At 69.3% G+C, this 45,018-nt stretch carries 43 protein-coding genes and 2 pseudogenes (1 of these 45 cut by a window edge); 22 read left to right on the top strand and 23 right to left on the bottom strand.

Going from position 1 to position 45,018, the window contains the following annotated elements; genetic code table 11:
* From BCD48_RS40875 to BCD48_RS40885, 3 genes are all read right to left on the bottom strand, one after another.
* On the bottom strand, positions 1–589 hold the 5' portion of the coding sequence (locus BCD48_RS40875; protein WP_071053812.1) for a helix-turn-helix domain-containing protein. Its footprint begins 233 nt before the window's first position; the window shows 589 of its 822 coding nt (coding positions 1–589); its start codon is at positions 587–589; the stop codon falls past the left edge of the window.
* A 464-nt stretch (positions 590–1,053) separates the two neighbouring features.
* Positions 1,054–2,157, bottom strand: coding sequence for a hypothetical protein (locus BCD48_RS40880; protein ID WP_198543596.1), 1,104 nt, complete (start codon positions 2,155–2,157; stop codon positions 1,054–1,056).
* A gap of 192 nt (positions 2,158–2,349) precedes the next feature.
* Positions 2,350–2,592, bottom strand: a complete 243-nt coding sequence (locus BCD48_RS40885; RefSeq protein ID WP_071053770.1) for a hypothetical protein — start codon at positions 2,590–2,592, stop codon at positions 2,350–2,352.
* 29 nt (positions 2,593–2,621) lie between these two features.
* Between BCD48_RS40885 and BCD48_RS57020 the strand changes: the two are divergent.
* Positions 2,622–2,705 (top strand): annotated as a pseudogene (locus tag BCD48_RS57020) (SDR family NAD(P)-dependent oxidoreductase); the annotation flags it as partial.
* A 168-nt stretch (positions 2,706–2,873) separates the two neighbouring features.
* Here BCD48_RS57020 and BCD48_RS52735 read toward each other — a convergent pair.
* Both BCD48_RS52735 and BCD48_RS40895 read right to left on the bottom strand, forming a co-directional pair.
* A complete protein-coding gene (locus tag BCD48_RS52735; RefSeq protein WP_198543597.1) occupies positions 2,874–3,215 on the bottom strand; it encodes a hypothetical protein in 342 nt (113 codons plus the stop codon).
* 4 nt (positions 3,216–3,219) lie between these two features.
* Positions 3,220–3,501: a hypothetical protein gene (locus BCD48_RS40895; RefSeq protein ID WP_071053771.1), complete on the bottom strand. Its 282-nt coding sequence runs from the start codon at positions 3,499–3,501 to the stop codon at positions 3,220–3,222.
* A 739-nt stretch (positions 3,502–4,240) separates the two neighbouring features.
* Here BCD48_RS40895 and BCD48_RS40905 point away from each other — a divergent pair.
* Together BCD48_RS40905 and BCD48_RS40910 are read left to right on the top strand one after the other, a co-directional pair.
* Positions 4,241–4,516 carry a hypothetical protein gene (locus BCD48_RS40905; RefSeq protein WP_071053773.1) on the top strand — a complete coding sequence of 92 codons (276 nt, stop codon included), beginning with the start codon at positions 4,241–4,243 and terminating at the stop codon, positions 4,514–4,516.
* Between the two features lie 2 nt (positions 4,517–4,518).
* Positions 4,519–4,704 (top strand): hypothetical protein, encoded by a 186-nt coding sequence (locus BCD48_RS40910; RefSeq protein WP_071053774.1) that lies wholly within the window; start codon positions 4,519–4,521, stop codon positions 4,702–4,704.
* Between the two features lie 138 nt (positions 4,705–4,842).
* Here BCD48_RS40910 and BCD48_RS57025 read toward each other — a convergent pair whose 3' ends face one another.
* Positions 4,843–5,475 (bottom strand): site-specific integrase, encoded by a 633-nt coding sequence (locus tag BCD48_RS57025; RefSeq protein WP_071053775.1) that lies wholly within the window; start codon positions 5,473–5,475, stop codon positions 4,843–4,845.
* A 60-nt stretch (positions 5,476–5,535) separates the two neighbouring features.
* Here BCD48_RS57025 and BCD48_RS55215 point away from each other — a divergent pair, with 60 nt between their 5' ends.
* Together BCD48_RS55215 and BCD48_RS40920 are read left to right on the top strand one after the other, a co-directional pair.
* On the top strand, positions 5,536–5,667 hold the full coding sequence (locus BCD48_RS55215; protein ID WP_274536631.1) for a hypothetical protein: 132 nt from the start codon (positions 5,536–5,538) through the stop codon (positions 5,665–5,667).
* 56 nt (positions 5,668–5,723) lie between these two features.
* Positions 5,724–6,074, top strand: a complete 351-nt coding sequence (locus tag BCD48_RS40920; protein WP_241842376.1) for an RNA polymerase sigma factor — start codon at positions 5,724–5,726, stop codon at positions 6,072–6,074.
* On the opposite strand, the gene BCD48_RS56150 is transcribed toward BCD48_RS40920, so the two are convergent.
* The 4 genes from BCD48_RS56150 to BCD48_RS40935 all read right to left on the bottom strand — a co-directional run bounded on the left by BCD48_RS56150 (position 5,970) and on the right by BCD48_RS40935 (position 9,345).
* On the bottom strand, positions 5,970–6,608 hold the full coding sequence (locus BCD48_RS56150) for a DUF1697 domain-containing protein (protein WP_198543598.1): 639 nt from the start codon (positions 6,606–6,608) through the stop codon (positions 5,970–5,972). The genes BCD48_RS40920 and BCD48_RS56150 overlap by 105 nt on opposite strands.
* Positions 6,609–7,117: 509 nt before the next feature.
* Complete coding sequence (locus BCD48_RS40925) at positions 7,118–7,432, bottom strand: 4a-hydroxytetrahydrobiopterin dehydratase (RefSeq protein WP_071053814.1); 315 nt, start codon at positions 7,430–7,432, stop codon at positions 7,118–7,120.
* A 108-nt stretch (positions 7,433–7,540) separates the two neighbouring features.
* Positions 7,541–8,068, bottom strand: coding sequence for an NUDIX domain-containing protein (locus BCD48_RS40930; RefSeq protein WP_071053776.1), 528 nt, complete (start codon positions 8,066–8,068; stop codon positions 7,541–7,543).
* On the bottom strand, positions 8,065–9,345 hold the full coding sequence (locus BCD48_RS40935) for a helix-turn-helix domain-containing protein (RefSeq protein WP_071053777.1): 1,281 nt from the start codon (positions 9,343–9,345) through the stop codon (positions 8,065–8,067). Before BCD48_RS40935 ends, BCD48_RS40930 begins: the two co-directional genes overlap by 4 nt.
* Before the next feature lie 374 nt (positions 9,346–9,719).
* Between BCD48_RS40935 and BCD48_RS40940 the strand changes: the two genes are divergently transcribed.
* The 4 genes from BCD48_RS40940 (at position 9,720) to BCD48_RS40950 (ending at position 12,575) form a co-directional block, all read left to right on the top strand.
* On the top strand, positions 9,720–9,914 hold the full coding sequence (locus BCD48_RS40940; RefSeq protein ID WP_071053778.1) for a hypothetical protein: 195 nt from the start codon (positions 9,720–9,722) through the stop codon (positions 9,912–9,914).
* 32 nt (positions 9,915–9,946) lie between these two features.
* On the top strand, positions 9,947–10,171 hold the full coding sequence (locus BCD48_RS50940) for a hypothetical protein (protein ID WP_131804218.1): 225 nt from the start codon (positions 9,947–9,949) through the stop codon (positions 10,169–10,171).
* A 147-nt stretch (positions 10,172–10,318) separates the two neighbouring features.
* Entirely contained in the window at positions 10,319–11,125 is an 807-nt protein-coding gene (locus tag BCD48_RS52745; RefSeq protein WP_198543599.1) for a DNA glycosylase family protein, read from the top strand.
* A complete protein-coding gene (locus tag BCD48_RS40950) occupies positions 11,109–12,575 on the top strand; it encodes a B12-binding domain-containing radical SAM protein (protein WP_071053779.1) in 1,467 nt (488 codons plus the stop codon). Before BCD48_RS52745 ends, BCD48_RS40950 begins: the two co-directional genes overlap by 17 nt.
* Positions 12,576–12,711: 136 nt before the next feature.
* On the opposite strand, the gene BCD48_RS40955 is transcribed toward BCD48_RS40950, so the two are convergent.
* The 7 genes and pseudogenes from BCD48_RS40955 to BCD48_RS40985 all read right to left on the bottom strand — a co-directional run bounded on the left by BCD48_RS40955 (position 12,712) and on the right by BCD48_RS40985 (position 20,721).
* Positions 12,712–13,320 (bottom strand): class IV adenylate cyclase, encoded by a 609-nt coding sequence (locus BCD48_RS40955; protein WP_071053780.1) that lies wholly within the window; start codon positions 13,318–13,320, stop codon positions 12,712–12,714.
* Positions 13,321–13,604: 284 nt separating this feature from the next.
* Positions 13,605–14,671, bottom strand: a pseudogene (locus BCD48_RS40960) (integrase core domain-containing protein).
* Positions 14,672–15,052: 381 nt separating this feature from the next.
* On the bottom strand, positions 15,053–16,342 hold the full coding sequence (locus BCD48_RS40965) for a TetR/AcrR family transcriptional regulator (RefSeq protein WP_083419975.1): 1,290 nt from the start codon (positions 16,340–16,342) through the stop codon (positions 15,053–15,055).
* A 159-nt stretch (positions 16,343–16,501) separates the two neighbouring features.
* Positions 16,502–17,149, bottom strand: coding sequence for a nitroreductase family protein (locus BCD48_RS40970; protein WP_071053782.1), 648 nt, complete (start codon positions 17,147–17,149; stop codon positions 16,502–16,504).
* A gap of 11 nt (positions 17,150–17,160) precedes the next feature.
* Positions 17,161–18,447 carry an amidohydrolase family protein gene (locus tag BCD48_RS40975; protein WP_071053783.1) on the bottom strand — a complete coding sequence of 429 codons (1,287 nt, stop codon included), beginning with the start codon at positions 18,445–18,447 and terminating at the stop codon, positions 17,161–17,163.
* Entirely contained in the window at positions 18,434–19,567 is a 1,134-nt protein-coding gene (locus tag BCD48_RS40980) for an acyl-CoA dehydrogenase family protein (protein WP_071053784.1), read from the bottom strand. The genes BCD48_RS40975 and BCD48_RS40980 overlap by 14 nt, the downstream gene beginning before the upstream one ends.
* Positions 19,564–20,721: an acyl-CoA dehydrogenase family protein gene (locus tag BCD48_RS40985; protein ID WP_071053785.1), complete on the bottom strand. Its 1,158-nt coding sequence runs from the start codon at positions 20,719–20,721 to the stop codon at positions 19,564–19,566. The genes BCD48_RS40980 and BCD48_RS40985 overlap by 4 nt, the downstream gene beginning before the upstream one ends.
* Positions 20,722–21,240: 519 nt before the next feature.
* Here BCD48_RS40985 and BCD48_RS57030 point away from each other — a divergent pair.
* Together BCD48_RS57030 and BCD48_RS40995 are read left to right on the top strand one after the other, a co-directional pair.
* The gene (locus BCD48_RS57030; protein ID WP_241842377.1) at positions 21,241–21,363 is read left to right on the top strand and encodes a cytochrome P450; all 123 of its coding nucleotides are present in this window, start codon (positions 21,241–21,243) and stop codon (positions 21,361–21,363) included.
* A gap of 48 nt (positions 21,364–21,411) precedes the next feature.
* Entirely contained in the window at positions 21,412–22,725 is a 1,314-nt protein-coding gene (locus BCD48_RS40995) for an ABC transporter substrate-binding protein (protein WP_071053787.1), read from the top strand.
* A 278-nt stretch (positions 22,726–23,003) separates the two neighbouring features.
* Here BCD48_RS40995 and BCD48_RS41000 read toward each other — a convergent pair whose 3' ends face one another.
* Both BCD48_RS41000 and BCD48_RS41005 read right to left on the bottom strand, forming a co-directional pair.
* Positions 23,004–24,287, bottom strand: a complete 1,284-nt coding sequence (locus tag BCD48_RS41000; protein WP_071053788.1) for a TetR/AcrR family transcriptional regulator — start codon at positions 24,285–24,287, stop codon at positions 23,004–23,006.
* Positions 24,288–24,471: 184 nt separating this feature from the next.
* Positions 24,472–25,041, bottom strand: coding sequence for a nuclear transport factor 2 family protein (locus BCD48_RS41005; protein ID WP_071053789.1), 570 nt, complete (start codon positions 25,039–25,041; stop codon positions 24,472–24,474).
* Positions 25,042–25,817: 776 nt separating this feature from the next.
* On the opposite strand from BCD48_RS41005, the gene BCD48_RS41010 reads away from it, so the two are divergent.
* The 8 genes from BCD48_RS41010 (at position 25,818) to BCD48_RS41045 (ending at position 35,441) form a co-directional block, all read left to right on the top strand.
* Complete coding sequence (locus BCD48_RS41010; protein WP_071053790.1) at positions 25,818–27,482, top strand: nitric oxide reductase activation protein NorD; 1,665 nt, start codon at positions 25,818–25,820, stop codon at positions 27,480–27,482.
* 48 nt (positions 27,483–27,530) lie between these two features.
* A complete protein-coding gene (locus BCD48_RS41015; protein WP_071053791.1) occupies positions 27,531–28,340 on the top strand; it encodes a CbbQ/NirQ/NorQ/GpvN family protein in 810 nt (269 codons plus the stop codon).
* A 121-nt stretch (positions 28,341–28,461) separates the two neighbouring features.
* Entirely contained in the window at positions 28,462–29,574 is a 1,113-nt protein-coding gene (locus BCD48_RS41020) for an ABC transporter substrate-binding protein (protein WP_071053792.1), read from the top strand.
* Positions 29,575–29,576: 2 nt separating this feature from the next.
* Positions 29,577–30,704, top strand: a complete 1,128-nt coding sequence (locus BCD48_RS41025) for a spirocyclase AveC family protein (RefSeq protein WP_071053793.1) — start codon at positions 29,577–29,579, stop codon at positions 30,702–30,704.
* Positions 30,697–31,632 carry an SDR family NAD(P)-dependent oxidoreductase gene (locus tag BCD48_RS41030; protein ID WP_071053794.1) on the top strand — a complete coding sequence of 312 codons (936 nt, stop codon included), beginning with the start codon at positions 30,697–30,699 and terminating at the stop codon, positions 31,630–31,632. The genes BCD48_RS41025 and BCD48_RS41030 overlap by 8 nt, the downstream gene beginning before the upstream one ends.
* Positions 31,625–33,109, top strand: coding sequence for an aldehyde dehydrogenase family protein (locus BCD48_RS41035; protein WP_198543600.1), 1,485 nt, complete (start codon positions 31,625–31,627; stop codon positions 33,107–33,109). The genes BCD48_RS41030 and BCD48_RS41035 overlap by 8 nt, the downstream gene beginning before the upstream one ends.
* Before the next feature lie 13 nt (positions 33,110–33,122).
* Positions 33,123–34,337: a cytochrome P450 gene (locus BCD48_RS41040; protein ID WP_071053795.1), complete on the top strand. Its 1,215-nt coding sequence runs from the start codon at positions 33,123–33,125 to the stop codon at positions 34,335–34,337.
* A gap of 252 nt (positions 34,338–34,589) precedes the next feature.
* Complete coding sequence (locus BCD48_RS41045) at positions 34,590–35,441, top strand: mycofactocin-coupled SDR family oxidoreductase (RefSeq protein WP_071053796.1); 852 nt, start codon at positions 34,590–34,592, stop codon at positions 35,439–35,441.
* 194 nt (positions 35,442–35,635) lie between these two features.
* Here BCD48_RS41045 and BCD48_RS41050 read toward each other — a convergent pair whose 3' ends face one another.
* Positions 35,636–36,226 carry an IS630 family transposase gene (locus BCD48_RS41050; RefSeq protein ID WP_312624072.1) on the bottom strand — a complete coding sequence of 197 codons (591 nt, stop codon included), beginning with the start codon at positions 36,224–36,226 and terminating at the stop codon, positions 35,636–35,638.
* Between the two features lie 20 nt (positions 36,227–36,246).
* On the opposite strand from BCD48_RS41050, the gene BCD48_RS41055 reads away from it, so the two are divergent.
* Positions 36,247–36,513: a hypothetical protein gene (locus BCD48_RS41055; protein WP_071053798.1), complete on the top strand. Its 267-nt coding sequence runs from the start codon at positions 36,247–36,249 to the stop codon at positions 36,511–36,513.
* A gap of 465 nt (positions 36,514–36,978) precedes the next feature.
* Here BCD48_RS41055 and mobF read toward each other — a convergent pair whose 3' ends face one another.
* Complete coding sequence (gene mobF / locus BCD48_RS41060) at positions 36,979–41,718, bottom strand: MobF family relaxase (RefSeq protein ID WP_241842378.1); 4,740 nt, start codon at positions 41,716–41,718, stop codon at positions 36,979–36,981.
* A gap of 384 nt (positions 41,719–42,102) precedes the next feature.
* On the opposite strand from mobF, the gene BCD48_RS51765 reads away from it, so the two are divergent.
* Positions 42,103–42,540: a DUF4158 domain-containing protein gene (locus BCD48_RS51765; protein WP_157910622.1), complete on the top strand. Its 438-nt coding sequence runs from the start codon at positions 42,103–42,105 to the stop codon at positions 42,538–42,540.
* A gap of 60 nt (positions 42,541–42,600) precedes the next feature.
* Here the strand turns inward: BCD48_RS51765 and BCD48_RS41070 are convergent, their stop codons facing one another.
* Together BCD48_RS41070 and BCD48_RS41075 are read right to left on the bottom strand one after the other, a co-directional pair.
* Positions 42,601–43,224 (bottom strand): NADPH-dependent F420 reductase, encoded by a 624-nt coding sequence (locus BCD48_RS41070; RefSeq protein ID WP_071053801.1) that lies wholly within the window; start codon positions 43,222–43,224, stop codon positions 42,601–42,603.
* Between the two features lie 33 nt (positions 43,225–43,257).
* Positions 43,258–43,992, bottom strand: a complete 735-nt coding sequence (locus BCD48_RS41075) for an SDR family NAD(P)-dependent oxidoreductase (protein ID WP_071053802.1) — start codon at positions 43,990–43,992, stop codon at positions 43,258–43,260.
* Between the two features lie 144 nt (positions 43,993–44,136).
* Between BCD48_RS41075 and BCD48_RS41080 the strand changes: the two genes are divergently transcribed.
* On the top strand, positions 44,137–44,748 hold the full coding sequence (locus BCD48_RS41080; RefSeq protein ID WP_071053803.1) for a TetR/AcrR family transcriptional regulator: 612 nt from the start codon (positions 44,137–44,139) through the stop codon (positions 44,746–44,748).
* Positions 44,749–45,018: the final 270 nt, after the last annotated feature.

Below are 45,018 nucleotides of genomic sequence, written 5' to 3' on the forward strand. Positions count from 1 at the left end.
GTTTCGGCGTGACACCGATGAGCTCCTTGAACCGCTGTGCCAGATGAGTGCTGCTGACACCGGCTGCCACGCTCAGGTCGCCGATCGCCACCGCCCCGCTGGTCGCCGCGATGACGCTGCTCGTATGGCGGACCAGCCCCAGGCCGGCGGTCTCACGCAGCCGTCGCGTCAGCTCCTCCTCGAGCAGCGTCAGCATCTCGTGCGGTCCGTCCGCCGTGGCCAGCCGGTCTCGCAGCTCGGCAACGGCGGGCCGGCCCCAAACCTGCTCTACCGTCACCGGCCGGTCACACAGCTCGGCCGCCGGCATCGGCAGGAACGGCGCCAGCCCCCACGGCTTGACGTGCGCGCCGACGGACTTGGTCCAGAGTGGGTAGCCGAACTCCCACGCGCGGGTGGGCGTGGCGACCACGCAGCCGTCGGCGTACTCGGCCGTCTCGATGTCGGTGCCGGCGCGGATGCGGAACGGCGCCCCGAGGTTGACGATGAGCAGCGGCGCCGGCGCGGGCGGCAGCGTCAGCCGGGCGTACGGCGGCGCACCCTCCAGGTAGTAGAGGTCGTCGATCAGCCCGTCCAGCGGCGGTCGCGGCACTCTGGACACGTACTCCACGCGCACAGCATCGCCGACGCCCCGCCGGCATCGCGCGCCGGGATGATCCAGCCGCGCTGCCGCCAGCATCGAGCCGGCGCCGATCCCGGACGAACGCCCGGCCGCGGACATTCGCGTGGGATACGCGTGCTGCGTGAGAGATGGAGGTCCACAAGCTCGAGCTCGGGACCTGCGGCCGTCCCTACGGCACCCCCGGCAAACACGAGCACGCCTGCTTAACCGAAATAATCTTGAGGTAGGTTCGCGTCCAGTTCGAGAGCGTTTGGTAGCGCAGGGTGACAGTTGGAATCTTCGCGGAGCATGACACTCGGGCGTGTCGCGGCGACTGCTGCAATGCAGCGCAAGGCGGCAGCCTGGCTGTACCGCTTCGCGACAGATGCGGACGTTCGATCACGTCACGTATGCGCGCTCACGGGACGATGGCCAGCTGTCCATAGTGGACTCGGTCAGGAGTGTGTGATGGTTTCGGTCGCGTCGTTCCAGCGCCAGGGCACGTGGTGCCCGCGCAGGTGTACCCCACCAATCCACCGGTTGATGCCGTTGAGCGTCCCGTGGTCCGCCACGCCAGCGAGCACCCGTGCTCCCGTGTCGGTCAGGCGCAGGCTGGTTTCGCGGTCAACCGGATGGTCCGCCGGCTCGGCGTGAAGGAGCGGGATCCGGGCGTGCGCCATCCGGTCCATCATCGCGAAGGACCAGCTGTCGCCCAGGTACGGGCGCGTTTCCCGCGCGGCGGCGCGGACGAACGCCGTGCCCGCCGCGGCTGCGCCGTCGGCGACCGCGGCCAGGATCCGCCGTTCGGTCAGCGACAACCCGTCGCGGGTCGACGGGTACTCCCTGCTGAGCCGGTCGAACGCCTCCCCCAGGAACCGCAGCTCACTTGAGCGACTGCCGGCGATGGCGGGCAGACCGTCTGGCGTCGGCGCCCGGAAGGCGGCCCACGCATCGGTAGCGAGCTGGAGCGCGGCGGGGGTCAGCCGGGCGCACGCGTTCGTGGCGGGTAGTTCGCGCAGTTGCTCGGCGGTCAGCTCGCCGAGACCGCCGAAGCGGGCGATGCCGGGGTGTTCACCGATGCAGATCAGGGTGATGCGCTGCGCCGGCACGCCGAGGTCGGCGAGGCGAGCGAGGATCTGGATGATCTGGAGCTGGTCGTACAGATCCGCCTCAAACCACAGTACGTACTCGCCGTCGCGGTTGGCCGCCAGGGCCCGGTCCCGCTCGGCGAACATGTCGGAACCCTCCGCGCGGTCGTCCACGTGCGCCCCGACCAGAAAGGCGGCTCTGATCTGGCGGAGCTCCTCGGAACCCACCGCCGGCACCGGCCCCTCGTGGAGCGAGTCGCGCCAGTACAACACCCGGGACGCGAGCCCGGTCCCGGGCAGATCCGTGGAATCGCCGTTGCTCACGTGCAGAGCCGCCAGCATCGCCTGGTCGGCGGGCACCGGTAGGCCCGGCCGTTCGGCCAGGACCTGGCTGCGGGCGGTCGCGTAGGCCTCGCCGGTCTTGGCCATTCGGGCGCGTACACGCTGTTTGAAGTCGGCCTTCTTGGTCATCGTTCGTCTCCCGCGCCCCGTCGCAGATCCCCCAGCGACCGGTGCGGCGGGCGCACGATCGACAACGAATCGCCGGCCGAGAGGTAGACCTCCCTTTGCCTCCTCGGGTGACCCGGCTGGGGCGGGTCGCTGGAGGTTGGGCGCGGACGGACGCCCTCGGCCAAGATACCCACTCCGCCGGCAGTCGCCATATCAAACATGAGCGGATGTACGGACGGTTTTGTGGATCAGCCGTTGGAACTCGACCTTCCCACGGCCGGACCGAATCGGAGGGCTCCAGGTCTGCTCGAACACGTCGTAGGCGGCCACCAGCGGCAGGGCAGCCTTGCCCGCCCGGACCCGGAGGATGATCGCGGTCAAGATCTCCCCGAGCTCTGGTGAAACCAGTAGCAGTCGCTCCGCATCGGTCTTAGCGGTCTTCTGCTTCGCGGGCACGAACCGCTTCAGCCGCCGTTCCTGCGAGGATCGCGGCGACCTCCGCCACCAAGGCGCAGTACGGAGCGGCGAAGGCTGCCGAGGTCTATCTCGCGTCGGCGTTCGCTCGGGAGCTGGCGCCCTTCAACGTGCGGGTGAACACGGTCAGCCCGGGTTCGATCCTGTTTCCTGGGGTGGTTGGGAGCGCTATTCCCGGCAGAACCCGGAGAGTTTCGACGAGTTCGTGCGGCGGGACTTTCCGGCGCAGCGGCTCGGGACCGCCGGCGAGGTCGCCGACGTGGTCACCTTCCTGCTGTCTGCCGGGCGGCGCGGGCCTGGGTGTGCAGGGCCGCGTAGAAGTCGTCGGACGAGCCGTCCTCGCGGATGCCGGCCGCGACCAGCCAGTCGTGGACCTCGGTGGCGTCATCGGAGTAGGCCGCGCCACGCCACCGGCCGATCTTGACCTTGAACAGGACGACGTCGTCGATCGCGCGGATCCGTTCGTGTGGGGTGTCCGGGTCGGCGAACTGCTCGGTCGCCTTGGCCAGGAGGGGATGGCCGACCTGGTCGAGGGGTGTGTTGGCCGGTGGGACGGGCAGGCGCAGGTCCTCGCGGAGGCAGCGCAGGGTGGGTCGGACGGGCATTGGGTCAGGTCTCCCAGTCTCCGGCGCCGCCGAGTTGCTCGATCCGTTCCGGGGACAGCCCGGTCAGCGCCGCGACGCTCGCTGAAAGGGAGCCGTCGAGGACCCTCATCGAGGCGACCATCCCCTGGCGGATCTCCTCGCGGCGCTGCTCCAGGTAGATCTGGACGGCTTCGGCGACGAGGTCCTTCTTTGACATGCCGAGGAAGTGCGCCGCCTGCGAGATCAGCTCATCCGTCGCCGGGTCGACCTTCAACGGCGCCTGACGGCGCGGTCCCACGGTTGTCATGGCTGCCTCACCTCCGACACCAGAGTACCTAAGTACCTCAGGATGAGGTGAGTCGAGGGCAACCCTTCAGCCTGTGCGCTCCCGGCATCCCTTGGGTCATCGTGGGCGGCATCGTCAGAGCTCTCGTGGGTGGAGGCGTCGATCATCGGCGCGGGGTGCCGTGGCGATGTTTCCAGTTAGGCGACAGGGCGCACGGTGTCGTGCGCGAGGGCTGGGGCTGTGCCGGTGGAAGCGTTGATGCGGCTGTTGGGGGACCGGCGGGTGGTGGCCGGACCGGCCGCTGTCGGGAGACAGCCCGGGGCCGCGCGGGTGCCGATTGGGGACGTCGACACGGAGCTGGCCAGGCGTCAAATCGCATCGAGGCGGAACACGCGTGCCGAGCGTCGGCAGCCGGCCCCGATTGATCGTCGAGCAGTGCCCAGAGCGAACGGCCCGTCAGCTGCTCCAGCTCGACAGTCTCCTGCCGGACGATCAGGCCCTGCGCCAGGGAGGTGCGCACCCTCTCGCCGAGATGACCACCGAACCACTCTTCGGCCCACCCGGCCACCTCAGCCGACGCCGGGGGCTGCGAGAGCCGGTGTTCCGAGGCCAGGGCGAGCTCGCAGAGGTGGCGGCACGGCACGACGGCAAATGGCAACCTCCACCCCGGCCGGCGAGTTGATCTCGATGAGCTCCGACGGGTACCTTTGAGGTACTGGAGGTACTGAGGTCCCCTAGCGGGAGGAGGTAGACGCGGCGCATGAACGATCAGACTCCCCGGCAGGTCGCGGTCAAGGTCTCCCCGGAAGGGGACAAGCTGATCACCAGTGGCGCGCACTACCTCCACATGAGCAAGAAGGATCTCGTCGAGGCCGCGGTCGTGTTCTACCTGGACGCCCGCCGTGAGGAGATGCAGGCCGGGATGCGGGAGTTGCTGCGCGAGCTCGACGGTAGCCGCGCGTCGCGGATCGCGATGCTGGCAGGGATGACCCGCGCCGAACTCGACGCCGTCGGCGGCGTCGACGAGGACGACTGATCGTGGCCCGACGGGCTCGCCCCACGCTGCGCTGCCTGCGAGAAGATCTCGCCTTGCCGATTCCGCGCGCGGACACGCCGTTGGAGGACGTCGATCATCCGCTGCTCGGCAAGGCCAGCGACCGCTTCGCCGACGACGGCACGCCACAGGAACGGATCGTCGCGATCGACGATCTTCGGCGACGGTAGCGCCAAGGTCCTCGACGCCGAGCCCCTGAGCCTCCTGCCTGGCGCCACCGACGCCGCCGACCACACCCTGGTCAACCGTCCAGCGACGACCAGCCGGATCGGCCGCGTGCTCGATCTCGCCGCCGGCTACGAGACGTCCTACGGCATGGAACTCCTTGCCAGCGTCCACTGGATCTCCACCCACGACGTCGCCGACCCCGCCGACGCCGAGCCGACGATGCACTTGGCGTAGGCGGTGAGGAGCACGCGGACGCTGTGTCCTGCCCATTCGGCGACCTGGGTGGGTGGTACGCCGGCGTTCAGCCAGCGCGATACCGCGGCGTGCCGCAGGTCGTAGGGCCGGCGGGCGAGCGGCGACGCGGCTTCGGCCGGGGTGAGTGCCTGCTGGCGTGCTCTGCGCCAGGCGGTGAGGTAGGTCGACATCCTCACAGCGCCGCCGGTGGTCGACCGGAAGATTCGACCGTCAGGTGTCGTGCCGAACTCCTCGATATGCCGACGCAGCAGCGCGACCAGGTTGGGGCGGAGCGGGACCTGACCTCGATCGGGGTCCTGCCGGAGGCCCATCATCGGGCGGGTGTGCCGTCGGCCAGCATGGTCGCCTGCCAGCCGGCGGGGTCCGGCCGTCCCGCGCCGCGGGAGAGCCGATACCAGAGCAGGCGGTCGGGGCGAACGGTCGCTGTAGGGGTGTGCCGTGACCATGACCAGATTCTCGTGGTGCTCGACGACGCCGAGGTAGGCCTCGTCGACGGGGGCGATCAGGGTGAAGTCCACCTGAGCAGCCAGAGCTGGTAGCGGCCGAAACGTCCGGGAAGCCGGTTCCATGTCGTCGACTTGCCCTACCTGGTCGAGCGCGAACAGGCCGTCCTCGACCGGTTCGCCGACCCGCACGTTGTGGAGCGCGAGCTGTTCGATCTCGTGGCCGGCCGTCCACGACTCCAGTTCGAGATGGACGGTGGGATGTAACCGCGTGGGGGGTGCTGGACATGAACAGGATGACGCCCCGCGGAAGGACTGTCCCTGTGCCTGCCAGTTCGGCCATGCCCTCGTTCGAGGCGCTGTTCCGGGAGCACCGCGGGGCGGTCCTGCGGTTCGCGCAGCGACGCCTTGGTAGTGACGAGGCCGCCTGGGACGTCGTCTCGGAGACCTTCCTCGCGGCCTGGCGGCATTGGCAGCGCCGACCCGCCGCCTCGGAGGAGACCCGGGCGTGGCTGTACGCAATCGCCGGCAATGTCGTGCGTAACCAGCGCCGCGCGGGGATCCGACGGCTACGGCTCGAAACCCGGATGGTCGGGTTCGGGCTGGCCACGGACCCGACCGCCCTGACCGATGAGGACATCGCGATCCTCCACTTCCTCGACCATCTTGAGTAGCCTTGTGGTAGTATTCCAGTTGCGAATAGTCATCGATTTGTAAGCTGGCGTCCCCGTAATACTACTCAGCCGACTCCTGGTGCGCAGAGCACTGAGGCGCTGCGAGTAAATCACCCCGGCGCCCGGCCAAATATTATCAACACCCTCTCTGGGGTTAAACGCGGCCATAGCCTGGGTCGAATCAATACCCATCAGAAAAACTGCGTCACTATGATACGTCTCTGGATGCTCCCCGAAGCCTTCGGGCCTGTTATCGATAACAGCCTGGAGCTGGGTGCGGGTCAGTACCAAAACCTTGATAACAGGACTATCCAGCGTAAACTTTCTTAGGAGCATGGCTTCGATCCTTTGACCTGACCTCGCTACGCCCAGGTCCGACCGCAAGATCACGTTCCCGCTCTGAATATAAGTGGTAACGTCAGTGAAACCCTCTTCCTCCAGGTAAAGTTTGAGTGCTGCCATGGGTACGAGATTCTTCCCACCCACATTTATGCCACGTATAAGAATTACGTAGGTATTCATTGCCTTCACCATACTTGTGTGCTCCCTGGCGACACTGATCGGCTGTCAGAGAGCCCGGCCGACGAGCTCACCATGACGAACGTCCGGTCCTTGTGGAGCAGCGCGCTCGGCTCGGTAGTGCCGTAGATGAACGCTGGCTGCCGGCGTCGTGCCTTCAACCGGTCCGAACGCGCCGACCGGCAGCCACACCCGCCGCGGCCCGCTCGTCCCCACCAGCTGGCCGACGGCGAGCGGCTGCATCGGCCGGGGCGACGCGGCGAGGGCCCGGGCGGTCCGGCGGGGACGCGGTCGTGGAGCGCGGATGGCCTTGAGAGGCGTGTCCCTGGCGCGCCGTTCACGGTCACAGAGACAGGCTGGCCCGGGACGTAGATGTAGTCGAGGACGGCACCGTCGGTCTCCTCATGTTGCCCGTCGGACGGTTGCAGTCAGGTTGTGCGGGGGGCCGGATGTGATCTCGGTGCCGTCTGGCCGCCGTGGCCTGCATCGTCGATGGTTGCTGGGCCTCAAAGCGTCCTGCTGAGTTAGATGGGTGTGGCGCCGTGGGCCGTGGCGATGGCGTCGATGCGGGTGGCGAGGTCGAAGTCGGCGGCGGTGAGGCGGTGGCCGGCGTCGTGGGTGGTGATGGCGAAGCGGACGGTGTCCCAGCGTAGGTCGATGTCGGCGTGATGGCCGATGAGACGTTCGACGTCGGCGACGTGGACGATCAGCGCGACGGAGCCGTGGTAGCGGAGCCGGAAGGCGCGAGTGATCTCGTTGCCGGTCCGGGTCCAACCGGGGTGGTCGGCGAGCTGGGTGGTGATCTCGTCGTCGGTGAGCGGGGCGGGCACGTCGGAAATGGTCACGCCTCCGTTGCGGCGAGGACCTCGGCGAGGTCGGTGGCGACACGGGCATCTTTCCATGGCTCGGGATGGCCATGCCGCCGCGTGCCAATTGTTGATGGGGTCTCAGGCGTGGCCGTTCTGGAGGTAGAGGACGTTTCCACTGTCCAATGAGGTCAGGGCCGCTTGTACGCGTCGCCACTCGTAGGGGCGGAGGAGCCGCGCAGCCTCGTGCGGGGAACAGAAACGGACAGCGGCCAGCTCAGGGTCCACCGGACGGAGATGTTGGGTTTGGTCGGCGGACAGCGTGCCGCCGTTGAACACGAAGGCCAGGAGGTCGTCCCAGGGACCGTGTGGTGATACCCAATCGACGCAGAGCAGTTCGCCGATATGCAGGTCGAGATCTAGTTCTTCCTTCAGCTCTCGACGTAGCGTCTCTCTCGGCGGTTCGTTGGCTTCGGCCATGCCGCCTGGCAGGTCCCAGTCTGGCTTATAGGTCGGGTCGACCAGGAGCAGGCGGCCGGTCTCATCCCGGATGACGGCGTCGGCGGAGACCCGCTTGCGTGCCTGTCGGGCGTTGCCCTCGGCGAGGTGCGCGAACTCGGCCGGGTCTCGGCCGCGATAGCTGTCTTCCCACTCCTGTTCGATGCTCACGACGCCTCGGCTGCTCGGTGGGCGGGCAAGGTGGCTGTCACGCGATCGAGGAAGTCATCGACAGCCGTCACGCTGCTGTGCGGTTCGAGCTGGCGGCCGAGTCCTCGAAGCTGGTTGACCACGCGGTCCGAGGCCAGGCGTGTCGCCGCGTCGAGCACCTGCGCGCCGGTGTCGCAGGCGGCGTCGAGATCACCGCGCCCAAGGTGGACGGTGGCCAGGGTCAGGTGGGTGAGGGCTCGGCTCCGTGCCCGGTCCGGAGTGCGTAGCTCCAATACCCTCAGCGCCTGACGTTCGGCGGCGTTCCAGTCGTTCAGGTCGCGCAGGCAGATGGCGGCCTCGGCTGCGAGCGCTGCTTCGTCGAAGGGGCTCAGCCATTCGTGCCCACCGGCTGTCGCACGGTTCAACTCCTGCTCGGCGTTCCACAGCGCGGCCAGGCACTCGGACGACGCGCCTACAAGCGCGTTCCCCCGGGCCTTCATCGCGTGCAGCCGGCTACGTAGCTCCCCGCACTGTTGGTCATCCGGCACCAGCGCGAGGCCCGCGTCGGCCAATCGGACGGCTTCGCGAGGATGGTCATTCTCCAAGGCTAGGTGACTCTGGCTGACGAGCGTCTGAGCGCTCAGCGCTTGGTCGCCGGCCGCGGTCGCCAGGCCGAGGGCCTGGACGAAGTGCTGGGCCGCGAGGTCGCCTCGGTTGTCGTCGTGGGCAAGCCACCCGGCCATGTCGGCCAGCGAGGCCGCCGCAGAGAAGACAGCCGACGGCGGATACGCATGGCCAACGAGCTGCGGGGCGACCTCGGTCTGGATGAACCTGACCACGACGGGGTACAGCCGGCCGCCTCCGAGCTGCCGGTCGGCGGAGCGGAAGGCCAGCGCCGCCGACCGGATCGTCTCCAGCGTTCCACCCGAGGCGAATACCGACGTCGACGGCTCGACGCGTGAGGGGACCTCCCGCCGCGTTGCGACGGGTGCTGGTCGCAGTCGTGGTTGTCCAGGAAGGTCGAACCACAGGAGGTGAGGCGGTAACCGCAGCATCCGGGCCCAGTGCGTCAGCCGGTCAAGGTCCCGGACCGGCGGGCCGCTTTCGATCCGACTCACCTGAGCCTGGGTCAGGCCGAGCCACCGACCAAGCCGTTCCTGACTGATGAGTCTGCGGTGGTGAGGGTTCATGCGGTACGCCACAGACACCAGCCCGATGTGCTGGGCAGCAAAGGCGTCGCGGAGTTGATCGGTGTGCCAGAACTCGTCCGGGAGCTCCGGCGCCTCGTCCTGTTCCAAACGGCCGCGGTGCAGGCAGCGGGCACAACGGGAGCCAGCGTTGTCGCGTGCCAGACGGCCTCCGCAGGAGTGGCAGTACCGGCCGGGTGCGGCGTCCATATCTCGCCTGACCTGCTCCTAATTGTGGTCGTCTGGGTGTGCTTGGCCGGCAGTGTAAACCTCGCTGATTACGGTGAGTGGGATTCCAGCGCCGTCATGTATGGGCGTCATACGTGGCTCGGCATGGCCAGCTCCCTGTGACCCGCGCACGCTTGGGCCAGGCGCCCGGGGTCGAGCCAGGCAAACTTCTCGGCCTCGGGTGTCAGCCAACGGCCTGGCGGATGGAGGCAGCTGTGGACATAAGACCGCCCGCGACATCACCCGGTAGGTGTCGCGTGCGGCGCCAGCTTGGACCGCGGACACTCGCGCTCGTCGACCACGGCGATGGCCCGGCACTCACGTGGGTCAGGCTCTATCGCGACGACGGCCACAGTCATCGCGACGCCGAGAAGGCCGCTTTCGCCGAGGCCGACCCTGACGGCGGCCCGACCGGAACCGAAGAACTACGGCGCGGGGTGGTGAACGCGTGACCGGGCGGGGGACCGACGTCAGGTCGGGACCGGTGGCGACGGTGAAGGTGTCACCGGGAATAGAAGCGGCCCATCTGGCGGCGCAAATAGCGGACCTGCCAAGTGACTCGGTTTTCATAGGTGGATTTGGAGACGTCGGCGTCGTGCTGGCCTTCGGTCCGGCAGACGGCTCAGCTTCTGAACGGGAGATCCTGGCGGCCGTCGTCGGGACACTGACACCGCAGATCTTCGCCCGGGTGATATTGACCCGGCCATGACACGCGCGCCATGTCGATGATCTAACGATATTGCGGAGAGGCTGCCGGGCGGCGCTGCCCGGACACCGGGTCTTCCTATGGAGAGCCATCATGAGAAAATAGCCATCTCTCGTCTACCGTATGAATCTTCCACTCGGAGCCTTTCTCATGCCGCTATCCGCAGACCGCTGGATGATCGAGCACCCCGCCTGGCTGCCCACGGAGAAGGGTGCACACCGCGTGTGCCTGCTGCCCAGCGGCGCCGCTCTGGCCGAGGTGGAGCACGGAGCCCTCGTGCTCACCGCGCTCGACGGCGACGAGACGGAACCGGCCGGGGACGTCTTCACCCTGCCGGAGGGCGCCGCCACAGACGTGCCCGAGCTGGCCAAGGAACTCACGGGACTCGGCCAGGTGGGACGCCTACGCAATCCCTCCCTGTGGGAAGCACTCGGGACCGCCATCATGCGCCAGGTCATCCGAGCGGCCCAATCCAAGGCACTCTTCCGCGCGCTGTGCACAATCCATGGTCGGCAGGTGACGTTGCCTGACGGCAACTCTTACGCCCTGTTCCCCACGGCCGAGAAGATCCTCGAGCTGGACGACGAACAGTTCTCCAAGATGGGCCTGGCCTTCAAACGACCTGTGTTGCGATCCGCGGCCGCCGCGTACGTCACCCACGGCGACGACTGGGCCCGTCTTTCCTCATCGGAACTGGTCGACGAATTGCAGAGTGTTCGCCGTGTCGGACCGTGGACTGCCGGAGCCGCGGTCGCGGACTACACGAATCGCTGGGACCTGTACCCCTACGCCGACCTGGCCGTACGCACCTGGGTCGGGCGCGCTGCTCCGTCACACTTCTGGTTCCACAACGAGCGTGCGTTCGGCGCCCAGTGGCGCCACCTGGCCGGCGAGCACCTTTCCTCTCTTACCCTCCTCACCCTCGCCTGGGGATCGCAACATGGAGACATCGGATGACGGCGCCGTCCTGGGCGCCGACCTGAACCGTCCACTCGACGCCCTGTTCGTCAACGCCCCGCTACGTGACTACAGCCACCGACCCCGGGTGAACGACTTCACCCTGCCGGTTCTGGGTATGGCCTACATCGCGACCTACGCGGCAGCTCAAGGATTCAATGTCGGCGTTCTCGATGCCGAAGCCATGGGCCTCGGCATCAAAGAGACGTACCACCTCGTCAACCGCCTCGGTCCACGCTGGGCCGGCTTCAACCTGCTCGCCCCCACCTACGAGGTAAGCGCCCAGATCGCTGCCGGCCTCGATTCCGGCATCATGGTCATGGTCGGCGGCCACCAGGCAAAGGCTATGCCCGATGCCATCATCACCGACCCACGCTTCGCGGCGCTGGAGGCCCTGGTACTCGGCGAAGGCGAGACGCGCGTAGCGGAATTGCTTCGAGACAGACGGTCGCGTGCGGACCTACCCGGCGTGATGTGGCTCGATCCCATCCTGCGCAGACCCGTCACCGGCGGCGGTCCCGGAGCCGGCCACCATCTCGCCCCGGACGTGGACCGTCTGCCTTTCGTCGACCGTCGCTTCCTGGTCAACGACCCCTACCCGGCCCCGGACGGCAGGGTGGAGGCCAACATGGTCGGCGCCCGAGGCTGCCCGTATGACTGCTCCTTCTGCGGCGCTGCCGTCAGCGCCAACCCGGACATCACCATCCGCACCCGCACGCCCGCCGGAATCATCGCCGAGATCGAGGCGCTCCACGCCGCCCACGGCGTGACCGCATTCCGCTTCGTCGACGACCTCTTCCTCGGATATGAGCGGTTCATCCGCGAGTGCATGGGCGCCTTCACCGCCGCCCGCCTCGGTGACCGCTTCGTCTGGGATGCCACCGGCCGGATCAACGTCCTGCATCGGGCCGACGACGCCCTTCTCGACCTACTCGCCGCCAACGGCCTGCGGGAAGTCGCCCTTGGCGTCGAGTCCGGCAGCGAACGGCTGCTCAGGTACATGGGCAAGCGGATCAGCCCGGAGATGACTCGCTCCGTGATCCGACGCCTCACCGAGCGCGGGATCAACGTCAAGGGCTACTTCATCCTCGGCTTCCCCACCGAGAGCCGGGAGGAGCTGGCCGCCACTGTCCACCACGTCCGGGAGCTGTGGGAGGAGGCTGACCGCAATCCGGGAGACTTCCGGGCCTCCACGTTCGAGTTCCGTCCGTATCCCGGCACGCCGGAGTGGGACCGCCTCCTCGCCACAGGACGCTACGAGCCCGCGCAGCTGCTGGCCTACACCGCCGTGGACCTCACCGAAGGCGGTCTCGACGAAGCGATGCGCGGCCGGGACGAGTTCAACTTCTCGGTCAACATCCAGTTCGGCGAGGCCTCCGTGGACGAGGTACGGGCCGCCCTGGTGACGCTGTCCCGCGACCAGCACGCCCGCTCCAGCATCCTCCGATGAGCCGGGGCTTTTTCTCGCCGTCGACGGACCCAGAGGCGTAGCCAAGAGCACCGTCACAGCCGCCCTGGCGCTACCGCACCGTCGCTGCCGAACTCGGAGGCACCGGCCACGGCCTTCTGGTGCACGACATCGGGACTCAGCCGGGCGACGACGTGGCCATGGTGTCGGCGGCGTCGGTGCTGTCCCTGCTGGCCGGCACCTGCACCGCTCTGTCCTGGGTAGCCCGTACCAGGGAGTCGTATGTCTCTGCGGTGCGCACTGCCTCGATCCCCAAGGACGTGACGAACGCTGCCAGCTCGTCCTGGACGACCGTGGCCGGCTGGTCGTCCGGCATCATCCGTTCCAGCTCCAGGAAGGTCCCTACGCCTTCGACCTCATCCAGGCACAGTGTCGTGTCGCCATGCCGGCCGGTCCGCCGGGACTTCGCGACACGCACTGTGGCCCGATAACCCATATGCAGGATTGCCTCGTGCATCTGCTGACGGTTCACGACCTCCGTCTCGTACTCAAGGCAGTCTTGCGCATTCGTGCCAGGCTGCTTGAGCGCGAACCAGTGGCGGCCGTCCACCGTGCGCAGCCGCAGGAAAGACACCCCGATCTTGCTGTCGCCGAACGACCAACCCGATGGGGCATAGGCCTGGTCATCCTGGTATACCGCCGCGCCGAGGTGGATGCCCCGGACTCTGAGAGCGGCGAGCAGCGCTTCGGCGTTCTCCACGGAATACTTGACCTCGACCTCGCGCACAGCATCTCCCTTTTGGACCGCGGAGCAACGGGGGCAATTATAGCGAGAGAGCTGTCAAATTGAGTGATGGGGTAGCGGGAAACTATTCTCCGTGCACACTCTTGGCTCGCGACTGTCGCGCATTCAGTTTTATTGTTCAGCGGATATGGCATCAGGTTGCCTGGCGGGGTGCATGCCCACTTGGACCGCTGCGGCCGTCGCCTCGCCGTAGGCGTAGCTGGTCGTCGGTCCGTCGCCCTGGACTGTGGGGTTCAGAACTCGGCCACCTGCGCTGATCTGGGCTTTTATGCAGCTCGTTCGTATTCGCTGATCAAGCCGCCGAGGACGGGTCGGCGCTTGATCCGTTCGGTGGTGAGGTCGGCGATGGGGTGATCGGGCCGTGGCGGCTTGAGATCACGGCTGCGGTGGGGTCGTCGTCCGTTGTAGTGGCTCGCATATTCGGTCAGGACGGCCCGCAGGTGCCTCTCGTTGAAGATCAGCATGCGGTCGGTGGCCTCGGCCCGGGTGGTGCGGACGAACCGTTCCGCGTAGGCGTTTGCCCGTGGAGCTCGCGGTGGGATCTTGACCGCGGTGATACCCGCGTCGGCGAGGACCGCGTCGAACGAGGCGGTGAACTGCCCGGCGCGGTCGCGGACCAGGAAGCGGAAGTCGGCCGCCCGGTCCCCCAGGTCCATCAGGAGGTTGCGATCTGCTGGGTGGTCCACAGCCCGTCCGGGTGCGCGGTGACGCCGACGAGGTGGACGTAGCGGGTACCGACTTCCATGACGAACAAGCAGTACAGGCGGCGCAGCGTCACGGCGCAGTCGACGTGGAAAAAGTCGACGGCCAGCCTCGTCGAGGCCTGGGCATGCAGGAACTGCCGCCAGGTCGTGTCGGTCTGTCGTTCCGGCGCGGGAGGGAGCCCCAAGGTCTTCAGGACCCGGCGAATCGTGGACGCCCCAACCCGGTGACCGAGCTTGAGCAGTTCGCCCTGAATCCTTCTGTACCCCCAGGTCCTGTTCTCGGTCGCGAGTCGTTCGATCAGCGCGGCGATCTCCGGCCTGACCGGCGGTCGTCCGGTCCGGTGGGGGTAGGTCCACTTCCGGGTGACCAGGCGTCGGTGCCACCGTAGAACGGTGCCGAGCGTGACGATCCGGTGCAGTCGAAGCCTTCTCGGTAGGAGCCGGATCAGCGCGGCGAGCAGGGCCCGGTCGGCCCAGTCCCACCGTGGCTTGGGCTGGGTACGCCGTAGCACCACGACCTCGTGCCGAAGGATGAGTAGCTCGATGTCCTTGGATGCCGACGAACGGCCAAGCAGCACCAGCCAACCACAGACGCGCACGAAGATCAGATAGAGCAGGCGTACGGCCATGGTCGACCATCATGCCGACGCCCATCCCGCCGTGCCGGCCCAGGTCACGGGCTCAGGCCGACTTCTGGCACCCCACAGCCACCGCGGCCCGACTGCCCCCTCGCCGACGCGCCCAAAGAACGGATCAAGCGCCGGCCAGTCCTCGGCGTCTTGATCAACAACTATGAACGAGCCGCAAAAAAGCCCAGCTCAACGCGGGTGACCGAGTTCTGGAACCCCACACACGTCCCCGCTGCTGCGAACGTGACGCCCCGGCAGCGACGCAGCCCAGTGGACCTGCCCACCGTCAGCGCTGTCCAAGGGCCGTCGGCCAAGCCCTGAACTTCAGGGTTGGCAGCTATATGTCTCCAAGTCGGCCGTTTGGGGAGGTTCAGCGTGGAGTCATTGTCCGCTTCGGGCCTGGTCGAGGGGCTGGCGGTTCGCCGTGGAATGGTCGCTTGCGCCGCGTAGGACGGTGTCGCGTGACAGCGCGAGCGCGGCGCGGGGGCCGGCGCTGTGCAGGATGTTCTGTGGTATCCAGATCAGACTGAACAGGCACCGCGCTCGCATGTCCGCGGACGCTCCCTCGATGTGGAGGTCGCCGGCCTGGGTGCCCTCGGCCAGTAGGGTCTTCACCTGCCGTAGCTGGGTCGGGAACGTCCAGGTCAGGTCGGGACTGTCGGGTGGAGCCTGGCGGATCCCGGCGTACTGGATCTTGAATTCGTCGCTGAACCGGTCCATGAGGTTGATGTCGAACCACATGAGGGCGTCGAGCTTCTCAAGTGCTGTCGAGGGGGACCGGAGCACCGCACGCCAGCCGGCGGTTATGTTCGCGACGTACGAGGCCATGATCGAGACGAGCAGGCGCTCCTTGGACTCGACGACGCGGTAGACGCTGCCGGTGCTGAGGTTGGCAGCCGCGGCGATGTCCCGGACGGTGGTGGCCTCGTAGCCGCGGCGCCCGAACTCGGTACGGGCGGTCGCGTGGATCAGGGCCTCGCGGTCGTACTCGTCGACGCTGGTGTCCTCGTCCCAGGCCGCGACCACCTTGTTGACCGCGAGGAAGGCAGGTGCCTGCTCCAGGGCGTCGTCTTCGGGCGGGCTGGCCGCGATGCCGTCGAGCAGGATCCGGCACTTGATGGCTGCCATGCGATCCCCGCCGGCGCTGCGGTGAGAGACACCGACGCCGACATGAAGCATGCTCTGGCACAGCCGGTCGGCCAGCAGCGCCAGATCGACACCAGGCCTGAGGTAGCCGCTCTCCCAGCCCGCGCGCAGAGCCTCGAGCATCGCGGTCTGGATCAGTGTCGGTGTCCGCGCGGCGAGCTGGACCAGCTCCTGGCTGGACCCAGCTGGCGGTTCGTACAGCGTGAGCAGCAATGCGGCCCGATGCCGTACCGCGCACGACGCGATCGCCTCGCCGAGCGCCAAGATGATCTTGGCAGCCGGTCGTGCGTTCGACCGCCGCAGTTCGTCCAGGGCTGTGTGGGCGACGTCGTCGAGCTCGGTCTGGTAGCGCCGGACCAGCTCGACGATGATCGCGTCTTTGGACTCGAAGTGGTGGTAGAGGCTGCTCTGGAGGATTCCGCAGGCGTCGGCGATGTCCTTGAGCGTCGTCCGCACACCGGTCGAGGCGAATAGCGTCGCGGCCGCGTCGAGGATCTCGGCCTTACGCGCCCCGTCCTTCGACACCGCTCTGCTCCTTTGGCGACTCCTGACGACTCCTGACAGCGACGGTACTGAAGGGGACGCCGAGACCCCGGCACGGACCTCGCGGATCAGCCCGCGCCGCGTTCACGTGCGGACGCGAGTCCCGGCAGGCGGTCAGGAGGCGGTCGGTGTGGACCGGGATCAGACGGGCGGGCCGTCCCAGCTGTCGACGGCGATGACCTCCTCGAGTGGGCGTCGCCCCGCCGGGCGGAAGGTGTGTCCGGCCCGCAGCCGGCCCACCGGCAGCAGGCAGCCCTGTACGTAGCTTTCGGGAATGCCGAGCAGGTCTCGGATCTCCTTCTCACGGTGGAGGTGGAGCGTCGTGACGCAGGTGCCGTAGCCACGGGTGTGCAGTGCGAGCTGGAAGTTCCACACCGCAGGGAAGATCGAGCCGTACAGCGTCGCCTGGTAGAAGGAGTCGCCCCCTTCGGTCCGTGTCAGGTAGGGCTCGTAGCACGGGATCACCAGGAGCGGGACCTTCGCCAGGTTCTCGACCAGCCACTCGGTCGAGGACATCAAGCGGCCGAACGGGGTCTTGCCCTCGAGCATGTCCGCCACGAGTTGGCCGCCGGTCAGCTGCAGGTAGGCGTCTCGGTACAGCGCGGCGATCCGTGTCCGGATGACGGGATCGGCGACGACCAGCCAGCGCCAGGACTGCTGGTTGGAACCATTGGGTGCCTGGAAGGCGACGCGTAGGCAGTCGCGGATGTCGCGGGAGTCGACCGGCGCGTCGAGGTCGATGGACTTGCGCGCCGATCGGGTCGCGGTGAGCAGGTACTCGATGTTCATGGCCGTCGGAGTCAGTGCGAGGTGGGGAGTCGCTGGGCGAGGTCGAGCACGCTTACGGGCGCGGTGCCGTGCTTCTTGAGGCGGGCGGAGGAGCGGTAGCCGAGGTCGACGTCGAGTGCCTGGCCCCGCAGCGCGCCGACGGTGGCCCGCTGCCTGGGTAGCTGCCCGAAAAGGTCGAAGGAGAACAGGCGCAGCGCGTTCTCGTGTGTGATCTTCGCGATGTCCTGGTCGGGTAGTCCGTCGAGGTAGTGGTTGATGGATTCTGGTCCGAGTGGCCAGGTCGAGTCGGAGTGCGGGTAGTCGCACTCCCAGGTGATCATGTCGAGGTTGAGTTTGCTTCGGCTCTCGATGCCGAACTCGTCGTCGATGAAGCAGGTGACGATGCGTTCGAGGAACAGCTCGCTAGGGAGCTTGTCGCCGAAGTCCTGGTGGGTCCAGGCCCGGTGCTGTTTGTAGACGCGATCGACGCGCTCGAGGAAGTAGGGAATCCAGCCGATGCCGCCCTCGGACAGCGCCAGGGTCAGGTCGGGGAACTTCCTCAGCATCGGTGACCAGACCAGGTCGGCGGCGGCCTGCACGATGCTCATCGGCTGCAGGGTGATCATCGTGTCGACGGGGGCGTCGAGGGAGGTGATGACGACCTGGGAGGAGGAGCCGATGTGCAGGCAGACGACGGTGTTCTGCTCCGAGCAGGCCTGCCAGAACGGGTCCCAGTGCTCGTTGTGCAGCGACGGGTAGCCGAGCTTTTCCGGGTTCTCGGAGAAGGTGACCGCGTGGCAGCCCTTGGCGGCGACGCGGCGGACCTCGTCGGCCATCAACGCCGGGTCCCAGATTGGCGGCAGGGCCAGCGGGATCATCCGGCCCGGGTAGGTGCCGCACCACTCGTCGATGTGCCAGTCGTTGTATGCCCGCAGGACGGCGAGCGCGAGGTCCTTGTCCTGGGCGCGCGCGAAGTACTGGCCGCAGAACTGTGGGTAGGAGGGGAAGTTCATCGAGGCGGCGACCCCATTGGCGTTCATGTCGCGCACGCGTTCGTGGATGTCGAAGCACCCGGGGCGTATCTCGCTGAACTTCGTGGGCTCGGCGCCGTACTCGTCGGGGGGTCGGCCCGCGACCGCGTTCAGGCCGACGTTCGTCGCCTTCTGTCCCTCGAACACCCAGGCGTCGGTGCCGTCGTCCCGGGTGATGACCTTCGGCGCCTGGTCGGCGTACTTCGCGGGAATGTGGCCGTCGAACATGTCGGGTGGCTCCACGACGTGGTCGTCCACCGAGACGAGAATCAGGTCATTGATGTTCATGGTCTGCTCCTTGCGGGTTGAGCTCGTGGACGAGCTGCGAGCCGACTTCTCGCAGGTAGCTGTCGGGTCCGCCGAGAAGTGCGCTCCAGCTCAGCAGGCGCTTGAGGTAGAGGTGGCTGTCGTGCTCCCAGGTGTAGCCAAGGCCGCCGAACACCTGGATGGCCGTGTCGCCCACGGTGGCGAGGCGCCCGGCGAACGCCTTCGCGCGCAGCGCCGCCCGGTGGCGCTGTGCGGGCGTCGCGGCGTCCGCCGCCCACAGCGCGTGCAGGACGCCGCCGCGGGCCAGCTCGACGGTCTCGTACATGTCGACACACAGGTGGGCTACGGCCTGGAAGGCTCCGACCGGCTGGCCGAACTGCCGGCGCACCTTGGCGTGGGCGACCGTCAGGTCCAGCAGGGCGCGGGCCGCGCCCAGCGCGTCGGCCGCCGACGCGACCAGCACGTCATCGACGAGGGCCTGGATCGCCTCGGCGGGCGCGGGGCCGAGGCGGCGGGCGGGAGCGTCGTGGAGCGTTACCCGGAACACCTTGCGGGTCTGGTCGATCGACCGTCGCGGTGTCACGGCGACATACGGAGACGAGGTGTCCACGGCATACAGCCCGGTGCCGTCGTCGTCGCTGGCCAGGACGAGAAGGACGTCGGCGGCCGCGGCGTCCGCGATCTGGGCGATCTCGCCCCGCAGCGTGACAGCATCACCGTCGGCCGTGGCCGTGGCCGCGGGCCGAGGCGCGGCGGGCTCCAGGGGGCCGACGGTCGCGATGGTCGAACCGTCGGCGATGCCCGCGAGGAGCTTGCCGGTCTCGCCGGCGGTGGGCACCCGGGTGAGCGCGCGGGTCGCGGCGACCGCGCTCGACAGCCACGGCCCCGGGTGCAGCCCGGCGCCCAGTTCATCGAGGACCACACCGGCCTCGACCATCGTCATGCCGGCGCCGCCGTGGTCGGCGGGGACGAGCAGCCCGGTGGTGCCGAGCTCCGCGAGCGCGAGCCACCCGGCGTCGGTCATGCCGGTCGGGTCGTCGAGCAGGGGGCGTACGTGGTCGGCGACGCTCGCCTTCTCCTGGAGGAAACGGCGCACCGTCGCTCGCAGCGACAGCTGTTCTTCCGTCGGTTCGAGGTTCATCGCCGCGGCAGCCCGAGGACGCGCCCGGCGGTGATGTTCTTGTTGACCTGCGTCGTGCCGCCCGCGATGGTCAGCGCACGGGACGTGAGACGGAACTGTGCCCACCGGCCGTCGGCGCCGTCGGCGCCCAGCAGGTCGAAACCCAGCGCCGCGATGTCCTGCCCGAGCTCGCCCCAGACCGTCTTGGCGAGGCTGGCGGAGGCGAAGCCGTCGGCACCCGCGAGGCTCGCCGATATCGAGCGCTTGCAGAGCAGCTCGAGGTAGTCGACCCGCACGGCGAGCTCGCCGAGGCGGCGCAGGGTCACGGGATCGTCGAGAGCGTGCCGGCCATCCACCTCTGTCTTGGCGAGGTCCGTCACCAGCTCCTCCAGTCGTAACCGCTGCTCGGCGTAGAGGCGCGCGGCGCCGGCGCGTTCGTGGCTCAGCGTGGTGGTGGCGACCTGCCAGCCGCCGTTCAGGGGACCGAGCAGCGCGTCGGCGGGCACCCGCACCTCGTCGAAGAACACCTCGGCGAAGTCCGCGTCGCCGTTCAGCGCGACCAGCGGCCGGGCCTCGATACCGGGAAGGTCCATGCGGACGACCAGGCAGGAGATGCCCCGGTGCTTCGGGGCGTCCGGGTCGGTGCGCACGTACAGCTGGCACCAGTCGGCGTGGTGGCCGAGCGAGGTCCAGGTCTTCTGGCCGGTGACGACGAAACTGTCGCCGTCGCGCACCGCGCGGGTGCGCAGGGAGGCGAGATCGGAGCCTGCCTCAGGCTCCGACATCCCCTGGCACCAGATGTCGTCCGCGCGCGCCATCCGGGGCAGCAGCGCGTGTTTCTGGGACTCGGTTCCGTACTGCATGATCGCCGGCGCGATGTTGTTCAGCCCGATGACGTTGACCGGCAGCGGTGCGCGCGCGCGGATGGTCTCCTCGGCGTACACGAGCTGCTCGAGCGCGGTTGCTCCGCGGCCGCCGTACTGCGGTGGCCAGGCGACGGTGGCCCAGCCCGCGTCCGCGAGGGCACGGTTCCACACCCGGACTGTCTCGAAGGCGTGTGGGTCGGCTGTTCCGCGCCGGGCGGCGTGGATGGTGTCGTCAGTGAGGTTCGCGGTGAGCCATCCGCGTAGTTCGGTCCGGAACCGCTCGACCTCCGGTGGAAACGAGAAGTCCACGTTCCCCCTTTCCGTGCCTGCTCCGGCTGAGCACGCCGGCCGGACCATACGGCCGGAACGACTATTCGGTCAACCTTGGCCTGCTGGCGCGCGGACGGCCGGTTGGCGGTGTGCCTAGACCCGGGTGTGGGCCGGGAAAGGCCTGTGTCACCGAGAATAGATGCAGGTCCTGGCCTGGCTAGGCCGTTGGCGGGGGCGGGTTGGCTTGTGGTTGACGGCGGCGTCGTCCGACTCTACGGTGCGGAACAACTATTCGGCCAGATGCCTGAGCGGCCGGGACGGAGGCTCGCCGTGTCAGTCGTCGACACGCACGCGATGGCCGCGGCTCGCGAGGCGTGCCGCCAGGAGCACCGTCGGGCACGGACGCGCCGACGCATCGCATCGGGGGGATGCGGCGGCCGCGGACGCGGTGCGTGCTGACCGGTCTCTTGTTCCGCTCGTATCGATCACCAGGGTCGCGGCCCGGGACACGGAGCGGTCGGGAGTGGCGATCCCGGCGGGCTCCGCTTCGATCACGCCGTGCACATCTGCCTCGGCATGCACCTCATTCGTCTCGAGATGCGCGTCGGGGTCAACGCGCTGCTCGACCGGCTGCCCGACCTGCCTGACTGCCTGCCCGTCCTGTTCCGCACATCCGCCTGAGCGGGTCCACCAGGACAACCTCATGGCGACCATGAATTGGAGAGACAGATGCGGCTTCCGAAGATCCCGGCCGGCCGATCCGCGCACCTGCGGGGACGGCCGGCGACCGGCACCTACTTACCCACCCTGGCCGCGTTGACCGCAACCCTCCTCCTCGCCGCCGGCTGCGGCGGCGGCGGTACCGAAAAACCGGACAACGCCGCAACCACCAGCGGCGCGGACACCACCGCGGTGCTCGGCCCAACAGCCATGGCGACCGGCGAACCCATTCGGATCGGAGTCGTCACCGAAGGCAAGACCGCCATCGGCGACGAAACCATTCAGAACAGGGCAGCCCAGGCTGGGGTCAAGTACCTCAACGAACACCGCTCCGGACTCTCGGGACGGCCGATCAAGCTGGTCGAGTGCACCACTCAGCTGGACCCCGCCAAAGGCACCGACTGCGGAAACCGCATGATCGAGGAAAACGTCGTCGCCGTCCTCATCGGCACCACGGCAGTCGTCCAAAGCATCTGGACACCGCTCGCGGCGGCCAAGATCCCCGTCATGCTCTACGGCACGGGCGACGAGGCCCTCCTGACCGACAGCGAGTCCACCTTCGTCCTCGCCGACCCCCTCTTCCCCGTCGTCGACCTGCCACTACAGATCGCCAAGCGGGAACACGCGGACAAGGTGACGTCCATCGTCATCGACGTCCCGGCCGCCCTCGCCTCCCAGACCACCATCGCCCCGCCACTGTTCAAGAAAGCCGGGATCGACTTCAGTCTCGTCACGGTCCCCCCCGGCACCGCCGACATGACCCCACAGATGCAGAACGTCGTTTCCCGTAACCCCGGCGTCGTCTTCATCGCCGGGAACGACGCGTTCTGCATCAGCGCGATGAACGGCCTGCGCGCGACCGGATACACCGGGACGATCACCGCCGTCTCGCAGTGCATCACCGACGCGACCCGCACGGCCGTGTCCGCCGAGACCCTCGACGGCGTCATCATCAGCAGCTACTCGCCGATCGGGACCGACAATCCCTCCAACCGCCTTTACAAGACCGTGGTTGACACATACGGCAAGAACATCGACCCTAGCATCGCGGACGGCCTTGCCATGTTCACCGTCCTCGCCGGCTTCCAGACCGCCGTCGGCCACATCTCGGGCGACATCACTCCACAATCCGTCGCCGCCGCCATCAGATCAATGCCGGAACAGGAACTTCCCGGCGCGGGCGGGCTGCGATTCCGATGCAACGGCAAGGCCTATCCGGAAACCCCCGCGGTCTGCCTACGCGGCGGGCTGGTAGCGACCCTTGACAAGCACGGGGATCCAGCCGCCTACGACGTGTCCGGCAACACGCCGATCGGGAACTGAGCCTGGCCGCGCCCCACCGTCCGTCCGCGGGATCTCCGCCGAGCCCGCGGACGGACCGATCACCGGGCTGCGGACTGCGCCTGTGCCCTCGAATCGGCCGCGGTGCAGCGTTCACCGGACCACATCTACTTCACAGAGGCTCGGCCCTCGCCCGTCGACTGCTTCGACGAGATCATCGCGACCTGCGTGCAGGCAATCACCAAACTCGCTCTGCCCGTGGGAACTGTTCCGTAGACGCCCGTCCCGGAGGCGGGGTCGCTCCCAGGCCTGCCCGAGTATCAGCCCTGGACGTGGCTGGCGGGTTCGCGGCCGGTCTGGAGGCGTTCGCTCGCGCCGCGTAGGACGGTGCCGCGTGACAACGCGAGCGCGGCGCGCGGGCCGGCGCTGTACACGATGTTCTGCGGCATCCAGATCACGCTGAACATGCATCGCGCTCGGATGTCCGCGGACGCGCCCGCAAGGTGGAGTTCGCCGGAGCCCGCACCCTCGGCCAGTAGCGACTTCACCTGCCGTAGCTGGGTCGGGAAGGTCCACGTCAGATCGGGGCTGTCGGGGGGAGCCTCCCGAAGTCCCGCGTACTGGATCTTGAATTCGTCGCTGAAGCGGTTCATCAGGTTGATGTCGAACCACATGAGGGCGTCGAGCTTCTCGACGGCGCTCGACGGGGACCGCAGTATCGCCCGCCAGCCGGCGGTGATCGTGGCTACATAGGAGGACATGATCGAGACGAGGAGGCGTTCCTTCGACTCGATGATGCGGTAGACGCCGCCCATGCTGAGGTTGGCCGCTGCGGCGATGTCCCGGACAGTGGTGGCCTCGTAGCCGCGGCGCCCGAACTCGGTACGGGCGGCGGCCCGGATCAGGGCCTCGCGGTCGTGCTCGTCGACGGCGTCGTCTTCGTCCCAGGTCGCGATCACCTTGTTGGCCGCGAGGAACGCGGGCGCCTGGTCCAGCGCGTCGTCCTCCAGCGGACCGACCGCGACGCCGTCGAGCAGGATCCGGCATTTGATCTCTGCCATGCGGCTCCCGCCGGGGATGCCGTGGGAGACGCCTATGCCGATGTGCAGCATGCTCTGACACAGCCGATCGGCGAGCAGCGCCAGATCGATTCCGGGTCTGATGTAGCCACTCTGGCGGCCGGCACGCAATGCCTCCAGCATGGCTGCCTGTATCCGGGTCGGCGTACGCGCGGCAAGCTCGACCAGATCCTGGCTGAAGAGAGCTGGCGGCTCGTAGAACGTGAGCAGCAGGGCGGCGCGATGGCGTACCGCGCAGGCCGCGATCGCCTCGCCGAGAGCGATGATGATCTTGGCTGGCGGGATCACGTCGGGCTGTCGCAGGTCTTCCAGGGCTGCCTGGGCGACGGTATCGAGGTCGGTCTGGTAGCGCTCGACCAGCGCGACGATGATCGCTTCTTTGGACTCGAAGTGGTGGTAGAGGCTGCCCGGGTGGATGCCGCAGGCGTCGGCGATGTCCTTGATCCCCGTCCGCACGCCGGTCGAGGCGAACAGCGTCGCGGCCGCGTCGAGGATCTCGGCCTTGCGCGCCCCGTCGTTCGACACCGTGCCTTCTCCTTTGACGACTTCTGACGACGGTACTGAAGAGGAACGCCGGCACCCGGCACGGCCGTCGCGGATCAGTCGCGGCGCCGTATCCCGGCCCGCGGACACGAGGCCCGCGCCATCACTGTGGGGGACACGGTCCCGGCATCGTCACGGCCCGCGGGCACGAGGCCCGCGATGCCGGCTAGGAAGCGGTCTGCGCGGACCGGCTGACGACGAGGGGACGGTCGTAGGAGGCGTCGGTGTGGTCGCGGGCGACGGTTTGGATCTGGGCCAGAAACGCGAGCGCTTGGCTGGTGAGCTGGTCGGGCAGCGTGGTCTGCCATTCGACGAGGCATACCCGGGCGACGATGCCCCATCGTTCGTCGCGCCGCTCGAGGCGGTCGACGTAGCGGCCGCCGACGATGGTCAGCGGTGTTTCGGCGTCGGGGTAGCTCGCGACGAACAGGTAGTAGGTCTCGGCGTGGGCCCGGTCGCCGTCGAGTTCGACGCTGTGGTTTGCCAGGTAGTGCTGATGGCGGGCCTGGTCGGCGTGGTAGGAGAAGGCCCAGTCCAGGAAGTCCTCGACGGCTCCGACGAACGCTCCATGGTCGTCGATGCCGTCGTCGTGGTAGGCGGAGCGTGCCAGCGCGCGGTCGAGGCGGTCCATGCCGCGGGCGTAGCGGTGCATGCAGTCGAGGATGGCGGCGCGGTCGGCGAGTTCCCGTACGGCCGCCGTCAACGCGCTGTCAGGCGTCAGATCTTCGATGGTCACGGTACCTCTCAGTTCTGTGAGGCAGGTGCGCCGGCGGCGCGCGCTGCTCGACCAGGGGCGCTCTGGGCCAGGGCGCCGACCGTGGTCGCAAGGTCAGGTCGGACGGGTGGGCCGTCCCAGCCGTCGACGGCGACGGCGTCCTGCGTCGGGCGCCGTGCCGCCCGCACCGTCTCGAAGGCACGAGCAGCCGCCGACCCGCGGCGACCGGCGTCGACGACATCGGCGGTGAGGTTTCGCGGCGAGCCACCCGCGTAGCTCCGCCCGGAACCGTTCGACCTCCGGTGGACACGGGAAGTCCACGAGCCCCTTCCGCTCGTGTTCCGACTGGCCATGCCGCCCGACGTTACGGCCAGAGCAACTTTTTGGTCAACCGACCCTGGGCGTCGAGCTGCCGGCCAGTCGGCGGCGCCCGGCGGCCACGTCCGAGCGTCAACTTGTCCGGCTCTCAGCAGCAAAAGTACTGCTATGTGCGCATCCTTGGTGCGGTCGAGCAGGGTTCTGGCTTCTGGTTGACGGGGTCGACCCCGGCCTCTACGGTGCGGAGCAAGTATTCGACCCAAGGGTGGGCAACCGGAACGGAGGCTCGTCGTGTCAGTCATCGACGGCCGTGCGTTGGTCGGGGATCGCGAGACGTGTCGCCCGTCGGCGTGTGGGCGGCGCCTGGCCCGGAGCCTCGCCACCAGCCACGTTCGTGACCACGGCGCAGCGCCCACCACGGGTCTAGCCCGGGGGGTAGACGAGTTCGACGCCTGGCGTCGCCGTCGGGGTGGGACGGCATGAGCGGTACGGAACTGGGCGGCCTGAGCCTGCTCGCCTCGGCCATCTCCGGCCGGACGCTGCGGGTAGCGCCCGCTGAGGCCGGCGAGGGCGCGTGGACGGACGGTGCCACGGTCTTTCTCGACGCCGGTGCCGGCCTGGGCCCGCAGGTTGAGGCGCTCGCCGTCCAGGCGTCGCTGCTGGCCGCGGGGAGCCTGGCACCCGTGGTGCTGGGGGAGCTTGCCCGGCGCCCGGCCCTCGCGCAGCGGTACCTAGCCGTCGAGGGCCACCGGGCGTTGGCGGCGAACGAGGATCTGCTTCCTCGATTAGCACGGGCGCTCATCGACCGGAAGGTCGCCTCCTGTGGCGCTTCGGCGTCCGCGTCGCTGGCCATGGCCCGCGGCCGGCAGCCGCTCGACGCCCCGCCCGAGATCTTCGGTGTCATCCATCCGCGTCGGGTGCTCGCGTCGCAGGCGCGGGTTGAGGCCGACGTACCCACCAAGGACGTCGCCGCGCGACAGCGGCGCGCGGCAGAGCTCGCCGAGCTCAAGGAGGACGAAGAGGCCGGGGCCGTTCTGCATCTGCTGGCAAGCCCGGTCGGTGGCGGGGGTCCGATCGGCCGCCTGCTGCGCCGGATGCTCGGCGCTGCCCGCTCGCCCGGCGGTGGACCGGCCGGCGCGGACGCGCCGACGCATCGGACCCGCGCTGGCAACCGAGGCGGTCGCAACGCGGCGCTGGCCAGCGCGCTCGCGGTTCCGGCCTCCGTCGCCTACGCCGTCCACCGCCAGGGGTGGAGCTATCCCGAGTGGGACGTTCACCAGCGGGCCTACCGCCTGGACTGGTGCACCGTGCGCGAGCCGCCACCACGCTCCCAACCGGATGCCGCGGTCGCGCTGCCGAACGGCCACGCCCTGCGACGGCCGCTGGCGCGCCTCGGTGTCGGCCTCGACCGCCGCGTCCGCCAGCCGCAGGGCGACGACCTGGACATCGATGCCGTGGTCGACACCCGAGTCGCGCTGGTGGCTGGTTCGGCGCCCGGCGAGGCGGTCTACGTCGACAGTGTCCGTCGCCGCCGTGACCTCGCGGCCCTCGTCCTGCTCGACTGCTCGGGCTCGGCGGCCGAACGTAGCGCCACCGGCGAGTCGGTGCACGAACACCAACGAGCGGCGGCCGCCGCCCTCGTGAACGCGCTGCACGATCTCGGGGACCGCGTCGCGCTCTACGCCTTCCATTCCCAGGGCCGGTCGGCGGTCCACGTGGAACCGGTCAAACGGTTCGATGACGGGCTCGACGCGCAGGTCCTGCGGACCCTGGCCGGCCTGGTGCCCGGCGGATACACGCGGCTCGGTGCGGCGATCCGGCATGGCGCGTCCGTGTTGGAAGACCGGGGCGGGACGTCGCGGCGGCTTCTGATCGTGCTGTCGGACGGCTTCGCCTACGACCACGGCTACGAACGCGAGTACGGCGAGGCCGATGCCCGGCACGCGCTGGCCGAGGCCCGGCGGCGCGGCGTCGGCGTGGTCTGCCTGAGCGTCGGCGCGGGGACGGACGCGGCGGCGCTGCGTCGGGTGTTCGGGCCCGCGGCGCACGCGACGGCTCCCGACCTCGCACAGATGAGCCAGGTCGTCGGGCCGCTGTTCCGCTCGGCACTGCGCTCGGCCGAGTCCCGGCGCCGCGCGTCCTAGCCGTCACCCGCGCACCGCACCAACCACCGCAGACGAAGGGAGTACGACATGGGGCACGCAGGTCGGCCCTACTACGTGCCGGTCGGCAACGAGGAACAGGTCTTCAGGGCCGCCTACCGCCAGAACCTCGCCATCCTGCTCAAGGGACCGACGGGCTGCGGGAAGACCCGCTTCGTCCAGGCGATGGCGCATGACCTGAACCGGCCGCTGGTCACCGTCGCCTGCCACGACGACCTGACGACCGCCGATCTCGTCGGGCGATTCCTGCTGCGCGGCGGCGAAACCGAATGGGTCGACGGCCCGCTGACCAGGGCGGTGCGGGAGGGCGCCATCTGCTATCTCGACGAGGTCGTCGAGGCCCGGCAGGACACCACTGTCGTGCTCCACCCGCTGGGCGACCACCGCCGCCAGCTCCCGATCGACCGCCTCGGACTGACCCTCGACGCCGCACCCGGCTTCTGCCTCGTCGTCTCCTACAACCCCGGCTACCAGAGCGTCCTGAAGGATCTCAAGGACTCGACCCGCCAGCGCATGGTGGCCATCGAGCTCGGCTTCCCGCCGCCCGATGTCGAGGAGAAGGTCGTCGCGGCCGAGGCCGGCGTCGCCCCCGACACGGCCTCCCAGCTCGTGGTGCTGGGCCAGGCGATCCGCCGCCTCGAAACGCCGGGGCTACGTGAGGTGGCGTCCACCCGTGTCCTCATCGCCGCCGGACAGCTCATCGCCGAAGGACTCACACCGCGCGCGGCCGCCCGCGCCGCCGTCGCCGGCCCGCTCACCGACGACCTGTCGCTGACCGCCGGTCTCGCCCAACTGATCGACGTCTACCTCGGCGAGGATCTCGCCCCCGCCAAGGCCTGACCCCCGCGGCCGGCTGACATCACCAGCCGATCTGCTCACGACCTGCCCCGCCACGTCACCTCCGTCCTCAAAAGACGGGGCTGCCGCGCGGGCACGAGGTCGACCGCTAAGGAGAAGCGTCATGTCCTACGAAAGCACGGCCGAGCCGATCAAACTCGGCTACCTGTTCGACTTCCGGTTACCGGACCAGTACCCGCAGGAAATGCGGGACGACCTGATGAGGCCGTTCGAGCTGGTGTTCAGCGAGGGCCTGAAGCAGGGAATCCTCGACCGACCGGTCGAGATCGTCTTCCGGGAGGTCGAGGGCCTCCCGAAGGGGAGCATCAAAGCGGTCATCGACGCGTACGGCGAACTCGTCGACGAGGGATGCCTCGCCGTGTTCGGCCCGGCCATCACCGACAACGCCGTCCCGACCCGCGAGGCCATCGAGACCCGCTTCCACGTCCCGGCGATCAGCTGCACCGGCTCCGAGGACTGGCTGGGGGAGTGGACCTTCGCCCTCCCGCAGGGGTCGATGACCGACGAGCCCATCTTCTGGGCGGATCTGCTGGCCAAGGCGGGGCACACCGAGGTCGGCGCACTGGTCGAGCAGTCCCTGGTCGGCCAGAGCTACCTGGGCAGCTTCCGCATCGCCTGCCGCGACCGCGGTATCCGGATCGTCGCCGAGGAGCCCATCGCGCAGACCGCCCAGGACATCGAGAAGGCGGTAGGCCGGCTCCACGCGGCCAAGGTGCAGGCGATCGTGCACTGCGGCTTCGGGTTCGGCGCGGTCCACGTGAATCCCGTGCTCGCCGCCCTCGGGTGGGACCCGCCCCGTTACATGGGCACCGCCTTCCAGAACGCGTGGATCAGCCCGGTGATGTGGAACGCGGTCCTCGGCTGGACCGGCGTCGACCAGTACGACGAGGCCAACCCTGTCGGCCAGAGGTTCCTCGACCAGTTCGAGGCGGCCTACGCGCGGCGCCCCCAGTACTGCGTTCCCGTGATGAACCGGGACTTCGCGACGGTTCTTTTGCGAGCGTTCTCCGATGCGCATCCGCTGACGCCGCGAGGCGTCAAGGAGGCGCTGGAGCGAGTGAAGATGATCCCCGCCGCGGCCGGCGCTCCCGGCACGCGCATCTCGTTCGGGAAATGGACCCGCCGCGGCTGGATGGGAGCCGGCTATCTGGTGGCGCGGACTCTCGACCCGGACGGCACGAACTCCCAGCTCATCGGCCGATTCGGCGAGGAGTAATCATGACCGGGACAGTCGCACCACTCGCTGACACCGATGCGCCCACCATCGTGCGACGACGGCCCCCGTGGTGGATGGCGTTGATCCTCCTCGGGCTCAACATCGGCGTCATGGTCGCGCTCTACAACGCCCGCCGAGGCGCGGAATCCAACCGGATCGCCAACCGCGACGTCGTGGGGGCGCCACGGCCGGTCAGATTCCTGTTCGGCAAGTCCGATTGGCTCGTCATGCAGGAGATTGGCCTCGCCCTGACGGCCATCACCGTTGTCGTCGCGATGGTGCTCTACTGGCAGCGCTACCCCAGGCACCCGGTCCTGCTGATGCTGATCGCCGCGACATGCATCATCTGGCAGGACCCGATCATGAACTGGGCGCCCTACGCGGTCTACAACCCGCAGCTCACGCACTGGCCCGAGACGTGGCCCGTGGCGTCACTGTCGCCCACGGTCGAGCCCTTCATCGTGATGGGCTATCTGACCTTCTACGTGGGCCCGTACTTCCCCGCGATCTGGATTCTGCGGAAGATCCAGGCCGGTCGTTCGCCCGAGTCGTTCGTCTGGCGTCACCCCCTCATCACCCTGGGCGCCATGATCTTCGTGATCGGGTTCGTCTACGACGCGATTCTTGAGGTTTTCTGCGTCCGCACCGGGCTGTACATCTACTCGCAGGTGATCCCGTTCGGGTCCCTGTGGGCGGGGAAGCCCTACCAGTTCCCGCTGCTGTGGGAATCAGGTCTGGTCACCCTGGTGATGATCCCCGCGGGTGTCCTGCTGTACCGGGACGACACCGGGCGCACCAAGGCGGAGAAACTCGCCCAGCGGATACGGATCTTCGCTCGCCGGCCGGCGCTCGGCACGTTCGTGGTGATGTTCGCGATCCTCAACGTCGCCTACTTCGCCTACGGCGCCGGGTTCGCCGTCATCCGCGCCACGAAGTCCGCCACGTCCGTCGCCTGCCCGTGGCCGTACCCCGAGGCGAAGGTCTACGACCCCAACGGCTTCTACGAGGGGGCCGGTCAGCCCGGGCCCTACTTCGAGGGCAACTGGTCCGGCTGGGAGAGCGCACAGAGCGGACGCCCTGACGTGACCGCACCCGCGGACGGTGGCCGTTGCGGGAGCGGGAATGGCTGAGCCATCGACACCGGCCCAGCCTCGCAGCGTTGTCATCACCGGCGCGTCCCGCGGCCTCGGACTGGCCTCGGCCGCTCATCTGTACCGGCAGGGATGGCATGTCCTGGCCGCGATGCGCGCACCCGACGTGGGAATGGCCAGGTTGCGGGAGGCCACCGGTGCGACGCTGGATGACCCCAGGCTGACTCCGGTCCGTCTCGATCTCGACGACCCGACCTCGATCTCCGAGGCCGCTCGAATGATCGAGAAGGCGGTCGGGGCGCCCGACGCCGTCGTGCACAACGCCGCCCTCATCGTCGTCGGCTGCGTCGAGGAGATGCCAGCCGACGTCTTTCGGCAGATCTTCGCCACCAACGTCCTCGGGCCGGTCCGCCTCACCCAGGAGTTGCTGCCGGCCATGCGCGCCGCCGGGCGTGGCCGCATCGTCGTGGTCTCCAGCGCGGGCGGCGTCCGCGGAATGCCCACGACCAGCGCCTACTCCGCTTCCAAGGGAGCGCTCGAACGGTGGGCCGAGGCCCTCGCGGAGGAGATCGCCGCCTTCGGCCTCGGCGTCACCGTCCTGGTCGCCGGCACCTTCAACACCTCGCTGGAACAGACCTTCACCTACGCCGACAGGGACGGGCCGTACAGCGAGCACCACGCCAGTCTGGGGCGCGCCGGCGAACGCGTACTGCGCTCCGTCAGCCCCCCGGAGAACTTCCCCCCGGGACTCACAAAGGCCCTGGGCGACCGCGCTCCATTCACCCGCCACGCGGTCGGCAACGACGCCCGCATGCTGCTCGCCGGCAAACGCCTGATGCCCGACCGGATCTTCCGAGCCCTCGTAGGCAAGACCCTCGGGCTGCCCCGGCCAGGCAGCCTGCGCGACCACCCCCACCGGCTCGCCACGGTCACCCCACCCTCCGACGAGAGCGAACGCCATGGCTGACAGTCCGACAGTCGGCTTCGAGACCCGGATGCTGATCGACGGCGCGCTCGTCGACGGGGCCGCCGGAGTCTTCGCCAACATCAATCCGGCGACCGAGCAGCCGATCGGCGAGGTCGCCGACGCGTCGAAGGCGGACATGCACCGCGCCATCGACGCGGCTCGCCGGGCCTTCGACGACACCGACTGGTCCACCAACCACTCCTTCCGGCAGCGCTGCCTCCTCCAGCTCCAGGCGGCCCTCGAAGCCGAAAAGGAACAGCTGCGCGAGGAACTGATCCTGGAGGCCGGCTGCCCACGGCTGGTCACCCACGGACCGCAGCTGGACGCCCCGCTGGCCGACGCGCTCACCTATCCCGCCAAACTGATCGACTCCTACCCCTGGGAGACCGACCTCGGCGAGGCGTACTCCGATCTCACCCGGCAGGTCTGCAGGCGAATGGTCTGGCGGGAGCCGGTAGGAGTGGTCGGGGCGATCGTGCCGTGGAACTTCCCGTTCGAGATCGCGATCCACAAGCTCGGCCAGGCGCTCGCGACCGGGAACACCATCGTGCTCAAACCCGCGCCGGACACCCCGTACACCGCCACCCGCCTGGGCCGGCTCATCGCCGAGCACACCGACATCCCCGCGGGCGTGGTCAACGTCGTCACGGCGTCCGACCACCTCGTCGGCGAGGAGCTCACGCTCAGCCCGAAGGTCGACCTGATCTCCTTCACCGGCTCCACCGCCGTGGGGAAGAGAATCATGGAAAAGGGCGCCGCGACGATGAAGCGCCTGTTCCTGGAACTCGGCGGCAAGTCGGCCACCATCGTCCTGGAGGACGCCGACCTCGCGGCGGCCTGCCTGATCGGCATCGCCCCCTGCATGCACGCTGGCCAGGGCTGCGCCATCCCGACCCGGATGCTGCTACCCAGGTCGCGCTACGCCGAGGGCGTCGAGCTGCTGCGCGGCATGTACGAGGGCGTCGTACCCGGCGACCCGCAGGACCCCGGCACACTATGCGGCCCGGTGATCTCGGCGAAGCAGCGCGAGCGCGTCCGCGGCTACATCCGGCGGGGCATCAACGAGGGCGCGAAGCTCCTCGTCGGCGCCGCGGACGGGCCAGCCGTCCCCGACCGGGGCTTCTACGTCAGGCCAACCCTGTTCGTCGACGTCGACAACACGATGACGATCGCCCAGGAAGAGATCTTCGGCCCCGTCCTCGCGGTCATCCCCTACGAGGACGAGCGGGACGCCGTCCGCATCGCCAACGACAGCGTCTACGGCCTCGCCGGCAACGTGATGTCCGGCTCGCTCGAGCACTCCCTGGTGGTCGCCCGCCAGCTGCGCGCCGGGTTCATCGGAGTCAACGGCGGCGCTCCCTACGGCGCGGACGTCCCGTTCGGCGGCTACAAGGCCAGCGGCGTCGGCCGCCAGAACGGCCACGCCGGTTTCGACCAGTACCTCGAGATCAAGTCCGTCGCATATCCGGCCGGCTAAGGAGACCCCCAGCATGCAGCTCTACGACGACCTCGAGGACTTCGGCAGCTTCGACGACGCCGTCGCCGGCGACGTCCGGGACCCCTACCCGGAACTGGCACGGATGTGGCGCGACGAGCCCGTCCAGCGCCTCGACATGTCCGACATGCCGCACGACGACGCCAAGCCGATCTTCTTCGTCTACCGCTACGACGACGTCGCCCGCGTCCTGCGCGACAACGAGACCTTCTCGTCGTCGATCATCCTCGACGCCTTCGGCGATGCCCTGGGCAAGGACGTCATGCTTGGCATGGACGAGCCGGCCCATCGCCGCCACCGCGGACTGGTCGCCGGCGCCTTCAGCCAGAAGGCGATCGCCCGCCGCGAGAACGACCTCGTCGACCGCGTCGCGAACGACCTCATCGACCGGTTCGCCGACAAGGGACGCGCCGACCTCGTCCCGCAGTTCACGTTCCCCTACCCGAGCCAGATCATCGCCAGCCTGCTCGGCCTGCCCCGCGAGGACTACCCGCAGTTCCAGCGCTGGTCGATCTCGTTGCTAAGCATCCTCACCAACCGCGAACGCGGCCTCGCCGCCTCCGAGGCGCTGCGGAAGTACTTCATCCCGATTCTCGCCGCCCGACGCGACGAACCTCGCGACGACCTGATCAGTGATCTCGCGGTCGCCGAGATCGACGGAGAACGGCTCTCTGACGAGGAGATCTTCTCGTTCCTGCGCCTGCTGCTGCCCGCCGGTGTCGAGACCACCTACCGCTCCACGGGCAGTCTGCTGTTCGGACTTCTGTCCCACCCCGACCAGCTCGACGCGGTGTGTGCTGATCGGTCGCTCATTCCTCAGGCCATCGAGGAAGCGATCCGGTGGGAGCCTCCGCTGGTGCTGATCACGAGGGTTGCGACCCGGGACACCGAGCTGTCCGGGGTGGCGATCCCGGCGGGCTCCGCGGTCATGCCGATGCTCGGCTCGGCCAACCGGGAAGCCGACCGCAACCCCGACCCGGACCGCTTCGACATCTTCCGCACCTCCCACCAGCACATCGCGTTCGGCCACGGCGTGCACATCTGCCTCGGCATGCACCTCGCCCGCCTCGAGATGCGCGTCGCGGTCAACGCCCTGCTCGACCGGCTGCCCGACCTGCGCCTCGACCCAGCCGGCGACGACCCCCACATCCACGGCCAGGTATTCCGCTCCCCAACCTCGCTGCCCGTCCTGTTCGACGCAAAAGCCTAGGGGCAGCGGACGCCACAGCTTTCTCCTGAACCTTGGACGGCGCCGGGACAGCGGCCACCACTCGACGAGGCCGGCCGGAGGTCGGCCCTGACACCTGCGCCGCACGACCAAGAACTGCCTGCCTTGTCTCCCGCGACGAACGAGGGCGCGGCCGTCGCGCCCCGGCCGGGCCGGGAGGCCGACCACCCTACGGCGGTCGTGCCGCGACGGCAGACCACAGATCCTCGTGTACCTACAACCGAAAGGGTCCTCATGGGCAAGCTCGACGGCAGGGTCGCCTTCATCACCGGAGCCGCCCGCGGCCAAGGCCGCAGCCACGCACTCCGCCTGGCCAGCGAGGGCGCCGACATCGTCGCGATCGATCTCTGCGAACAGATCGCCAGCGTTCCCTACCCCCTCGCCACGCCGGAGGACCTCGCCCAGACCGTCAAGGAAGTCGAGGCCCTCGGCCGCGGCATCGTCGCGGTCAAGGCGGACGTCCGGGAACGCTCCCAGTTGCGCGCCGCGCTCGACCAGGGGCTCGCCCGATTCGGCCGCCTCGATATCGTCCTCGGGAACGCGGGCGTCTGCCCGTGGGAGGACATCTCGCTGTGCGGCGGGTTCGTCGACGGCACGGACATCGACCTCATCGGCGTCATGAACACCGTCGCGGTCAGCCTCCCGCACCTGACGGCCGGCGCCTCGATCATCCTGACCGGCTCCACCGCCGGAATGATGAAAGGCACCACCGAGGCGCTGGGTAACACCGGCGGAGTCGCCTATGCATGGGCCAAGCAGACCGTCGCCCGCTACACCGAGGTCCTCGCCCTGCAGCTCGCACCGCACAACGTCCGGCTCAACGCGATCCACCCGACCAACGTCAACACCGACCTCCTGCAGAACGACCGCATGTACAGGACGTTCCGGCCGGACCTGGAAAACCCGACCCGCGAGGACGCCGAACTCGCCTTCCCAGTGCTCCAGGCCATGCCGATCCCGTACATCGAGCCGAACGACGTCAGCTCGCTGGTGCTGTTCCTCGCCTCCAACGACGCGAAGTACATCACCGGCCTGAACCTGCGCATCGACGCCGGCGGCATGCTCAAGGGCACCCCAGCCTTCTAACTGACACCGGCGAGGGAGATCCCCGGGCGGTGCGCGGCCTGCGTGACGGAGGCTCGAGCAGCAATCAGGCTCGAGTACAAGCACCATCAGGTTCAGGCCGAGCACCAGCTCGGGTATCCGAACGACCGCCAGGGAAACCAATCGGGCGCACAGCGCGATCCGCCGGACTGCCGAGACGCCTACTGCAATGTTCCTTAAAGGCAGTAGACAAAGCGGTGGCGGAGTGTGCGGGTGGGTGGTGGCGGTCGTCCCCAGACCCATGGTCTGGCGTGGGTGTTGAGTTGGGTGGTGGCCGTTTCGACGGCGTGGGTGATCTCGTCGGTGTCGGCGAAGGTCTGGCCGGCGAACGCGGCCCGGCGTAGCAGTCGCCACCAGCCTTCCTGCAGGTTGAGCCAGCAGGCCTTCTTCGGGATGTATACCTGCTGGATGCGTGGGTGGCGGTCCAGCCATCCGCGGACTTTCCGGCTGGTGGGGGTGGTCAGGTTGTCGGTGACGACCCGGATCGGGCCGCGGGGGTTGGCTCGGGCCAGTTGGGTCAGCAGGCTGATCCAGCCGTCGCTGTTGCGCGCTGGGGCGCAGTAGGTGATCTCGGTGCCGTCGCGGAGGCGCAGGGCGCCGAAGACCCAGGTCTTCTCGCTGCCGCGGGAGTACTCCAGGGGTGCCTTGATGCGGTGGCCGTCGGGTGACCAGCCCGGTGCGGGTGGGAACGTGCGTGGGATCACCGGGCCGAGTTCGTCGGCGCAGATGACCGTGGTGCCCGCGGGCGGATGGGCGGGGATGCGGATCCGCGGCGGGGGAGGACGCGGTGTCCGACGTCGAGAGTGAGGAGTGCCTGTTCGGGGTGGTGAGCTTCGCCGATCCCGGCCACACGCGGGCGTTGGCGGTGTGTCTGCCGTTCGAGTCGCTGACCGCTGCTCGTGCCTACGCGCGTCGCCAAGGCTTGGCGCACAGCCTGGTCAGCCCGTTGGCGTTCGACACCACCGCCGACGCGGCCGTCGACGGCGCCGTCAGCAACGGACAGGCCGACGCGGCCCAGACCGGCACCGAGCTGGTGATGGCGTCCGCTGGCTGATGCACTGCCCTGGGCCGGCCACTCGCTGATTGCTGCCGGAGCGATGGGGACCTGCGCGGTCTTGGGGCCTGCGATGTCTCCAGGGGTGTCCCGCGCGATGCGTGCAGCGGCGCGAATACGTCGCGATGTCATTCGCGATGTCTCTTGCGATGTCGTCCGCGATGACAGTGGACAGCAGCGTCAGGGCTTTCGGGCATCCGTGGTGCCCGGGTCCGGACCGCGCGGGTACCGCCTTGGCGAGCGGGAGACGACATGGCGCGGCCCGATCCCGGCCTGGCCGTGCTGCTTCGCGCATCGAACGGCACCTCGAAGCGATCGCTCGCCAGCTCAGCCAGCGCGGTCAGACCACGTAGTTGGCCCGCTGGCCGCTAGCCCCGGCCGTGGCCAGTGGCGCCGTTTCTGAGGGCTTGTCAGATGGTCAGCTGCCCGCCGCGGAGGTTGGTGACGTCGCAGGCTTGGTCGTAGTCAGCGGCGGCGGTGGAGTCGGTAGGCCGGTCGCCGAGGGCGTAGCGGGCAGGATCGGCCGCGTCTGAGGCGGCAGGGGAGCCGTAGGACAGACCGGCCAGGCGATGGCGGTAGCGCTCGACCCGGCCGGCCGCCTGATCCCAGGCCTCCACGTCCGGACCAGCGGGGCGGGGGCCGAGGAGCGCGGTCAAGTAGCGGGCGGGTTCGGGTCCCCGCACGGGCCAGGGCGTCGACGGCCTGGCGGTCAAGCGCGGCGTCGAGCCGGGCCAGTCGTGCCTCCTGCTCGTATCGCGCCGGCGTTCGGGCGTGCGGCGCGACGACGGGGACTCCGTCCGAAGTGATGGTCACCTGGGCGCTGACGGCCGCGGTGAGCGTGTCGGCGAGGTCGCGACGTTCGGCGGCGAGTTCCGTCGTCGGCCTGGTCGCGAGGTAGTTGGTCTCGGCGAGGGCTAGCAGACCGGTGACCTCGTTCCATTCCTCCTGGGCGGTGCGCGGCGCGGGCAGGACGTAGAGAGCCGGGTCGATGCCGGCCTGCTGGCAGAGATCGCTGACACGCCTGTCGAGGACGGCCGCGCCGGCCCGGATCCCATCGAGAGACCCGTCGCTGAGTGCCTCAGCCAGCGCGGTGGGCGGATGACCGACGTCAAGGAGGGCGTGCAACCCGGCGACAGCGCGCTCACGGGGAACCGCCTGGCCAGAGCCGGCGAACCGAGCCCGGATCGCGGCGGGGAGGGCAGCGGCCCAGTTGTCGGCAAGCCGGGCGGCCTGGGCGCGATGCCGCAGCCACGGATCGCGCGTCTGATCGTCGGCGCGACTGCCGGGTGGCGGGCCGGCCAGGTGCGCCGGAGCTGGAGGCTGTTGGCGAGCGTGGTAGATCGCGAGGCCGGCCACGGCGTCGTCCCAGACGGCCTGGTCCGGGCCAGCCTCCGGGCAGGGGCCGATCCGCGCGAGCAGGCCAGCGGGCGGATCCGCGAGTGCGGCGCTGCGTAGCGCCGCCTCCGCGCCCAGCTCGGCGCGGCGCAGCAGCACCTGGCGCGGAACGTCAGCCGAGCCCGGCGCGGTCGCCGGGCCTTCTGACGTCGGCACCGCGTCAGGCGCGGACCGCGGGTTCGGCGCGGCGCGCATCGGCGCGGACGGCGCGACTGGCGCGGTCGGCGTGGTGCCGCTCGGCGCGTTGAGCGCGCCGTTCGCGCCGGACACCGCGCCGATGCCGGTCGCCGCAGGCTCCGGCCGGCTGGGGCGATGACCGGGCGGTGCGCCGAGGCGCAGGGTGGTGAGCTCCGCGAGGGTGTGCTCGCGGGATAGCCAATGCGCGGCGGCCGCGATCGGGTCACGCGCGCCGGCCGGGCGCTCCTGCTCGGACCGGTCGAGCCGGCCCGCGAGCCGGTCGAGCGGGTCACCGGTCGTATTGGGCACGGCGGGTAGCCAGGTCTCGTCGTCGTCGCGAGCGTCGAGATCGTCGCGACGCAGCACGTAGGCCGCGACGTCGCTGCGGGCGCGCGACAGCATGACGTACAGGCCAGCGCGGCTGGTGTCGTCGGGGACGACGGCGCGGGCGGTGTCCATCGTGGCGCCCTGTGCCTTCGCGGCGGTGAGTGCGTAGGCGTGGGCGAGGCCGCCGTCGCGGCCGTCGGCGAACTGGTGCGTGAGGTACTCCCATGGGACCTGGACCGTGCCTTTGCTCGGGAAGTACACCGTGACCGACTGCGCCGCTGGGTGATCCGGGTCGATGTGGACGGCGGTGACGGTTCCGGTCGTCCCGGTCCGGATGTACGCCGACCCGGGCCGGCCCTCGGGCACCAGGGTGTGGCCGGTCTGGGTGAGGGTCACGACCTCGTCGCCGACCTGGAAGTCCCGCCCCGCCAGCGCCAGCACCGGCCCGGTGAGCGTGCCGTCGGCGGCGAGCAGCGCGCGGGCCGCCTGATTGAGCATCTCGACGTCCCGGTGCCGCTCGGCCATCATCCGCGCCGCCGCCGCCGCTCCGGGCGCCCGGCCGCGCCAGCGCGACGGTGGCGCGCCGGAGCCAGGCGCCGGCGCGGATCCGCCAGAGTTCGCGCCGACGACCGCGCCGTTGCTGGCGCCCGCTGGCGAGTCCGCGCCGTTCGCGCCGACGGCCGCGCCGCGGTCGGCGCGGTCGCGCTGGCGGCGTTCGGCGTACCAGTCGGCGACGGCCCGCGCGAGCAGCGCGTCCGGGTCGTCGACGAGACGGACCTTGCCATGGGCAGCGAGCCGCTCAAGGGCGGCGCGGGTGCCCACCCCGGTATCGGTGCGCAGCGCGCCGAGCGCGGCTCGCACCGCGGTGAGGTCCGCGCCGGCCTGCCGACGCACGGTCGTCAGCGTCGGCACGTCGGCTGTCTGGGCGACGAGGTGCGCGAACCATCCGCCGGCAGCGACCGAACCGAGCTGCGCCGGATCCCCGAGCAGGATCACCACCGTCCCCGTCCGGCTGGCGAAGTGGAGCAGCCGTTCGGCGTCGCGGGTCCCGACCTGGGTCGCCTCATCGACGATCAGCACCGAACCAGGCGGCCACACCGTGGCCGGGTCGTCGACCCGGCTGAGCTTCTCCAACCAACTCGCCACGACCCGCGCCGAGATCCCAACCCGCTCGGCCAGCTCCTCGGCCTGCCGACCGCCGTGGGCGGTCGCGAAGACCTGCCGCCCCGCGGCCTGCACGATGCCGGTCAAGAGCCGCATCGCCTCCGTCTTCCCCGTGCCCGCCGCGCCGACCGCCAGGCGCACCAGGTCCTCACCGATCAACAGCCGGCGCACCAGCTCCACCTGCTCGCCCGAAAGGAACGACTCACCACTGGCGCGCGCCGCCGCGCCGCTGAAGCCTGGACTGGCGGCGCGGACGGGCGCGCCGTCCACGCTGCCTCGACCCCCGCTCGCGCCGTTCGAGGCGGCCGTGCTTGCGGCAGCCAGGTGGGCGGTGAGCATGCGCCGGTCCACGAGCCTGCGCGGGGCCGCGCCGAACGCGACCTGGCCGGTGCGGACCAGTCCGGCGAGCCGCTCCTCTGCGGCGAGCAGCCCCTCGACCGTGTAGAACGGCTCCGGTTCCTGGCGGCGGCGCTGCCCGGGCGCGGTATCGACAAGCACGGCGACCCGCGGATCGGCGAGGAACCGGTCCGTCAGTCGCTCCACCGCCGCCACATCCAACCGGTCCCCGCCCCACTCGGAGACCCGGCGCACCACATCTCGGCGCGCGAACGTCGTCGTCTTCTCGGTCATCCCTGCCGGTCCGGCGAGCAGATCGAAAAGCCCAGCTACGTCGGCGTCGTCGACCGGCTGAGGTCGGTGAATCCCCGGCGCGGCCAGCGCGCGGACCTTCTCGACGCTCCACCCCGCCGCCGTCAGCTTCTCGACCTGGAGCGCGCGGACCGCGGCGTCGGCGAGTACCCGCTTCGGCGCCCGGGACTCCCGCTGCGCGACCGCCCTCGTCGCACCCGACGGCTCCAATCCGCCGGCCACGAGCTGGGCGAACTCCTCCTCCACCTCCCGGTGCCGCGTCGAGAACGCCGCCAACAACTCGACCGGAAACCCGGCCAGCTCTGCCACCCCGTTACGCACCGGCCCCCACTGCAGCCCGCGCCGCTCTGACAACTCGGGGCGCAGCACCGCGGCGCCGACGAACCCGGCCGTCCGGACATGCGCGAGGAACACCTCCCCGTCGACCGCCCGCCAGTCCCAGCCCGTCACCGCCCGGCCGGCCCCGGTCTCCGGCCGTTCGCCGTCAGACCCGGCCGGATCGGAGGGAACAGCCACCGCATTGATCACAATGTTGTGGACATGCAGATGCGCCTCGACCGCCCGCGACACATCGTGCCTGTACGACGCCACCGCCAGGCCGAACGCCCGCCGGTTGCGCCCGCCGACCATGCCGAACGCGGCGTGGCGCTCCAGGTAGCCGATCGTCGCGTCGACCGCCGCGTCCAACGCCGCCGCCACATCCGCCCGCAACGCCTCGTCACCGAACGCCCACAGCAGCGAGACGGACTTCGGCGCGGCGCAGACCACGTCGTAACCGAGCACCGTCGCCGGCGGCACCCGCGCCGCACACCACCGCTCCAACATGTCCCGCCGCACCCGCCATCGCCCGTCAGCGCCGCGTACGCCCGACAGTTGAATGCCGCCCGAGGAGCCGGCCCTACCTCTGGCATCCTCCGGAACCTCACTCGTCCGCGGTTCGACGTCGTCCGCCGGCCGCTCGTGTTCGGCAGCGGACGGCCGATCTCCGACAACAACGCCTCCGGCGGGGACCGGCTGGTCGGAAGTGGCGCCGGCCTCGGAGTTGCGACTGACGAGCGAACGCAGATGACTCACGCTCACCCCAGCAACCGCCGCGGCCTCAACCAACGTCAGCAGATCGTCACCACTGCCGGATCCGGTCCCGCTGCCTGCAACCGGAGGAGCAGACAACCTTTTGGACCTGCGATCGGGGAGGTCCGTATGCCGTGCCCGCGCCGCTGGATCAGGTCCGGTCAGCAACGGCCGGTTCGTCACGGCATGTCGGCCCCGCAGCAGCCGGCTGAGCGCCTCACCAGACACCTCGCCATGAAGGCCCACCAACTCCGCCAAACGGCCCCGAGCACGGCCCACCACTTGGCCCCGGTCGTAATAGCCTGCCAGGCCCGCACTGGCTGCCTGCCCGCCCTGCACATGGGCGACGACAGCCCCCGCCGCCTTCGCGAGATCCTCCGGATCTCGTACCCGCTTCCGCAGAACTCGGGGCGTTGCAATCACCGCGGCCCCCGAACAGCGGCGGCGCGACGACCCGAACGATGTGGATGGGAGACGGAGAGAAGACGGCACGGCACAGGTCGCTCCGAACGCCGATGAACACCAGCCCGGCCCGGCCGGGAACCGGCAACGACAACCCGTCAGCCTGAAATCCCCGAACATCGCTACCGTCATCGCCAAGGCCCTCTCACCGGCCACCGCAAATGCCCCCGCGGGCTCGGTGCGGGTCACCGAGCCCGCGGCCATCGCTGGCATGTCGCGTCGGCACACCCCCGGAAGCACTCGCGTAGTCACCGCAGCGAAAGCCGAGGCGCAGGCAACCGCGTGGCGGTGACAGGCGGCCGACGCGCTCGGTGGCGTCGACCTGCTGGTCGCGGACCATCGCCGGTGTTCGGTGACGAGCAGCGCCGTGTGTTCCCTCCCGAGAACGGGCAGCAGGTCGGAGCCTGTCGCTGTCTGCTACATCGAACAGATAGTCATTCTCTGCGGTGCGAACAGGTTTTTCGCCACCGCCTCGCGGTGGACTATCTCGGATCGCTGGTGCAGGTCGATCCGGCCCTGTTCGCCGGCTATTCCTGGACTGGCCGGACTATCAAGTACCAACGCGCCCAGATCCGCGGTGAGTACGGGACCCGCGGCCCGACCGAGGCTGACGAAGAGCGGTGGGCGCAGTGGCTGGCCGAGGAAATATGCCCGACAGAAACGAACCGGGAACGGCTGGCCAGCGCCCTGCGCAGCCGCTGCCGGAGTGAGAAAGTCGAGCCGCCGGCCGTCGGCCGCCGGTCAGGTAGACCGGATCGTGGCCTCAGGCTGCCGGCAGTTTGATGACGCTTCGCCGCGGTGACTGCATTGGCGAGTCCTTTCGGTGATCCGTCAACCGTTTGCTCAGACGGGAAGTTCGGTGATGCTGAGAGCGAAGTTCAAGTTCCCCACCCCGTGGTTGGCGAGGCCCACCGTGACCACGCCCGCTCCTTCCAGCCAGTGCGCCATTTTCAGGCCGCCGACGTCCAGCGGGCGCAGCCCGAGGCTCTCGATGAACGCCTCCACACTTGCCTTGGCCTGCGCATTATCGCCAGCGAGGAAGACGTCAGGCCGACCCTTCTCCAGGACATGACGGAAGATGGTGTTGAACGCCTTCACCACGCTGGCGCTGGCCGGGGCCGCCTTGGCGACTTCCTGCGCGATCGAGGTCTCCTCGCGGTGGGCTAGCCCGTCGAACGTGGAATTGAAGGGATTGCTGATGTCGACGATAACCTTGCCCGCGAGAGCGTCTCCGTACTGGGCGACGACCGGCATGACACCGTCGTACAACAGGGCCACGATGACGATGTCCCCGGCCGGGGCGGTGCCCCATTCTCCCGTCGTGGCGCCGCCGCCGAGAGCCTTGGCCAGGTCGGTGGCCTTGGACTGATCGCGGCCCATGACCTCGACGGTGTTGCCGCCCGCTACCGCCCGCGCGCCGATGGTGCGGGCCATGTTCCCGGTGCCGATGATGCTGATGTTGCTCATGAGATGTCCTGCCCTGGTTGTGCGTTGCTCGGTTTAGATGGCGGTGGTGCCGCCGTCGGCGACGAGTTCCATACCGTTGACGTAGCTGGAGTCGTCGGAGGCGAGGAAGAGGGCGGCGGTGGCGATTTCGTCGGGGCGGCCCATCTGGCCGCGGGGGATGAGGGACTCGAACTGGCGTTTGGTGGCCTCGTCGAAGAGTTCTTCCTGCTTGGCGGTGGCGACCTGGCCGGGGGTCAGGACGTTGACGCGGATGCGGCGGTCCTTCAGCTCGTTGAGCCAGACGCGGGCCCAGGCCTGCTGGACGGCCTTGCTGCCGGCGTAGACGCTCCAGCCGGGGAAGGCGCCGAGGGACGCGTTGGAGCCGGTCATGAGGATGGAGCCGCCGTCGTTGAAGAGCGGGAGGGCCTTCTGGACGGTGAACAGGGTGCCGCGGGCGTTGAGCCAGAACGCCGTGTGGAAATGGGCCTCGGTGATCTCGCCGAGCGGGGCGGGCTCGCCCACGCCGGCGCTGGCCCACAGCACGTCGAGGCTGCCCTTCTCCCACTTGACGGTGTCGTACAGGCGGTCCAGGTCGTCCAGGTCGGCGGCGTCGCCCTGGACGCCGGTGACGTTGCGGCCGATCTGCTTCACGGCCTCGTCCAGGGCGTCCTGGCGGCGGCCGGTGATGAAGACGTGCGCTCCCTCGTCGACGAACAGCTTCGCGCCGGCCAGCGCCATGCCGGTGGTGCCGCCGGTGATGACCGCTACCTTGCCGTCAAGCTTTCCCATGATCGCTACCTTGGGTCGGTGGTGCCGTGCGCACCTGGGGTGACGGTGTTATGTACACCGATCTGTGTGCTTACGGTATCGGGCGGACGGTCGGGACGCAAATTATGTACACCGGTCGTTACCCAGCTGGGGTACCGTGGACCCATGACGGAGTTGGAGATGGGCCCCAAGGGCCGCCGCCGCGGCCGGGGCGCCCGCGAGCGCATCCTCAGCGTGTCCCAGCAGCTGTTCCGCGAGCAGGGCATCAACCGCACCGGCATGGACCAGCTTTGCGCGGCGGCCCAGGTGTCCAAGCGCACGGCCTACCAGCACTTCACCGGCAAGGACGAACTCGTCGCCGAGTACCTGCGCCGGTTCGACCCCTCCGTGCTGTCCGGCGTGTTCGACCGCACCGACCTCACGCCCCGCGAACGGCTCCTCGCCGCCTTCGACATCCCCCCCACCACCCCCCTGTGCCCCTACATCGCCGCCGCCGTCGAACTCCACGACCCCCAGCACCCCGCATCCCAGTACGCACGCGACTACAAGAAAGCCGTCGCCGCGCGGCTCGCCGACACCGCCCGCGAAGCCGCCGCCGCCGACCCTGAACAGCTCGGCGAGCAGCTCGCGCTGCTCATCGACGGCGCCGCGGCCCGCACCCGGGTCCTCAACGCCGACGCCTTCCCCACCGCCGCTGCCATCGCCGCCGTCCTCATCGACAACGCCATCCCCGCCACAGCCAGCGATGACCGGCGACGGGAGGACGTGTCAAGTTAACTTGACACTCCGCGGCCGGGCTGGACGCGCTGCCGGTCGCGCGGCTGCACCCGCTGGTACGCGACACCAGCCGCCCGGCACCTGGCCCGGACCTGCTGGCTTTTACGGAACTGGCCGCCCGCCTGCTGAAGGCCGCAGCAGAAGCCGCCGGGGAGACCGGCGACCCCCGAGGACCCAAGGCTCCGGCACGTTTGAAGTTTGACCGGCCTGTCGGGGATTGTCCGTTTGTGGTCTGGCTGGCTTGTCATGGGAAGCCGTGGAGGTCGAGTG

The organism is Pseudofrankia coriaricola, assembly GCF_001854805.1.
GTDB lineage: Bacteria > Actinomycetota > Actinomycetes > Frankiales > Frankiaceae > Pseudofrankia.

What these genes read in the sequence shown, in the direction of transcription:
- BCD48_RS52735 (WP_198543597.1), bottom strand. Translation starts at nt 3,215, where the DNA reads ATGCCCGTCCGACCCACCCTGCGCTGCCTCCGCGAGGACCTGCGCCTG.
- BCD48_RS56150 (WP_198543598.1), bottom strand. Translation starts at nt 6,608, where the DNA reads ATGGTGAAGGCAATGAATACCTACGTAATTCTTATACGTGGCATAAAT.
- BCD48_RS40950 (WP_071053779.1), top strand. Translation starts at nt 11,109, where the DNA reads ATGGAGACATCGGATGACGGCGCCGTCCTGGGCGCCGACCTGAACCGT.
- BCD48_RS41015 (WP_071053791.1), top strand. Translation starts at nt 27,531, where the DNA reads ATGGGGCACGCAGGTCGGCCCTACTACGTGCCGGTCGGCAACGAGGAA.
- BCD48_RS41020 (WP_071053792.1), top strand. Translation starts at nt 28,462, where the DNA reads ATGTCCTACGAAAGCACGGCCGAGCCGATCAAACTCGGCTACCTGTTC.
- BCD48_RS41030 (WP_071053794.1), top strand. Translation starts at nt 30,697, where the DNA reads ATGGCTGAGCCATCGACACCGGCCCAGCCTCGCAGCGTTGTCATCACC.
- BCD48_RS41010 (WP_071053790.1), top strand. Translation starts at nt 25,818, where the DNA reads ATGAGCGGTACGGAACTGGGCGGCCTGAGCCTGCTCGCCTCGGCCATC.
- BCD48_RS41045 (WP_071053796.1), top strand. Translation starts at nt 34,590, where the DNA reads ATGGGCAAGCTCGACGGCAGGGTCGCCTTCATCACCGGAGCCGCCCGC.
- BCD48_RS41080 (WP_071053803.1), top strand. Translation starts at nt 44,137, where the DNA reads ATGACGGAGTTGGAGATGGGCCCCAAGGGCCGCCGCCGCGGCCGGGGC.
- BCD48_RS41025 (WP_071053793.1), top strand. Translation starts at nt 29,577, where the DNA reads ATGACCGGGACAGTCGCACCACTCGCTGACACCGATGCGCCCACCATC.
- BCD48_RS41070 (WP_071053801.1), bottom strand. Translation starts at nt 43,224, where the DNA reads ATGAGCAACATCAGCATCATCGGCACCGGGAACATGGCCCGCACCATC.
- BCD48_RS40970 (WP_071053782.1), bottom strand. Translation starts at nt 17,149, where the DNA reads ATGAACATCGAGTACCTGCTCACCGCGACCCGATCGGCGCGCAAGTCC.
- BCD48_RS40980 (WP_071053784.1), bottom strand. Translation starts at nt 19,567, where the DNA reads ATGAACCTCGAACCGACGGAAGAACAGCTGTCGCTGCGAGCGACGGTG.
- BCD48_RS41075 (WP_071053802.1), bottom strand. Translation starts at nt 43,992, where the DNA reads ATGGGAAAGCTTGACGGCAAGGTAGCGGTCATCACCGGCGGCACCACC.
- BCD48_RS40880 (WP_198543596.1), bottom strand. Translation starts at nt 2,157, where the DNA reads ATGACCAAGAAGGCCGACTTCAAACAGCGTGTACGCGCCCGAATGGCC.
- BCD48_RS52745 (WP_198543599.1), top strand. Translation starts at nt 10,319, where the DNA reads ATGCCGCTATCCGCAGACCGCTGGATGATCGAGCACCCCGCCTGGCTG.
- BCD48_RS41035 (WP_198543600.1), top strand. Translation starts at nt 31,625, where the DNA reads ATGGCTGACAGTCCGACAGTCGGCTTCGAGACCCGGATGCTGATCGAC.
- BCD48_RS41040 (WP_071053795.1), top strand. Translation starts at nt 33,123, where the DNA reads ATGCAGCTCTACGACGACCTCGAGGACTTCGGCAGCTTCGACGACGCC.
- BCD48_RS40975 (WP_071053783.1), bottom strand. Translation starts at nt 18,447, where the DNA reads ATGAACATCAATGACCTGATTCTCGTCTCGGTGGACGACCACGTCGTG.
- BCD48_RS40905 (WP_071053773.1), top strand. Translation starts at nt 4,241, where the DNA reads ATGAACGATCAGACTCCCCGGCAGGTCGCGGTCAAGGTCTCCCCGGAA.
- BCD48_RS40895 (WP_071053771.1), bottom strand. Translation starts at nt 3,501, where the DNA reads ATGACAACCGTGGGACCGCGCCGTCAGGCGCCGTTGAAGGTCGACCCG.
- BCD48_RS40995 (WP_071053787.1), top strand. Translation starts at nt 21,412, where the DNA reads ATGCGGCTTCCGAAGATCCCGGCCGGCCGATCCGCGCACCTGCGGGGA.